The sequence below is a fragment of the Nonomuraea sp. NPDC003709 genome (assembly GCF_040610775.1).
In the GTDB taxonomy this organism is placed as follows: Bacteria; Actinomycetota; Actinomycetes; order Streptosporangiales; family Streptosporangiaceae; genus Nonomuraea; species Nonomuraea angiospora_A.
In genome coordinates this window covers 574,819-631,923 of record NZ_JBEXMW010000004.1, presented here as the reverse complement: position 1 = coordinate 631,923, position 57,105 = coordinate 574,819, and the positions used below count along the sequence as shown (strand labels likewise).

The 57,105-nt window shown below is 71.8% G+C and carries 48 protein-coding genes (2 of these 48 cut by a window edge); 25 read left to right on the top strand and 23 right to left on the bottom strand.

The annotated features are described in order from the left end of the window. The 3 genes in view from frdA to ctaD are tightly spaced (at most 33 nt apart) and all read right to left on the bottom strand, a layout consistent with a single transcriptional unit that may run on beyond the window. Window positions 1-164: the start of a fumarate reductase (quinol) flavoprotein subunit gene (frdA, locus tag ABZX61_RS15650; protein WP_355194938.1), read on the bottom strand. The gene continues 1,570 nt to the left of window position 1, outside the view; the window shows 164 of its 1,734 coding nt (coding positions 1-164); the start codon lies at window positions 162-164; its stop codon lies off the left edge, out of view. Window positions 165-168: 4 nt separating this feature from the next. Beyond that, window positions 169-402, bottom strand: coding sequence for a hypothetical protein (locus tag ABZX61_RS15645; protein ID WP_350722223.1), 234 nt, complete (start codon window positions 400-402; stop codon window positions 169-171). 33 nt (window positions 403-435) lie between these two features. After that, complete coding sequence (gene ctaD / locus ABZX61_RS15640; RefSeq protein WP_350722225.1) at window positions 436-2,139, bottom strand: cytochrome c oxidase subunit I; 1,704 nt, start codon at window positions 2,137-2,139, stop codon at window positions 436-438. Window positions 2,140-2,408: 269 nt separating this feature from the next. Between ctaD and ABZX61_RS15635 the strand changes: the two genes are divergently transcribed. Together ABZX61_RS15635 and ABZX61_RS15630 are read left to right on the top strand one after the other, a co-directional pair. Next, window positions 2,409-3,236: a TIGR03619 family F420-dependent LLM class oxidoreductase gene (locus ABZX61_RS15635; protein ID WP_355195190.1), complete on the top strand. Its 828-nt coding sequence runs from the start codon at window positions 2,409-2,411 to the stop codon at window positions 3,234-3,236. A gap of 95 nt (window positions 3,237-3,331) precedes the next feature. Beyond that, on the top strand, window positions 3,332-4,537 hold the full coding sequence (locus tag ABZX61_RS15630; RefSeq protein ID WP_355194936.1) for an aminotransferase class I/II-fold pyridoxal phosphate-dependent enzyme: 1,206 nt from the start codon (window positions 3,332-3,334) through the stop codon (window positions 4,535-4,537). A 1-nt stretch (window position 4,538) separates the two neighbouring features. On the opposite strand, the gene ABZX61_RS15625 is transcribed toward ABZX61_RS15630, so the two are convergent. Next, a complete protein-coding gene (locus ABZX61_RS15625; RefSeq protein ID WP_350722230.1) occupies window positions 4,539-5,108 on the bottom strand; it encodes a hypothetical protein in 570 nt (189 codons plus the stop codon). A 100-nt stretch (window positions 5,109-5,208) separates the two neighbouring features. Here ABZX61_RS15625 and ABZX61_RS15620 point away from each other — a divergent pair, with 100 nt between their 5' ends. The 7 genes from ABZX61_RS15620 (at window position 5,209) to ABZX61_RS15590 (ending at window position 15,996) form a co-directional block, all read left to right on the top strand. Further along, window positions 5,209-6,570, top strand: coding sequence for an FAD-linked oxidase C-terminal domain-containing protein (locus tag ABZX61_RS15620; protein WP_350722232.1), 1,362 nt, complete (start codon window positions 5,209-5,211; stop codon window positions 6,568-6,570). A gap of 205 nt (window positions 6,571-6,775) precedes the next feature. Next, entirely contained in the window at window positions 6,776-9,085 is a 2,310-nt protein-coding gene (locus ABZX61_RS15615; protein WP_355194934.1) for a protein kinase, read from the top strand. 66 nt (window positions 9,086-9,151) lie between these two features. Next, window positions 9,152-9,790, top strand: coding sequence for a TetR/AcrR family transcriptional regulator (locus ABZX61_RS15610; RefSeq protein WP_355194932.1), 639 nt, complete (start codon window positions 9,152-9,154; stop codon window positions 9,788-9,790). 53 nt (window positions 9,791-9,843) lie between these two features. After that, entirely contained in the window at window positions 9,844-11,376 is a 1,533-nt protein-coding gene (locus tag ABZX61_RS15605; RefSeq protein WP_355195188.1) for a carboxyl transferase domain-containing protein, read from the top strand. Then, window positions 11,373-13,289: a biotin carboxylase N-terminal domain-containing protein gene (locus ABZX61_RS15600; protein WP_355194930.1), complete on the top strand. Its 1,917-nt coding sequence runs from the start codon at window positions 11,373-11,375 to the stop codon at window positions 13,287-13,289. The genes ABZX61_RS15605 and ABZX61_RS15600 overlap by 4 nt, the downstream gene beginning before the upstream one ends. Beyond that, the gene (locus ABZX61_RS15595) at window positions 13,286-14,047 is read left to right on the top strand and encodes an enoyl-CoA hydratase-related protein (protein WP_355194928.1); all 762 of its coding nucleotides are present in this window, start codon (window positions 13,286-13,288) and stop codon (window positions 14,045-14,047) included. Before ABZX61_RS15600 ends, ABZX61_RS15595 begins: the two co-directional genes overlap by 4 nt. After that, window positions 14,044-15,996 (top strand): acyclic terpene utilization AtuA family protein, encoded by a 1,953-nt coding sequence (locus ABZX61_RS15590; protein ID WP_355194927.1) that lies wholly within the window; start codon window positions 14,044-14,046, stop codon window positions 15,994-15,996. Before ABZX61_RS15595 ends, ABZX61_RS15590 begins: the two co-directional genes overlap by 4 nt. On the opposite strand, the gene ABZX61_RS15585 is transcribed toward ABZX61_RS15590, so the two are convergent. After that, on the bottom strand, window positions 15,985-16,857 hold the full coding sequence (locus tag ABZX61_RS15585; protein ID WP_355194925.1) for an ROK family protein: 873 nt from the start codon (window positions 16,855-16,857) through the stop codon (window positions 15,985-15,987). The genes ABZX61_RS15590 and ABZX61_RS15585 overlap by 12 nt on opposite strands. A gap of 27 nt (window positions 16,858-16,884) precedes the next feature. On the opposite strand from ABZX61_RS15585, the gene ABZX61_RS15580 reads away from it, so the two are divergent. The 5 genes from ABZX61_RS15580 to ABZX61_RS15560 all read left to right on the top strand — a co-directional run bounded on the left by ABZX61_RS15580 (window position 16,885) and on the right by ABZX61_RS15560 (window position 20,428). Next, window positions 16,885-17,691 (top strand): GNAT family N-acetyltransferase, encoded by an 807-nt coding sequence (locus tag ABZX61_RS15580; protein WP_355194923.1) that lies wholly within the window; start codon window positions 16,885-16,887, stop codon window positions 17,689-17,691. A gap of 137 nt (window positions 17,692-17,828) precedes the next feature. Next, complete coding sequence (locus ABZX61_RS15575; RefSeq protein ID WP_355194921.1) at window positions 17,829-18,842, top strand: phosphotransferase family protein; 1,014 nt, start codon at window positions 17,829-17,831, stop codon at window positions 18,840-18,842. An 86-nt stretch (window positions 18,843-18,928) separates the two neighbouring features. Further along, window positions 18,929-19,183, top strand: coding sequence for a hypothetical protein (locus ABZX61_RS15570; protein WP_355194919.1), 255 nt, complete (start codon window positions 18,929-18,931; stop codon window positions 19,181-19,183). Between the two features lie 57 nt (window positions 19,184-19,240). Continuing rightward, the gene (locus tag ABZX61_RS15565) at window positions 19,241-20,092 is read left to right on the top strand and encodes a helix-turn-helix transcriptional regulator (protein WP_192786284.1); all 852 of its coding nucleotides are present in this window, start codon (window positions 19,241-19,243) and stop codon (window positions 20,090-20,092) included. Window positions 20,093-20,161: 69 nt separating this feature from the next. After that, window positions 20,162-20,428 (top strand): hypothetical protein, encoded by a 267-nt coding sequence (locus ABZX61_RS15560; RefSeq protein ID WP_192786285.1) that lies wholly within the window; start codon window positions 20,162-20,164, stop codon window positions 20,426-20,428. A 338-nt stretch (window positions 20,429-20,766) separates the two neighbouring features. Here the strand turns inward: ABZX61_RS15560 and ABZX61_RS15555 are convergent, their stop codons facing one another. Genes ABZX61_RS15555 through ABZX61_RS15540 form a run of 4 tightly spaced genes read right to left on the bottom strand, consistent with a single transcriptional unit; the run spans window position 20,767 to window position 25,945 of the window. Further along, a complete protein-coding gene (locus tag ABZX61_RS15555; RefSeq protein WP_355194916.1) occupies window positions 20,767-21,732 on the bottom strand; it encodes an ABC transporter substrate-binding protein in 966 nt (321 codons plus the stop codon). A gap of 14 nt (window positions 21,733-21,746) precedes the next feature. Then, entirely contained in the window at window positions 21,747-22,694 is a 948-nt protein-coding gene (locus ABZX61_RS15550; RefSeq protein WP_355194914.1) for an ABC transporter permease, read from the bottom strand. After that, window positions 22,691-23,524 carry an ATP-binding cassette domain-containing protein gene (locus ABZX61_RS15545; RefSeq protein ID WP_355194912.1) on the bottom strand — a complete coding sequence of 278 codons (834 nt, stop codon included), beginning with the start codon at window positions 23,522-23,524 and terminating at the stop codon, window positions 22,691-22,693. The genes ABZX61_RS15550 and ABZX61_RS15545 overlap by 4 nt, the downstream gene beginning before the upstream one ends. Window positions 23,525-23,572: 48 nt before the next feature. Continuing rightward, entirely contained in the window at window positions 23,573-25,945 is a 2,373-nt protein-coding gene (locus ABZX61_RS15540; protein ID WP_355194910.1) for a GMC oxidoreductase, read from the bottom strand. Window positions 25,946-26,102: 157 nt separating this feature from the next. On the opposite strand from ABZX61_RS15540, the gene ABZX61_RS15535 reads away from it, so the two are divergent. The 3 genes from ABZX61_RS15535 (at window position 26,103) to ABZX61_RS15525 (ending at window position 30,086) form a co-directional block, all read left to right on the top strand. Continuing rightward, the gene (locus ABZX61_RS15535) at window positions 26,103-27,164 is read left to right on the top strand and encodes a hypothetical protein (RefSeq protein ID WP_355194908.1); all 1,062 of its coding nucleotides are present in this window, start codon (window positions 26,103-26,105) and stop codon (window positions 27,162-27,164) included. Beyond that, a complete protein-coding gene (locus tag ABZX61_RS15530; RefSeq protein ID WP_355194906.1) occupies window positions 27,161-28,090 on the top strand; it encodes an acetoacetate decarboxylase family protein in 930 nt (309 codons plus the stop codon). Before ABZX61_RS15535 ends, ABZX61_RS15530 begins: the two co-directional genes overlap by 4 nt. 61 nt (window positions 28,091-28,151) lie before the next feature. Continuing rightward, window positions 28,152-30,086, top strand: coding sequence for a peroxidase family protein (locus tag ABZX61_RS15525; protein WP_355194904.1), 1,935 nt, complete (start codon window positions 28,152-28,154; stop codon window positions 30,084-30,086). A gap of 18 nt (window positions 30,087-30,104) precedes the next feature. Here ABZX61_RS15525 and ABZX61_RS15520 read toward each other — a convergent pair whose 3' ends face one another. From ABZX61_RS15520 to ABZX61_RS15495, 6 genes are all read right to left on the bottom strand, one after another. Next, window positions 30,105-30,623: an N-acetylmuramoyl-L-alanine amidase gene (locus ABZX61_RS15520; RefSeq protein ID WP_355194902.1), complete on the bottom strand. Its 519-nt coding sequence runs from the start codon at window positions 30,621-30,623 to the stop codon at window positions 30,105-30,107. 198 nt (window positions 30,624-30,821) lie between these two features. Beyond that, window positions 30,822-32,861 (bottom strand): glycosyltransferase family 39 protein, encoded by a 2,040-nt coding sequence (locus ABZX61_RS15515; RefSeq protein WP_355194900.1) that lies wholly within the window; start codon window positions 32,859-32,861, stop codon window positions 30,822-30,824. After that, window positions 32,858-34,033, bottom strand: a complete 1,176-nt coding sequence (locus tag ABZX61_RS15510; RefSeq protein ID WP_355194898.1) for a bifunctional glycosyltransferase family 2/GtrA family protein — start codon at window positions 34,031-34,033, stop codon at window positions 32,858-32,860. The genes ABZX61_RS15515 and ABZX61_RS15510 overlap by 4 nt, the downstream gene beginning before the upstream one ends. Window positions 34,034-34,057: 24 nt before the next feature. Beyond that, the gene (locus tag ABZX61_RS15505; protein ID WP_355194896.1) at window positions 34,058-35,431 is read right to left on the bottom strand and encodes a HAMP domain-containing sensor histidine kinase; all 1,374 of its coding nucleotides are present in this window, start codon (window positions 35,429-35,431) and stop codon (window positions 34,058-34,060) included. Continuing rightward, the gene (locus ABZX61_RS15500; protein ID WP_350722270.1) at window positions 35,428-36,129 is read right to left on the bottom strand and encodes a response regulator transcription factor; all 702 of its coding nucleotides are present in this window, start codon (window positions 36,127-36,129) and stop codon (window positions 35,428-35,430) included. Before ABZX61_RS15500 ends, ABZX61_RS15505 begins: the two co-directional genes overlap by 4 nt. Before the next feature lie 63 nt (window positions 36,130-36,192). Then, window positions 36,193-37,395, bottom strand: a complete 1,203-nt coding sequence (locus ABZX61_RS15495) for a cytochrome P450 (RefSeq protein WP_355194894.1) — start codon at window positions 37,393-37,395, stop codon at window positions 36,193-36,195. 86 nt (window positions 37,396-37,481) lie between these two features. On the opposite strand from ABZX61_RS15495, the gene ABZX61_RS15490 reads away from it, so the two are divergent. Then, on the top strand, window positions 37,482-38,039 hold the full coding sequence (locus tag ABZX61_RS15490) for a helix-turn-helix domain-containing protein (RefSeq protein ID WP_355194892.1): 558 nt from the start codon (window positions 37,482-37,484) through the stop codon (window positions 38,037-38,039). Between the two features lie 29 nt (window positions 38,040-38,068). Here ABZX61_RS15490 and ABZX61_RS15485 read toward each other — a convergent pair whose 3' ends face one another. After that, window positions 38,069-39,577, bottom strand: a complete 1,509-nt coding sequence (locus tag ABZX61_RS15485) for an NAD(P)/FAD-dependent oxidoreductase (protein WP_355194890.1) — start codon at window positions 39,575-39,577, stop codon at window positions 38,069-38,071. A gap of 221 nt (window positions 39,578-39,798) precedes the next feature. Between ABZX61_RS15485 and ABZX61_RS15480 the strand changes: the two genes are divergently transcribed. From ABZX61_RS15480 to ABZX61_RS15470, 3 genes are all read left to right on the top strand, one after another. Next, a complete protein-coding gene (locus ABZX61_RS15480; protein WP_350722277.1) occupies window positions 39,799-40,725 on the top strand; it encodes a pseudouridine-5'-phosphate glycosidase in 927 nt (308 codons plus the stop codon). Beyond that, window positions 40,710-41,675, top strand: a complete 966-nt coding sequence (locus ABZX61_RS15475) for a PfkB family carbohydrate kinase (RefSeq protein ID WP_355194888.1) — start codon at window positions 40,710-40,712, stop codon at window positions 41,673-41,675. The genes ABZX61_RS15480 and ABZX61_RS15475 overlap by 16 nt, the downstream gene beginning before the upstream one ends. Before the next feature lie 83 nt (window positions 41,676-41,758). Continuing rightward, window positions 41,759-44,119, top strand: coding sequence for a hypothetical protein (locus tag ABZX61_RS15470; protein ID WP_355194886.1), 2,361 nt, complete (start codon window positions 41,759-41,761; stop codon window positions 44,117-44,119). A gap of 16 nt (window positions 44,120-44,135) precedes the next feature. On the opposite strand, the gene ABZX61_RS15465 is transcribed toward ABZX61_RS15470, so the two are convergent. The 6 genes from ABZX61_RS15465 to ABZX61_RS15440 all read right to left on the bottom strand — a co-directional run bounded on the left by ABZX61_RS15465 (window position 44,136) and on the right by ABZX61_RS15440 (window position 53,253). Beyond that, a complete protein-coding gene (locus ABZX61_RS15465) occupies window positions 44,136-47,081 on the bottom strand; it encodes an AAA family ATPase (RefSeq protein ID WP_355194884.1) in 2,946 nt (981 codons plus the stop codon). An 81-nt stretch (window positions 47,082-47,162) separates the two neighbouring features. Continuing rightward, entirely contained in the window at window positions 47,163-47,597 is a 435-nt protein-coding gene (locus ABZX61_RS15460) for a GNAT family N-acetyltransferase (protein WP_350722284.1), read from the bottom strand. An 81-nt stretch (window positions 47,598-47,678) separates the two neighbouring features. Beyond that, window positions 47,679-48,815 carry an acyl-CoA dehydrogenase family protein gene (locus ABZX61_RS15455; RefSeq protein ID WP_355194881.1) on the bottom strand — a complete coding sequence of 379 codons (1,137 nt, stop codon included), beginning with the start codon at window positions 48,813-48,815 and terminating at the stop codon, window positions 47,679-47,681. Window positions 48,816-48,817: 2 nt separating this feature from the next. After that, entirely contained in the window at window positions 48,818-49,723 is a 906-nt protein-coding gene (locus tag ABZX61_RS15450) for a hydroxymethylglutaryl-CoA lyase (protein WP_355194879.1), read from the bottom strand. Continuing rightward, on the bottom strand, window positions 49,723-51,681 hold the full coding sequence (locus ABZX61_RS15445) for a biotin carboxylase N-terminal domain-containing protein (protein ID WP_355194877.1): 1,959 nt from the start codon (window positions 51,679-51,681) through the stop codon (window positions 49,723-49,725). Before ABZX61_RS15445 ends, ABZX61_RS15450 begins: the two co-directional genes overlap by 1 nt. Window positions 51,682-51,684: 3 nt before the next feature. Further along, window positions 51,685-53,253 carry a carboxyl transferase domain-containing protein gene (locus tag ABZX61_RS15440; protein WP_355194875.1) on the bottom strand — a complete coding sequence of 523 codons (1,569 nt, stop codon included), beginning with the start codon at window positions 53,251-53,253 and terminating at the stop codon, window positions 51,685-51,687. A gap of 62 nt (window positions 53,254-53,315) precedes the next feature. Between ABZX61_RS15440 and ABZX61_RS15435 the strand changes: the two genes are divergently transcribed. The 4 genes from ABZX61_RS15435 (at window position 53,316) to ABZX61_RS15420 (ending at window position 56,455) form a co-directional block, all read left to right on the top strand. Beyond that, window positions 53,316-53,909 (top strand): helix-turn-helix domain-containing protein, encoded by a 594-nt coding sequence (locus ABZX61_RS15435; protein ID WP_355194873.1) that lies wholly within the window; start codon window positions 53,316-53,318, stop codon window positions 53,907-53,909. Between the two features lie 83 nt (window positions 53,910-53,992). Then, complete coding sequence (locus tag ABZX61_RS15430; protein ID WP_355194871.1) at window positions 53,993-54,619, top strand: PadR family transcriptional regulator; 627 nt, start codon at window positions 53,993-53,995, stop codon at window positions 54,617-54,619. Window position 54,620: 1 nt separating this feature from the next. Next, the gene (locus ABZX61_RS15425; RefSeq protein WP_355194870.1) at window positions 54,621-55,598 is read left to right on the top strand and encodes an ATP-binding cassette domain-containing protein; all 978 of its coding nucleotides are present in this window, start codon (window positions 54,621-54,623) and stop codon (window positions 55,596-55,598) included. 2 nt (window positions 55,599-55,600) lie between these two features. Continuing rightward, window positions 55,601-56,455 carry an ABC transporter permease gene (locus ABZX61_RS15420; RefSeq protein WP_355194868.1) on the top strand — a complete coding sequence of 285 codons (855 nt, stop codon included), beginning with the start codon at window positions 55,601-55,603 and terminating at the stop codon, window positions 56,453-56,455. Window positions 56,456-56,537: 82 nt separating this feature from the next. Here the strand turns inward: ABZX61_RS15420 and ABZX61_RS15415 are convergent, their stop codons facing one another. Beyond that, window positions 56,538-57,105, bottom strand: the end of a protein-coding gene (locus tag ABZX61_RS15415; RefSeq protein ID WP_355194866.1) for a hypothetical protein. It continues 782 nt past the right edge of the window; the window shows 568 of its 1,350 coding nt (coding positions 783-1,350); its start codon lies off the right edge, out of view; the stop codon is at window positions 56,538-56,540.

Below are 57,105 nucleotides of genomic sequence, written 5' to 3'. Positions count from 1 at the left end.
ACGCCGATCACCCCGGCGGCGCCGCCCTCGGCGGAGACGGTGTGGCTGCGCATCGGATAGACCTTCGAGACGACCGCCACCTTCAGGGACGGGTCACTCTCGGCGACCGCGACGGCCGCCCGCAGGCCCGCTCCGCCTCCTCCGACGATGAGCACGTCGATCATTACGTCACTTCCCGTGGTCGGGTTGTATCGGGTCCTTCACCCGTTTGCCGTCGTGCCGGATGGCGGACAGGTGGATGCTGCCGTCGTGGTACTCGTGCCGGATCCGGCGGCAGCCGCAGTCGAAGAACTGGTCACGGATCACCAGGCCGTAGCCGTCGTCGTCGACGAGGCGCTCACCGCCGGACTTCTTCCCGCAGGGGGCCGTCTCGGGGGTGAAGGGGATTCGCGTGCCTGACATCGCCGATCTCCCTAGATAGGCGAAATTTCATGATCAGTCGGGATTCTCCGGGCGAGGCTCGGCCTCGGAGGCTTCGTCGGGCTCAACTACTGAAGGCAGCTCCGCCTGCTCGCGGGGGTAGTGCAGGTCGAAGGCGGGCCGTTCGGAGCGGATCGGGGGCATGCTGACGAAGTTGTGGCGTGGCGGCGGGCAACTGGTGGCCCATTCGAGGGAGCCGCCGTACCCCCACGGGTCGTCGAGGGTGACCTTGGGCGCGTACTTGGCCGTCTTCCAGACGTTGTAGAGGAACGGCAGCGTCGAGGCCCCGAGCAGGAACGCCCCGGCGGAGGAGAACTCGTTGAGCGCGGTGAAGCCGTCGCCCGGGCTGTAGTCGGCGTAGCGCCTGGGCATGCCGAGCATGCCGAGCCAGTGCTGCACCAGGAACGTGGTGTGGAAGCCGATGAACAGCGTCCAGAAGTGCACCTTGCCCAGGCGGTCGTCGAGCATCCGGCCGGTCATCTTCGGCCACCAGAAGTAGAAGCCGGAGAACATCGCGAACACGACCGTGCCGAAGACGACGTAATGGAAGTGCGCGACCACGAAGTACGTGTCGCTGATGTGGAAATCGAGCGGCGGCGAGGCCAGGATGACCCCGGTGAGCCCGCCGAGCAGGAACGTCACCAGGAACCCGACGGCGAAGAGCATCGGCGTCTCGAAGCTCAGATGGCCCCGCCACATCGTGCCGATCCAGTTGAAGAACTTCACCCCGGTCGGCACCGCTATGAGGAACGTCATGAGCGAGAAGAACGGCAGCAGCACCTGGCCGGTCGGGAACATGTGGTGGGCCCACACGGTCATCGACAGCCCGGCGATGGTGATCGTCGCGCCGACGAGCCCCAGGTAGCCGAACAGCGGCTTGCGGCTGAAGACCGGGATCACCTCGGAGATGATCCCGAAGAACGGCAGCGCGATGATGTAGACCTCGGGGTGGCCGAAGAACCAGAACAGGTGCTGCCAGAGCAGCGCGCCCCCGTTCTCGCTGTGGAAGACCTGCGTGCCCAGCTTGCGGTCCGACTCCAGCACCAGCAGCGCCGCGGCCAGCACGGGGAACGCCATCAGCACCATCATGCTGGTCAGCAGCACGGTCCAGGTGAACAGCGGCACCCGGAACATGGTCATGCCGGGCGCCCGCATGCCGATGATCGTGGTGATGAAGTTGACCGAGCCGAGGATCGTACCGAGACCCGACAGCGCCAGGCCCATGATCCACAGATCGCCGCCGATCTGCGGCGAGTACAGCGCCGTCGACAGCGGCGTGTAGGCGAACCAGCCGAAGTCCGCCGCCCCGCCCGGGGTGAAGAACCCGGCCACCACCATCAGCCCGCCGAACAGGAACATCCAGTACGCGACCGCGTTCAGCCGGGGGAAGGCCACGTCGGGCGCGCCGACCTGCAGCGGCATGACCACGTTCGCGAACCCCGCGAACAGCGGGGTGGCGAACAGCAGCAGCATCACCGTGCCGTGGATGGTGAACAGCTGGTTGTACTGCTGCTGGTTGACCAGCTGCATGCCGGGGGAGACGAGCTCGGCCCTGATGACCATGGCCATGAGGCCGGCCACGAGGAAGAACCCGAACGAGGTGATCAGGTAGAGATACCCGATGACCTTGTGGTCGGTCGTCGACAGCCAGGAGGCGAGGACGGTCCCGGTGCGGCGGCGCCTGACCTGCTCGATCGAGGTCTCGCGAACAGTCGTCACGGCTGCTCCCTCCAGTGCGGAGTGCTACCTGCGACGGACCGCTGGACGCCGCCCACCTCAGGCGCGATTCGGCTACCTGCGGCGGACCGCCGGATGCGGCCCACCATGGCCTGCCCCGATCTACCCATTCCACGCCAAGCAGCGCCGCTCGGGAAGACGTTCTTTGACATTCGCACCGGAAGGTTTGACATGCGGGCGCGGCATGCGACCCATGCGTGATCGTCGCTGGTGGATCGGCTGAATCCGGCCTAGCGTTTCCAGGCGTGCCCATGACGCTCGGATTTCACCTGCCCAACGGCTACGCCGGCGCCGACCGGCGCGGCGCCGCCAGGATCGCCGCGCTGGCGGAGGAGCTGGGCTACGACTCGCTGTGGACGGCCGACCACGTGGTCCTGCCCAGCCCCCGGGTCGATCCCTCGCCGCTCGAACCCGGCGCGCCGCTGCTGGACGCCGTGGTCTCGCTGGCGTTCCTGGCCGCGCACACCGAGCGGATCCTGCTGGCCACCGGCTGCGTGGTGCTGCCCCAGCGCGACCCGCTGGTGCTGGCCAAGCAGCTGGCGAGCGTGGACGTGCTCAGCGGCGGACGGCTGGTGTTCGGGGCCGTGGCCGGCTACCTGGAGCCGGAGTTGCGCGCGCTCGGCGTGCCCCTGGAGGGCCGCGGCGAACGTACGGCCGAGTACCTGCGGGCGATGCGCGCGCTGTGGGAGCAGGACGAGCCCGCCTTCCACGGCCGGTACGTCTCGTTCGAGGGCGTCGACGCCCACCCGCGCCCGCTCGGACGCGTGCCGGTCGTCATGGGCGGCCACACGCGCGCCGCGCACCGGCGGGCCGCCGAGCTGGCCGACGGCTGGTACGGCTGGATGCTGGGCCTGCGGGCGGCGGCGGCCCAGATCGAGTCCGTACGCGCCGAGGCCGCGGCGGCGGGCACGACCCCGCACATCTCGGTCACCCCGGCCCGCCCCCTCGACCCCGGGACCGTGCGCGCCTACGCGGACGCGGGGGTGGACCGGCTCATCCTGGCCCACCGGCCCGGGCTGTCACTGGCGGAGGTGGAGGACTTCCTGCGCCGCAACGCCCCCGGCCGCCTCCTCGCCTGACGCGCCACATGTCCCACATTGCGGATATCCGCAGGCTCACCGGGTGAGGTCTTCTATCCTTCGTAGCCGGACCCGACTTCGGAGGAGAAGATCCCGTGACTGCTCAGGCTGACTACGCCGCCCTCGTCCAGCGAGGGCTCTCGCTCGACCTCACCAGGGGCAAGCCGTCGCCGCGCCAGCTCGATCTCTCCAACGACCTGCTCAAGCTGCCCACGTCCTACCGGGCGGCCGACGGCACCGACGGCCGCAACTACGGCAACCTGCAGGGCCTGACCGAGCTGCGCGAGCTGTTCGCGCCGCTGGTCCAGGTGCCCGCCGGCCAGCTCGTCGTCGGCGGCAACTCCAGCCTGGCCCTGATGCACGACACGATCGTGCACGCGCTGCTGACCAGGGTGCCGGGCGCCGCGCGGCGGTGGGTGGAGGAGCCGGAGGTCACGTTCCTGTGCCCGGTCCCCGGATACGACCGGCACTTCACGATCACCGAGCGGTTCGGGATCAAGATGGTGCCCGTCCCGATGAACGCCGAGGGCCCCGACATGGACGTGGTCGAGCGCCTGGTGGCCGCCGACGCGAGCGTCAAGGGCATCTGGTGCGTGCCGAAGTACAGCAACCCGTCCGGCGTCACCTACAGCGACGAGACGGTCCGCAGGCTGGCCGCCATGCCGGCCGCCGCGCCCGACTTCCGGATCTTCTGGGACAACGCGTACGCGGTGCACCACCTCACCGACACCCCGGACGAGCTGGCCGACCTGCTGACTCTGGCCGCCGAGCACGGCAACGCCGACCGCGTGTTCGTCTACGCCTCCACCTCCAAGGTGACGCTGGCGGGCTCCGGCGTGTCCTTCTTCGGCTCCTCGCCCGCGAACGTCGAGTGGTTCCTGCACAACACGGGCAAGCAGTCCATCGGCCCCGACAAGCTCAACCAGCTCCGCCACGTCGAGTTCCTGGGCGACCCGGCGGGCGTGGCCGCGCACATGCGGCGGCACGCGGAGCTGATCGGGCCGAAGTTCGAGCTGGTCGACAAGGTGCTGACCGAGCGGCTGGGCGACCTCGGCACCTGGACGAGCCCCGCGGGCGGCTACTTCATCAGCCTGGAAGTGCCGCACGCCGCCGAGGTGGTGGCCAGGGCCAAGGCCGCGGGCATCGCGCTGACGCCCGCGGGCGCGACGCACCCGTACGGCAAGGACGCCGCCGACCGCACGATCCGGATCGCCCCGACCTTCCCCGGGCTGGACGAGCTGGAGCAGGCCATCGAGGGCCTGGCCGTCTGCGCCCGCGCGGTGGCGGAGGAACTGGGCTGAGCTAGCGGCCGTTCCTGAAGCCGAAGATGTACTCGCGCGTCTCGCTCGGATGGAACGAGACGCCGACCCCCGGCTCGAACACGACGTTGTCGCGCGCGCAGTAATAGAGGCCCTCCCACACGGCCAGGGCCTTCTCCCTGGCCGGGGCCTCGAGGGTGTCGCGCTTCCTGGCGCCGTACGAGCCGAGCACGTTCAGCAGCCCGAGCCCCCAGAACAGGCCGGTCAGGCAGAACGGGGCGAGCAGCACCTCGCCCCACTTGGGGTCCTGGCCCATGGCGATGACCAGCGACACGACCAGATGCACCAGGGCCGCCACGAGGAGCAGGAGATAGCCCTGGTTCCTGGCCCACGGGGTGTAGTGGCGGCTGGGGAACGACAGCCAGACCGCGAGCTGCGTACGGCTCATGACGTGTTTCGAGGCGCCCAGCGCCGCCGCCGTGGGCAGGTCGGCGACCTCGCGCACGCCGGGCAGCCGCACTCTGCCGATCTTGTACGTGGTCCCGGAGGCCACCGCTCCGGGGACCGCGGCGACCTGGTCGGTCTCCGAACACACCGGGCACCTGACTTCCACCTGGGCAGTTTGGCCTTAAGTAACGACCTGCGCAAACCGGGAGGCGGAGCGTGTCCGGCCGGACCCTCCGGCCGAGTGGTTTCCACCTAAAGTGCATGGTGTGAAGCCGATTGATGCGTTGGTGAGCTCTCTGCCCGAAGGTCGCGTCCTGACCGATCCGGATGTGATCGACTCCTACGCCCGTGACCGGACGTTCGTGGCGCCGGGCAAACCGCTCGGCGTGGTGCTGGCCGCCTCGCGCGACGACGTGGTCACGACGTTGAGGTGGGCCACCGAGCACCGGGTGCCCGTGGTGCCGCGGGGCGGCGGCTCGGGACTGGCGGGGGCCGCCGTCGCCGGTGACGGCTCGATCGTGCTCTCGCTGGCCAGGATGAACGCGATCAGGGAGCTCTCCCCCGCCGACGAGATCGCCGTCGTCGAGCCCGGCGTCATCACCGCCGACCTGGACAGGGCCGCCAGGGAGCACGGGCTCATGTACGCGCCGGACCCCTCGTCGTACGAGATCTCCACGATCGGCGGCAACCTGGCCACGAACGCGGGCGGGCTGCGGTGCGTGAAATACGGCGTGACCAGGGACTCGGCGCTCGGGCTCGAGGTGGTGCTGGCCGACGGCCGCGTGATCGGCACCGGCCGGCGCACGATGAAGGGCGTCACGGGCTACGACCTGACCGGCCTGTTCGTCGGCTCTGAGGGCACGCTCGGCGTCATCACCGCAGCCACGGTCCGGCTCAAGCGGGCGCCCACGGCGCCGCCGGCCACGTTCGCGGCGGAGTTCGGCTCGCTCCGGGACGCGGGCGCGGCGGTGTCGGCGATCATGGCGGCGGGCTGCCAGCCGTCCCTCATGGAGCTGATCGACCGCGCCTCGCTGGAGGCCCTCGACGACTGGCTCAACATCGGGCTCGAACCGGACACGCAGGCCACGCTGATCGGCCAGTCCGACGCCACCGACAGCCAGGCCATGGTCGAGCGCATGGAGCGGCTGTGCCTGGAGAACGGCGCCTCGTTCGTGGCCGTGTCCTCCAGCCCGCAGGAGGCCGAGGAGCTGATCAAGCTGCGCCGGCTGGACTACCAGGCCAAGGAGCGGCTCGGGGCGTGCCTGGTGGAGGACGTGTGCGTGCCCCGGTCCCTGCTGCCCGACATGATCACCGCCATCGAGGAGACGTCCGCGCGGCACGGGGTGAAGATCCTCACGGTGGCGCACGCCGGCGACGGGAACCTGCACCCGGTCTTCATCTTCGACCGCGGCATGCCCGAGCCGCCGGCGGAGGTGTGGGCGGCGGCGGACGAGGTGTTCACGCGCGCGCTGGAGCTCGGGGGCACGCTGACCGGGGAGCACGGGGTGGGCCTGCTGAAGCGGCGCTGGCTCGACCTGGAGTCGGGCCCGGTGGTCACCGAGGTCCAGCAGGGCATCAAGGCGGTCTTCGACCCCCTGGGGATCCTCAACCCGGGCAAGGCGATCTAGCTCTGGCCTGGAGAATCTCGGACTGTGGGCACCTTGACCAAGCCGTGACATTGGGGCCGGAAGCCCGTCCGACCTGCGACGAAGGGCTTACAGCGGCCTGACTTTCTTCGTCAAAACATGAAACTTCTGATAGGTCCGGCAGACGTCCCAACCATCACGCTGGTAGCGTTTTGCCCCATCTAATGGGTTGTAATGGGGGTCCGACGTGAATCAGTTCCAGCCGTTGGCGGCGGACGACCCGCGGCGGCTGGGGGCGTATGAAATCGTCGCCCGGCTCGGCGAGGGCGGCCAGGGTGTTGTCTATCTGGGTAAGAGTGATTCCGGGGAGCAGGTAGCGGTCAAGCTGCTGCACAACGCCCTGGTGGCCGACGCCGACGCCAGGACGAGGTTCCTGCGCGAGGTGGCGGTGGCACAGCGGGTGGCCAGGTTCTGCACCGCTCCAGTGCTCCACGCCGACCTGGATGGCAGCCGTCCGTACATCGTGAGCGAGTACGTCCCGGGGCCGTCGCTGCGTGAGATGGTCATCAACGAGGGGCCGCGGCGGGGTGCGGCGCTCGAACGGCTCGCGATCAGCACGGCCACGGCGCTCGCGGCCATCCACCGCGCCGGCATCCTGCACCGCGACTTCAAGCCCGCCAACGTCCTGATGGGGCCCGAGGGTCCCGTCGTGATCGACTTCGGCATCGCCCGCGCCCTGGACTCGCCCGGCGCGACGGCCACGGGGATGGCCATGGGCACGCCCTCGTACCTGGCGCCCGAGCAGCTCAGCGGGGCGGCGGTGTCGGAGGCGGCCGACGTGTTCGCCTGGGGCGTCACGATGGTGTTCGCGGCGACGGGCAAGCCCGCCTTCGGCGCCGACTCCATTCCCGTGGTGATGAACCGGATCCTCAACGAGGAGCCGGAGCTCGGGCGGATGGAGGGCATGCTCGGGGAGCTCGTCGGCCTCTGCCTCTCCAAGGACCCCGCGCAGCGGCCCAGCGCGGACGAGCTCATCGTCCGCCTCACCGGCCAGCCGGCTCCGAAGGCCGCCATCGAGCCGGTGACGGGCCAGCAACTGATCGGCGGCGCCGCCGCCGCGGCCGGTGCCGGCGTGGAGGGTGGCGCCCCTGCGGCGAAGGGCCAGGACGTCTACCCGGGCCCCTGGACCCAGCCCACCGGCCCCGTCCCGCCCGTCCCGCAGACGGGCGCGTACGGCCGCCCCGCCGCGGCCGCCGCCCAGGCCGCGTCCCCCATGCCGGGCAACCAGCCCCAGAGCACCCCGCAGCCGGGGACACCTGGTATGCCCGGAACGCCCGGTGGTCCGGGGACCCCCGGTGCGCCTCAGCCCGGGATGCCCGCCGGTTCCCAGCCGGGTATGCCCGCCGGGCCGGTCGGCTCCCACCCCGGAATGCCCGGCAACGGCCCGCAGACGCCTCAGAGCGGCCCTCAAGCTCCTCAGGGCGGCCCGCAGGGTGCGGGCGCACCCGGAATGCCACCGCAGCACGGTGCGGCCGCGCAGCACGGTGCTGTCGCGTCCGGGATGCCGTCGCACGGCCCCGGCACGCCTCAGGGCCAGTCGCCCTTCCAGGGGGGAACGCCAGGCGGACCGGGCAGGCCCGGAGCGCAGGGCGGTCCCACCCGTCCCGGCGGCCCGTCGGGCCCCGGTGACAGCGCGCCCGCGAAGCAGCGCCGCACGCTGACGCTCGCCCTGTCCGGAGCCGCGGCCGCCGCCCTCCTCGTGGTCGTCGGCGCCGTGGTGGTGCAGGCCAACACCAAGGAAGTCCCGGTGGTGGCCGTCGGCAACTCCTCCAACAAGACCAGCGGCGACGGCTCCGGCGGCGGCCAGCCCGTCGACCCGCCGCCCGGCGACCAGACCCCGGTGCCGCTGCCCACGGACACCTCGGTGTCGGTGCCCACCCTGAGCATCGATCCGACGGAGAGCAAGAAGGCCAAGCACACCAAGCAGCCGGAACCCATCGCCGAGGTCCCGAACCCGGTCACCCAGGCACCCCAGCCCCAGACCACGACGAAGCGGCCGCACCCCACGCCCAAGCCGTCCGAGACCAAGACGAAGAAGAAGTCGTCCGACATGGTCGACCCCGTGGTGGAGCCGCCGCCCGGCGAATCGACGGACCAGCCGGGCACCGGCACGACGGTCCCGACCCGTCCCAGCAGCAAGCCGACCAAGACGTACGCCCCGCGCAAGCCGAACCCGTACAACGCGGCGTCAGTGTGCGGCTCCGGCTACAAGGTCATCGACTCGCGCTCCATCGCGACCGGCAACGCCACCGTCTATCTTCTGTACAACTCCGGTGCGGGCAAGAACTGCGTGGTCACGATGTCGCGCATGCTGTTCCCGGAGAAGGCGCAGATGAACGCCATCCTCCAGGTGAAGGGTGGCTCCAGCGCCAGCAACCCGGGCAACTTCACCGCGTACGCCGGCCCGATCCGTCTGCCCGGAAAGCAGAAGTGCGTGATCTGGGGCGGTTCATGGGGCGGCCAGACGTGGAAGTCCGGCTGGAGCCACTGCACCTGACCTGACGGCGCCATCCGCTGAAAAGGGCCCCTTGTATGGGGCCCTTTTTGCGTTAGCGTAGTTGACGTGATCGTCAAGTCTTCGGTGCCGACGTCCAGGGGCAGGCGGACGCGGGCCGCGCTGCTGCAGGCTGGGCGGGAGGCGTTCGAGGAGCACGGGTACGACGCCGTGCGGATCGACGACGTGTGCGGGCGGGCCCGGGTGTCCCATGGCACGTTCTACACCTACTTCGACTCCAAGGAAGCACTGTTCGGCGAGGTCGCGGCGGCCGTGGTCGGGGAGATGTTCGCGGCCAGCGTGGTCGGCGCGGCGGCGGACCCCGACGATCCGTACGCCCGGATCGAGGCGGCCAACCGGCTCTACCTGCGAGCCTGGGCGGCGAACTCGCGGCTGGTGCGGATGGTGGAGCAGGCGGCCACGTCCGAGGAGAGGTTCGGGCGGTTGCTGCTCGAGCTGCGGGAGGTGTTCGTGCGGCGGGGCGCGGAGGGGCTGAAGCGGCTGCAGGAGCAGGGGCTGGCCGATCCGGAGCTGGATCCGCGGCTGACCGCCGTCATGCTGGGCGGGATGGTGGAGCACTTCGCCCACGTGTGGCTGGATCTCGGGGAGCAGGCCGACGAGCAGGTGGCGGTCGATCACCTGACGCGGTTGTGGGCCAGGGCCATCGGGTTGACGGGAACGTCAGGTTGGCGGGAGGAAGGCGCGTGATCAGGAGCAGGCTCGACACCGAGGGCGACGACTATCGCGGGCGCCGGGAGGCCATGCTCGCCAAGCTGGGCGAGCTCGACGCCGAGCACGCCAAGGCGGTGGCCGGGGGCGGCGAGAAGTACGTCGAACGGCACCGCAGGCGCGGCAAGCTCCTGGCCAGGGAGCGGATCGAGCTGCTGATCGACCCGGACTCGCCCTTCCTGGAGCTGTCGCCGCTGGCCGCCTGGGGCAGCGAGTTCCCGGTCGGGGCCGGAATGGTGTCGGGGATCGGGGTGATCGAGGGCGTCGAGTGCGTGATCACCGCGAACGACCCCACGGTCCGCGGCGGCGCGTCGAACCCGTGGACGCTGAAGAAGTCCCTCCGGGCGGCCGACATCGCGCTGCGCAACAGGCTCCCGTACGTGAACCTGGTCGAGAGCGGCGGCGCGGACCTGCCGACGCAGAAGGAGATCTTCATCCCGGGTGGCCAGATATTTCGTGACCTGACCCGGTTGTCGGCGGCGGGCGTTCCGACCATCGCGCTGGTGTTCGGGAACTCCACGGCAGGCGGCGCGTACGTGCCCGGCATGAGCGACTACGTGGTGATGGTGCGGGAACGAGCGAAAGTGTTCCTGGGTGGCCCGCCCCTCGTGAAGATGGCCACCGGGGAGGAGTCGGACGACGAGTCCCTGGGCGGGGCCGAGATGCACGCCAGGACCAGCGGCCTCGCCGACCACCTGGCCCAGGACGAGCACGACGCGCTGCGGATCGGGCGGCGGATCGTCCGTTCCCTCAACTGGCGCAAGCAGGGCATGAGCCCGCAGGCGTCGCGCGAGCCCGGATATCCGGCCGAGGAGCTGCTGGGCATCGTCCCCGAGGACCTGAAGGTGCCGTTCGACCCCCGCGAGGTGATCGCGCGCGTGGTGGACGGGAGCGAGTTCGAGGAGTTCAAGCCGCTGTACGGCGCCTCCCTCGTGACCGGCTGGGCGCGCGTCCACGGCTACCCGGTGGGCGTGCTGGCGAACGCGCGCGGCGTGCTGTTCAGCGAGGAGTCGCAGAAGGCCACCCAGTTCATCCAGCTCGCGAACCAGTCGCGCACTCCGCTCCTGTTCCTCCAGAACACGACCGGTTACATGGTCGGCAAGGACTACGAGCAGGGCGGCATCATCAAGCACGGCGCCATGATGATCAACGCGGTGTCCAACTCGACCGTCCCCCACCTCACCGTCGTCATGGGCGCCTCGTACGGGGCGGGCAACTACGGCATGTGCGGGCGCGCGTACGAGCCCCGCTTCCTGTTCAGCTGGCCGAGCGCCAAGTCGGCGGTGATGGGCCCGGCGCAGCTCGCCGGGGTGCTGTCCATCGTGGGCCGCGCGTCCGCGCAGGCCAGGGGGCAGGTGTACGACGAGGAGGCGGACGCGGCGATGCGCGCGATGGTGGAGGCCCAGATCGAGGCGGAGTCGCTGCCGTTCTTCCTGTCGGGCCGCCTGTACGACGACGGGGTCATCGACCCGCGCGACACCCGTACCGTCCTGGGCCTGTGCCTGTCGGCCGTCAACAGCGCGCCGGTGCCCGAACCGGCGGGATTCGGGGTGTTCCGGCCATGATCACCCGCCTGCTCGTCGCGAACCGGGGCGAGATCGCCCGCCGCGTCTTCCGCACCTGCGGGTCGCTCGGCATCTCGACGGTCGCCGTCTTCTCCGACCCCGACGCGGACGCGCCGCACGTGGCCGAGGCCGACCTGGCCGTACGGCTGCCGGGCGCCCGACCGTTCGACACGTACCTGAACATCGGCCGCATCCTGGACGCCTGCCGCGCCTCCGGTGCGGACGCCGTGCATCCCGGATACGGCTTCCTGTCCGAGAACGCGGAGTTCGCGCGGGCCGTGCTGGACGCCGGGCTGGTGTGGGCCGGGCCGCCGCCCGAGGCCATCGCGGCCATGGGGTCCAAGGTCGAGGCGAAGCGGCTGATGGCGGAGGCGGGGGTGCCCGTGCTCCCCTCGCTCGACCCGGAGGCGCCCGGGGAGTTCCCGGTCCTGGTCAAGGCGTCCGCCGGTGGGGGCGGGCGCGGCATGCGGATCGTCCGCGAGGCCGGGGAGCTGGCGCGGGAGGTCGAGTCGGCGCGGCGGGAGTCGGCGTCGGCGTTCGGCGACGGGACCGTGTTCGTGGAGCCGCTGCTGGAGAACGCCCGGCACGTCGAGGTGCAGGTGCTCGCCGATGGGCACGGCACGGTGTGGACGCTGGGCGAGCGCGAGTGCAGCGTGCAGCGGCGGCACCAGAAGGTCGTCGAGGAGTGCCCGTCGCCGGGGATCTCGGCCGAGCTGCGGGAGCGGCTGTGCGAGGCGGCGGTCAGGGCCGCGCGGAAGATCGGCTATGTCGGGGCCGGGACCGTGGAGTTCCTGGTCAAGGGGGATCGGGTGGCGTTCCTGGAGATGAACACCCGGCTCCAGGTCGAGCATCCGGTCACCGAGCTGGTCTACGGGATCGATCTGGTGCGACTGCAGCTCGAGGTGGCCGAGGGGGCCGCCCTGCCGGTGACGCCGCCCGAGCCTGCCGGGCATGCCGTGGAGGTGCGGCTTTATGCGGAGGACGGGGATTATCTGCCGCAGAGCGGGGTGTTGCGGCGGTTCGAGGTCTCCGGGGAGGTGCGGGTGGATTCGGGGGTGGAGTCCGGGTCGGTGATCTCGCCGTACTACGACCCGATGCTGGCGAAGGTGATCGGGTACGGGCGGGTACGAGCGGAGGCGGTGCGGAAGCTGGTCACGGCGCTCCGGCGAGCGAAGCTCCACGGAGTCGTGACAAATCGCGATTTACTGGTAAAAATCCTGACAAGTCAGGCCTTCGGGGCGGGTGACACCCACACCGGCTTCCTCGCCCCCGGCGGCCCCCTTCACGGCGCCCCTCCGGACGAGGCCGAGGCCAGCGCGGCCCACGGGGCCGACGCCGGCGGGGCGGCCGGCGAGCTGCCGGTGCTGGCCGCCGCGCTCGCCATGGCCGCCGAGAACCGCCGCCGGGCGACGGTGCTGGCGGGCCTCCCGAGCGGCTGGCGCAACGTGCGCTCCCAGCCCCGCCGGGCCCGCTTCGAGGAGGCCGAGGTCGTCTACGACCCGCTCCCCCAGGGCGTCACCGTGATCAGCGCGGAGCCGTACGAGGTGGTCCTGGAACGCGACGGCGTCCGGCACACCTTCGAGGTGGCCCGCTACGACGAGGACGGCAAGGTCTACGTCGACCACGTCGGCGGGTGCGCCGAGCTGACCCCGCTCCCCCGCCTCCCCGAACCGGTCGAGCACGTCGCGCCCGGCTCCCTGCTGGCCCCCATGCCGGGCAGCGTGCTCCGGATCGAGGTGGAGCCCGGCGACCGGGTGACGAAGGGGCAGCCGGTGCTGGTGCTCGAGGCGATGAAGATGGAGCATCGGATCGCGGCGCCGTCCGACGGCGTGGTGTCGGACGTACACGTCGAAAAGGGCCGGCAGGTCGAAGCGGGCGCGGTGCTGGCGATCATCCAGGAGGAGACTTCATGACGAGCCTGGTGCACAAGGACCTGGCGGCGGGCGTCGCGACCGTCACGCTGGACTCGCCGCCCAACCGCAACGCCCTGTCCGTACGGCTCCTCGCCGACCTGTCCGACCGGCTCCACTGGGCGCTGGCCGAGCCGGAGGCCAGGGTGATCGTGCTGACCGGCACCGGGAACGTGTTCTGCTCGGGCGCCGACCTCAAGGAGCAGAAGGCCTCGGGCGCGGCGGTGACGGCGTCGTTCCCCGACGTCCTCACGCTGATCTGGGAGAGCCCGAAGCCGGTCATCTGCCGGCTGAACGGCACGGCGCGGGCGGGCGGCCTGGGCCTGGTGGCGGCGTGCGACTTCGCGATCGCGCCGCTGACGGCGTCCTTCGCCTTCTCCGAGGTACGGCTCGGCGTCGTGCCCGCCATGATCTCGGTGCCGGTGCTGCGCCGGGTCGAGCCCCGGGCGGCGGCCGAGTACTTCCTGACCGGCGAGGTGTTCGACGCGGCCCGGGCGGCGGAGATCGGGCTGCTCTCGCGGGCCGTCCCGGAGGACGAACTGGACGCGACGGTCGCGCACTACACCGATCTGCTGATCAAGGGCGGCCCCGAGGCGCTGGCCATCACGAAGCGGATGGTGCGGGAGGTGCCCGCGCTGTCGTTCGAGGAGGGGCTGCGGCGGATGACCGGGCTGTCGGCCGAGCGCTTCACCTCGGAGGAGGGGCAGGAGGGCATCGCGGCGTTCAGGGAGAAGCGGCCGCCCAGGTGGGCCGCCCGATGACGCTGCGGATCGCGAACTGCAGCGGCTTCTACGGCGACCGCCTCTCGGCCGCCAGGGAGATGGTCGAGGGCGGGCCGATCGACGTGCTCACCGGCGACTGGCTGGCCGAGCTGACCATGCTCATCCTCGCCGGGAACCGCCTGAAGGGCCGCCCCGGGTACGCGCCGACGTTCCTCCGGCAGATGGAGGACGTCCTGGGCCCTTGTCTCGATAAATCCATAAAAATCGTGACGAACGCCGGCGGCCTGGACCCGGCCGGCTGCGCGGAGGCCGTACACGACCTGGCCACCCGCCTCGGCCTCTCCCCCACGATCGCCCACATCACGGGCGACGACCTCACCGGCCGCCCCCTGGACCTGACCAACGCCGACACCGGCGAACCCCTCACCGCGACCCCCCTGACCGCGAACGCCTATCTCGGCGGCCGCCCCATCGCCACCGCCCTCGCGGCGGGCGCGGACGTGGTGGTGACCGGCCGCGTGACGGACGCCGCCCTGGTGACCGGCCCCGGCATCTGGCGGTACGGGTGGGGGCCCGGCGACCTGGACCAGCTGGCGGGCTCGGTGGTGGCGGGACACGTCATCGAGTGCGGCTGCCAGGCGACCGGCGGGAACTACGCGTTCTTCCAGGACGTACCAGACCTGGCGCACTGCGGCTTCCCCATCGCCGAGCTGAACGCGGACGGCTCCGCCGTGATCACCAAGCACCCCGGCACCGGCGGGCTGGTCTCGGTCGGCACGGTCACGGCGCAGCTCGTGTACGAGCTCGGGGGTCCGCGCTACCTGGGGCCTGACGTGGTGGCCCGCTTCGACACGATCACGCTCACGGACGACGGGCCCGACCGCGTCCTGATCTCGGGTGTCCGGGGTGAGCCGCCACCCGACACCCTCAAGGTGGCCGTCAACTACCTGGCGGGCTACCGCAACACGATGACCCTGGTCCTGACGGGCCTGGACGTGGCGGCCAAGGCCCGGGCCGCCCAGGACGCCCTCTGGGCCCGCGTCCCCCGGGACTCGTTCGACCGGGTGGACGTGGAGCTGACGGACTCGGGCCTGCTGCGGATCACCGTCATGGACGCCGACGAACGCCGGGCGGGACGCGCGTTCTCCTCCGCCGTGGTGGAGACGGGGCTCGCCAGCTACCCCGGCTTCTACGCCCTCACCCCACCGGGCAACGCCACACCGTACGGGGTCTACTGGCCCGTCCTCGTCCCTGCCTCGGAGGTCCACCCCCGGACCTTCCTCGACGGCAACGAACTCCCTCCCACCGCCCCCGACACGCCAGGAGCCGGGCCCGCGACCGGGAGCGGCGATCAGGGGCTCCGGCCTCCAGACGCGACGGAGACGACGAGCGAAGCGGCGACGGCGAGCGCAGCGGGCGACGCAGCCGAAGCCGCCACCCCGCACCCCGCACCGGCCCTCCTCTCAGCGCCGGGTCGGCGGGACGCGGCACCACGCGGCCCGGCGCCTACGAACGGTGGCCAAGAGGCCGAGAGCGCCACCGGAAACGACGGGCAAAGGGCCGGGAGCGGCCGGCAGGGGCTCGGGCCCTCAGGCGCGGGACAGGCGTCGGTGGCCGGGCCTCAGGCCGCCGAGCAGGCGTCGGTGGTCGGGGCTCAGGTGCGGGTGCCGTTGGGGTGGATCGCCGGGGCGCGGTCCGGGGACAAGGGCGGGAACGCGAACCTGGGCGTCTGGGCCGACACCCAGGAGCGGTACGACTGGCTGGCCGCCCACCTCACCCCCGACACCCTCCAACGCCTCCTCCCAGCCCTCGCCCCGCACCGCGTCGACCGCTACGAGCTCCCCAACATCAAGGCGCTCAACTTCGTCATCCACGGCCTCCTCGGCAGGGGCGTGGCCGCGAGTCCCAGGATGGACCCGCAGGCGAAGGCGTTGGGCGAGGAGCTGCGGGCGAAGGAGGTGGACATACCTCCGCACCTACGAGATTGATCGCCAGCCCAGCAGCCCCGCCCCGAGGAGCCCGGCACGTACGCCGAGGGACGACGCCACCACCTCCGGCGCCCGCCGGAAGGCGAGCCGCCCCGCCAGCCGCTCCCGCAGCGGCACCAGCAGCGCGTCCCCCGCCAGCGAGACCCCGCCCCCGATGACGATGCGCGCCGGGTCGAGCACCAGGGTGTACGTGGCCAGCGCCAGGGCGAGCGTGTCCACGGCCGACGACCACACCTCCGCCGCCCGCTCGTCCCCCTCGGCGGCCAGGCGCACCACGTCCGCGGAGGTGCCCGAGCCGTAGCGTGCCGCGATGGCCCCGCCCGACGCGTACGCGGCCAGGCACCCGCGCTGCCCGCACCCGCACGCCAGACCGTCGGGCCGGACCGGGATGTGACCGATCTGCCCGGCGAAGCCCCCGGCTCCCCCGTACAGCGAGCCCGACAGGACGACCGCGCCCGCGATACCCGTACCGATGGGGAGGAACAGGACATCGTCCCCGCCCGTCCCGAAGGCCAGCTCGGCCTCCCCGGCCGAGCGGACGTCGTGCCCGAGCGCCACCGGCAGGTCCACGTCCGCGAACGACGAGACGGGCACGTCCCGCCACCCGAAGGCCGCGGAGTAGACGGCGTGGGTGGGCGTGACCAGCCCCGGCACCGCCAGCCCCACGGCGAGCGGGCGGCGCCCGGCGCGGGGCCGCGCGAGGTCGGCGACGAAGGCGGAGATGGCCGCGATCACCTGGTCGGCGCCGCGAGGCGTCGCACGTCGCTCGAAATGCAGAATTGTCCCGTCCCAGGCGACAAATCCGCCTTTGAAGGTGGTACCGCCGACATCGACCGCAACGACGTAATCCAATCGTGCCACCGTGCCATCGTGCCCTACGGTGCAACCATGGTCATCCGCCGCCTCACCCATGAGGACCTCGACGACTGCACCCGCCTGGCCAAGGATCGCGAGTGGCCCCCCGAGCGCCACAAGTGGGGCCTCCTGCTCGAGGTCGGCGAGGTGTACGGCATCGACGCCCCCGACGGCGACGGCCTGGCCGCCACGAACGTCCTGACCTGCTACGGCGACGACCACGCCGTGATCAGCATGGTCCTCACCGCGTCCAGGTACGCCAGGCAGGGGCTGGCCCGCCGGCTCATGGAGCACGTGATGGAGCGGGCCGGCAGCCGTACGGTCTCCCTCTTCGCCACCGACAACGGCCGCCCCCTGTACGAGCAGATGGGGTTCCGGGCCGTCGGCGGGGTCGTCAAGCACACGGGCGTGTTCGCCGGCGAGCCGTCGGGCCGGACCCGCCCGGCCACGGAGGCCGACCTGGACGAGATCGTGAAGCTGGACGCGGAGCTGTTCGGGACGGACAGGTCGGCGCTGCTGCGGCGGATGTTCGGCTTCGGCGAGCGGGTACGGATCGCGGACGGCGGCTTCGGCCACTGCTGGCGCAACGACGACAACACCGTGATCGGCCCGGTCGTGGCGCGGGACGAGGAGACCGCGCGGGCGCTGATCGCGGACCTGGCGCTGGACGTGGGCGGCGAGGTGCGCATGGACCTGGACGAGGCGATGGACGGCCTGGTCGCGTGGGCGGTCGCGCACGGCATGGGCGCCCCGTGGCGGACCGCGAGGATGGTGCACGGCGGCGACCTGCCGGGCGAGCGCGCCTGCCAGTTCCTGCCGTTCATGCAGGCGCTGGGCTGACCGCACGGCGCCAGGCGACGGGACGGTGCGGGGCGGGCCGGACGGCGCTGGGCCGATGGGATGGCGTCGGGTTGACCGGGTGTGCGGCGCTCTCGTAGGGTCGGGCGACCAGAATATGATTCTGCCGAAGGGCGATCATGACCTCCACCCACATCGACGTCAGCGCCATCGACCTCGCCGCGCTCGGCACGTGGATGGACGCCCAGGGCCTGCCCGGCGGCCCGATCACGGGCGTCGCGCCGGTCCTGGGCGGCACGCAGAACGTCATGGTCCGCTTCGAGCGCGGCGGCCGCCCGTACATCCTGCGCCGGCCTCCCCTGCACGCCCGCAGCAGGAGCAACGAGGTGCTGCGCCGCGAGGCGCGGGTGCTGGCGGCGCTGCGCGGCACGCCCGTGCCCGCGCCCAGGCTGGTGGCCGCGCAGACCGAGCGGGAGCCGGTGTTCTACCTGATGGAGCCGGTCGACGGGTTCAACCCCTCGACGGGCCTGCCGGAGCCGCACGCCTCCGACGCCGCGATCAGGCACCGCATGGGGCTGGAGGCCGCGGCCGCGCTGGCCGAGCTGGGGCGGGTCGATCCGGGGGTGCTGCCGGGGTTCGGCAGGCCGGAGGGGTTCCTGGAGCGGCAGGTGCCGCGCTGGCTCAAGGAGCTCGACTCGTACGGCGAACTGGACGGCTATCCGGGCCCCGACATTCCGGGTCTGCCCGAGACGGCCGACTGGCTGGCGCGCAACCTGCCCCGGACGTTCACCCCGGGGATCATGCACGGCGACTACCACTTCGCGAACCTGATGTTCGCCTGCGACGGCCCCCGCGTGGCCGCGATCGTGGACTGGGAGATGAGCACGATCGGCGACCCGCTGCTCGACCTCGGCTGGCTGCTGGCCACCTGGCCCAGCAACAACGGCCACGTCCCCGGGCTGCCGGAGCCGCGCGAGCTCATCGAGTACTACGCGGCGCTGTCGGAGCGCGACCTGTCGGCCATCGGCTGGTACGCGGTGATGGCCTGCTTCAAGCTCGGCATCGTCCTGGAGGGCTCGCACGCGCGGGCGTTCGCGGGAAAGGCACCAAAGGACATAGGGGACGTACTACACGAAACCACCTTGCAACTGTTCGAACGGGCACATCAGTTTATGGACGGCGTTCTCGGCTGATTTCCGGAAAAACGATCACTTCTTAACCCCCGAGTCGTACAATTGCGCGCAATTGCACTTGTTATCGGGGAAGGATCGTCATGCGAATGCGGTTCCTCGGCTCCACCTCGGAGGCGGGCGCCTGTCCCACCCTGTACGAGACCGATCGCGGCACCATCGTCGTGCAAGGTCTGCAAGTCACCGACGCAGAGGCGCTCGCGGACCTCCGTGACGTGCTCGACGGCGAGACCGCGGTCGAGGTTCCGCGCGAGCTCATCACCGAAATCGCCCGCCGGGTCCTCCCCGACGGCCCGGCAACCGCTTTCCCGACCAGCGGAGGAACACCCTCGGCCACCGCTTGATCACAATTGCGAGTGACACTGGCATGATCCACGCAAGCAGGGCTAGCCTCTTGCGGCGTGACGTCGTTTCAGCAGGCGCGCATCGACCTTGGCGGCCAGTTACGACAGCTGCGCGAAGCCGCGCACCTGTCGGGCAAGGAGCTGGCCCAGCGGCTGGGCTGGCAGCCGTCCAAGGTCTCCCGCCTGGAGAACGCCCGGCAGACCGCCACGGAGGATGACGTGGTCGTGTGGGCGCAGGCCGTACGCGCCTCGCCCGACACGACCGACGAGCTCATCAGGCAGGCCATCGCGCTGCTCGAACGGCACGACGACTGGAAGCAACGCCACCGCAGCGGCCTGGCCGCCCTCCAGGAGGACATCCGCGACCTGGAGGCGCGTACGAAGCTCTTCCGCGTGTTCGAGCCCGGCATCATCGTGGGCCTGCTGCAGACCTCCGAGTACGCCAGGCACGTCTTCCGCAAGGTCAAGCGCCTCTACAGCGCGGCCGACCAGATCGACGCGGCGGTGCGGGTGCGGATGCAGCGCCAGGAGATCCTGTACGACCGGACGCGCACGTTCAGGTTCGTGGTGACGGAGGCGGCACTGCGCACCGCCCTCGCCCCGCCCGAGGTGATGCGCGGCCAGCTCGACCGATTACTCGCCGTCAGCACACTGCCGAACGTCGAGTTCGGCGTGATCCCGTTCAGCACGGAGCTGCCGTCGAGCCCGATCAACGGCTTCTGGATCTACAACGAGGCCATGGTCGGGGTGGAAACCATGACGAAGGACCTGATCCTTCGCGATCCCGATGACATCGGCTTCTACGTCCGGGCCTTCGACGACTATGCGAAGGTGGCGGAGTTCGACGAACCCGGGCGGGAGGTCATCATCGGAATTCTTCACGATTACCGCAAACAAACATCACATTAACCGCAGCAATTGCTTGCCTCCCCACCCAAGATCGTGCAATTCTGTCGCGAGACGTTGCGGAGGTGACGCATGATGCTTGATACCGCGCTCTGCCTCGAGCGATTCGCCTGGCACGCAGGTCGTCACGCTGACCTGACCATCCAGAGCCTCGCCCTGTCGAGCGACCCGGCCTACGTGTCGGTCCGCAATCGTTTCTCGGCCACGCTGACGGAGACGGTGACGTGCTCGGACGAGGGCGCGTACATCACCTCGTGGGGCTACCGCCTGGGCACCGCCGAAGACGTCGAGTCCGCCGCCGCCCGCCTCGCCTTCCTCCTCGCCGCCCTCCCCGCCTGACTCTTCCCGCGCTCAGCCCGAAACACGGCTTACGGCCTCCGACGCGGAATTTCGGCCCTGCGCCCCGCGGCCACCACCAACCGGCCTCGGCACGCGCCCTCCGGCGGGGAGTCCCACCACGGGCCCACACCGCCCACACCCACGCCCCAGCGCCTCAGGACGCCTCTCGCGCCGACCGGGCGGGCGAAGGCGGGTAGGAGGTCGCAGCGCCCCTTTGGACGCCGCTCGATGCCGCCCGCCCGTCTCCCGGGTGCGCGGTCGCGGGCGGCGCCGCCGGGTCGGCGGCTCGACGGACCGCGCCGAGCCCGCAAGCGCGCCGAAGCGGCGGCCCGGGCCGGTCAGCAGCCGGCCTTGTAGAGGATCTTCTGCACCTCCGGCTGGTCCACGTTCTGCGCGGTGACGATGGTGGCGTCCGTCGGGATCGACGGCGTGACCTGCTGCCCCTTGACCGCCGCGACCGCCTGCTCCACCCCCTTGGCCCCGATGTCCCCGGGCAGCTGCGCGATGAGCGCCTGTACGACGCCGTCCTTGAGCTGCTTCACCTGCGCGGGCCCCGCGTCGAAGCCCACCATCTTGACCTGCCCCAGCTTGCCCGCCTGCTGGAGGGCGGATCCGGCGCCGGTGGCGGAGTTGAGGTTCGCGGCGAAGACCCCGGCCAGGTCGGGATCCTTGGCCAGAGCGGCGTTGACGATCTTGGAGGCCTCACCAACGTCGTTGTGCGAGTACTGCACGCCCAGGAACGTGATCCCGGGATGCGAAGCCTTGATCTCCTCCTCGAACCCCTTGATGCGGGCGTCCACGGTGCTCACGCCCGGGTCCGTGGAGATGACCAGCGCCTTGCCCTTGTCGCCGATCTGCTCCGCCAGCGCCTTGGCCGCCGCCGCCCCGCCCTTGACGTTGTCGGTGCTGATCCTGGACAGGCCGATGCCCGGGTCCTCGACCACCGTGTCCACCAGGATGATCTTGATGCCCTGCTGCTTGGCCTGCGTCAACGGCGCGATCATGGCCTTGACGTCGGTCGGCGCGATGAGCATGGCGTCCGGCTTGCTCGCCACCACCGAGTTGACGATCGGCGTCTGCAACGTCGGGTCGAACTTCTGCGGCCCCTGGACGTCCAGCGCCACGCCCAGCTCCTTGGCCTTGGCCTTCGCCCCGCAGGCCATGGTCTCGTAGAACTCCTCGCCCGCCAGCCCCTGCACGAGCGTCACCCTGACCTGGCCGCCGCCTCCGCTCTGCCCGCCCTGCCCGCCGCAGGCGGCGATCGTCAACAGCAGCGTTCCCAGAGCTGCCACAGCCTTGCGCATCGTGGTGCCTCCTCCTACTGGTCCCGGGCCCTGCGCCTCCACTGGTCGACGTAGACGGCGGCGACGAGCACGGCGCCCACCACCACCTGCTGCCAGAACGGCCGCACGCCCAGGATCTGGAAGCCGTTCTGCAGCACGACCGGGATGAACACCCCGATGACCGTCCCGGCCACCGTCCCCACGCCGCCGAACAGCGAGGTGCCGCCGATCACCACGGCGGCGATGGCCTGGAGGTTGTCGGTGGAGTGGGCGGACACGCCGGTGATGCCGTACTTGGCGAGCGACAGGTGCCCGGCCAGCCCGGCCAGCAGGCCCGCCAGGCCGTACACCTTGATCAGGTGCCGGCGCACGGCCACGCCGCCGCGCCGGGCGGCCTCGGCGTTGGACCCGATCGCGTACGTGTGCCGCCCGAAGCGGGTCCAGGCGAGCATGAGCGCGAGCGCGGCCGTGATGGCGGCGCAGATCCACACGATCAGCGGTACGCCCAGCCAGCGCGCCAGACCGAGACCGAGGTTCAGGTCCGTGGGGGCGCGCAGATCGACCCCGCCGGTGAGCAGCAGGGCCCCGCCGAGCGACATGCCCAGCGTCCCGAGCGTCACGATCAGCGCGGGGATGCGGCCCAGGGCGATCAGCACGCCGTTCAGCACACCCCACGCCAGTCCCGTCACGAGGGCGGCCAGGGTGCCGAGCGCGAGCGAGCCGGTGGCGTCCATGACCTCGGCGGCCGCCACGGCCGAGAACACCAGCACCCCGCCCACCGACAGGTCGATCCCCGCCGTGATGATCACGTACGTCATGCCGGTGGCGAGCAGCAGCAGGATGGCCGCGTCGCTGACGAGGTTGAGCAGGTTGAACGAGGTGGGGAACGTGGTGGGCGCCAGGATCGAGAACGCCGCCAGCAGCGCGACCAGCACCAGGCCGATCCACACGACCTGCAGCTCCCCCAGCCGCACCCCCTTCATAGGCCGCCCTCCCGCCCGCCGGGACCAGGGCCGTCCGGCTCGCCGTCCCCGGCCGGCGCTTCGTCCAGCGCTTCCTCCCGCGCTTCGATCGCTCCGGTCATGGCCCCGACCAGCTCCTCCATCGAGACGCGCGCGGTCTCGAAGCGGGCCACCCGGCGTCCGAGCCGCAGCACCTCCACCCGGTCGGACACCGCCATCACGTCCTGCATGTTGTGGCTGATCAGCACCACGGACACGCCCGAGTCGCGCACGCCGCGAATGAGGTCGAGCACGCGCTGGGTCTGCACGACCCCGAGCGCGGCCGTGGGCTCGTCCATGAACACCACCCGCCGCGCCCACGTCACCGCCCTGGCCACCGCGACGCCCTGCCGCTGCCCGCCGGACAGGCCGGAGACCGGCGCGGTCTGGGACGCGAGCCGCACGCCGAGCCGTTCGCACGCCTCGCGCGTGGCCCGGCGCATGGCGGCGTTGTCCAGTACGCCGAGCAGGCCGAGGAGGCCGGGCCTGAGCAGTTCCCTGCCGAGGAAGAAGTTGGCCGCGGGGCTGAGGTCGGCGCAGAGCGCGAGGTCCTGGTAGACGGTCTCGATCCCGGCGCCCCTGGCCTCCTCGGCGGAGCCGAACGCCACCGGCTCGCCGTCGACCTCGACCGTCCCGGCGTCCGGCCGTTCGACGCCCGAGAGGATCTTCGCGAGCGTGGACTTCCCCGCGCCGTTGTCGCCGATCAGCGCGACCACCTCGCCGGGCCGCAGGGTGAAGTCCGCGCCGCGCAGCGCCTCGACGTGGCCGTAGCTCTTCATGATCCCGCGGGCGGCGATCAGTGGTACGGCCATAAGAACATCAAGAAGCCGATTGACATCGTTGTCAAGGCCGCGCGGCCGTCAGGGCACCCGCGATCCCGCCGCGAGATCGTGGTAGGCCTCCCACAACTCGCCCAGGAACAGCCGGCCGAACCGGACCAGCCCCGCGGCCCCGTCGGGCCCCCACGTGCGGAACGTCGTCAGCTGGTGCAGGAAGTCCGGCAGGTGGATGTGGATGATCCCCGCGGCGGCCACCTCGGCCTCCGCGTCGTCCGCCGGGCGGGTGTGCCCGCGCAGGATCCGGACGTACAGGGTGGAGGTGTCGGACCACACGTCGGCCCCGGGGTCGTCGTGCACGTCCTTGACCCCGGTGAGCGTCAGCGGAGCGTCCCCGTCGCCGGTGATGTGCAGGCGGTAGAGCATCCGCCGCCGGGCCGGGTCCTCTCCCGCCACGAACAGGTTGAACGACCCGCCCTCCACCCGCAGGCGGCCGCCGCCGAGCACGGGACAGGTCACCCACCCGGCGGCGGACGCCTCGTGCCCGGCGTCGGCCACGAACCGCTCGACGTCGCCGGCGGTGATGGTCAGGTGGACCGCCAGCGGGTGCCCGTTCGCGCGTCCCAGGCGCTCGCCCTCCTCCGGGTCGGCGGAGCCGGGCATGACGTGGCCGCGCATCTCCTCGGTGAAGCTCAGGCCGGACGAGACCCCGGCGCGCCGCGCCGCCGTCCGGGGCGCGGTCTCCAGGACGTGCTCGCAGGCCCGGTCCGAGATCGCGGCGATGGTCAGCGAGGGGTTGACGCCGACCGGGCCGGGCACGCAGGCCCCGTCCAGGACGTACAGGCCCGGATGCCCGAACACCTCGCCGTACTCGTCCACGACGCCCTCCGCGGGGTGGCGGCCCATCGGGGCGCCGCCGAGCGGGTGCACCGTGATCACCTTGCGGGCCAGCCACAGGGGGTTGTCGCGGTAGCCGGCCCGCAGGACCCGGGCCATGTCCCGCATGACCGCGCGCATCGTGGTGAAGTACGGCATGGACGTGGCGGTCGTCCAGTCGACGTCGAGGTAGCCGCGGCGCAGGCGCATGACGCCGTCGGGGACGTCGCGGCCCATGCCGAGCAGGCCCAGCGACCCGTCGGACAGGTGCCCGTCGCCGAGCAGCGCGGCCAGTTCGGCGTTGATCCGGCTGCTCGGCGAGTGGCTCAGCAGGGCCCCGATCCTGCGCAGCACGAACCTGCCGGCCCTCCTGGCCTGGCCGCGCACCCCGGCGAACTCCCCCAGCCACTCGGCGAAGGGCGGGTAGCCCGCGTCCTCGACCAGGAAGCCCCGGCGGTCCCCGTGCCCCGAGTCGGCCGCGTCCGGCACCCGGATGGCGCTGGTGATCACGGGTCCGCGGCTGCCCTCCAGCGAGCGGTGGCGGCCCGCGCCGTCGCGGGCGTCCGTGACCAGGGTGAGGAGGTCGCCGTTGCCGCTGAAGCGGGCCCCGAGCATGGGGCTCAGACCGGGGAACTCCGAAGCGCAGGTCAGCAGCAGGTACGTCGTCCCGAGCGTGCCCGCGGCCAGGACGAGCCGGTCACAGGTGATCGTGCGCTGGGGCAGCCGCCGGGTGTTGACCCGCCGCCGGTCCTCGCGCGGTTCGTGCACCACGTAGCTCACGGCGTAGCCGCCGCCGGGAGCGGGGGCGAGCCACCGTACCTCGTGCAGGGTGCGCAGGTCGGCGCCGGCGTGCCGGGCCGCCGACAGGTACGTGTGGTCGAGGGAGTTCTTGGCGCCGTCGTTGCAGCCGAGGTCGCACTCGCCGCGCAGCCGGCACGTCGTACGCGGCAGGCCGTGCAGGTTGCCGTACTCCGGGTCCGGGATGGGCAGCCCGGGAGCGGGATGGCCGCCGGGCTCCGGGGCGAAGGCGACGGCCAGCGGCGGCAGCTCCCACTCCAGTCCCAGCCGCCCGGCCGCCTCGCGCATGGCGAGGGTCTTGGCCGTGGTGTCGTACGGCGGCTGGCCGAGGGGGTAGCGCTGGGGCTGGAGCATCCGCTCCACGGCGTCGTAGTGCGGGTCGAGGTCGGCCCGCGTGACGGGCCAGTGCTCGTAGCCGCCGCCGGGTAGCGGGCTCTCCTTCACGAACCACCGCTCCGGCTTGCGCAGCAGCACATTGGCGTAGATGAGGGAGCCGCCGCCGAGCCCGCTGGAGACGGCCGCGCCGAGCCCGCGGAAGCTCCACAGGTCGAACAGGCCGTACAGGCCCTCGCTCGGATCCCACAGGTTGCGCGCCATCGCGGCGGGCGCGCGCGGGAACGACCCCGGCGGGTACGACCGGCCGCGCTCCAGCACGACCACCCGCAGCCCCGCTTCCGCGAACCGGTAGGCCGCCACGGCGCCGCCGAACCCCGAGCCCACCACGACGACGTCGGCGTGCTCGCGGGCAGGACGTCTTGCCTGGTCAGAACCGTTATGGCGCATTGTCTCTCCCTCGTCCGGACAGGTCCGAAAAGTCGGGGAGATGTAGAATGCAAGAGTAACCGATCGGTGAGCTGAGCACCGGAACCAGGAAGTCCAGGAGTCCAGACCAGGTCTGCCGGCCCGGGGCCGGCAGCGGCCCGAGATCGTGGCGATCGGTATGCATGGACGACCCGCTACACACGAACGCGTCGTACCCTTCACCGCCGGAGACGGCAAGAACCTGCGCCTCGTCAACGTGCGCGGGCACGCCCCGCCGGCCAAGGCCCCGGTCCTCCTCGTGCACGGCGCGGGGGTCCGGTCCAAGGTGTTCCGTGCGCCGGTGCCCGCCAGCCTCGTCGACATGCTCGTCTCGCAGGGCTACGACGTCTGGCTGGAGGACTGGCGGGCCAGCATCGACCTGCCGCCCAACCCGTGGACCCTCGACCAGGCGGCGGGATACGACCACCCCGCCGCGGTGCGCAAGGTCGTCGAGGAGACCGGGGCCGACCGGATCAAGGCGATCATCCACTGCCAGGGCTCGACCTCGTTCATGATGTCCGCGTGCGCGGGCCTGGTGCCCCAGGTCGACACGATCATCACGAACGCGGTGTCCCTGCACCCGGTCGTGCCGCGCTGGTCGCGGGCCAAGCTCCGGTACGCGGTGCCGGTCACGCGCAGGTTCCTGCCCTACCTCGACCCGTCCTGGGGCGACCACCCGCCGCCCGGCGCGGCCGCGCTGATCACCCAGCTGGTCAAGGCCGCCCACGCCGAGTGCGGGAGCACGGTGTGCAAGCTGGTCAGCTTCACGTACGGCAGCGGGTGCCCCGCGTTGTGGCGGCACGAGAACCTCGGCGCGGCCACGCACGACCTCTGGATCCCGCACGAGTTCGGCCCGGTGCCGCTGACTTTCTTCCGGCAGATGGACAAATGCGTGCGCAGCGGCCATCTGGTCAGCTACGAGCACATCGACGGCCTGCCGGACGACTACACGGCGCAGGAACCGCGTACCGACGCCCGGATCGTCTTCCTGGCGGGCGAGCTGAACCGCTGCTTCCTCCCGGAGAGCCAGCGCCGGTCCTACGACTTCTTCTCCCGCTTCGCCCCCCACCACTCCTTGCACCTTCTCTGCGGATACAGCCATCTGGACGTGTTCTTCGGCGAGCGCGCCCACCGCGACGTCTTTCCGCTGATCATCGAGGAGCTGGCCGGCACGCCGGCCCGGCACAGGGGGGACCGATGACCTTCACCGCACGACGCCGGCGCCCAGCCGGCAGAGTCGCCGGCCGATTCGCCAACGTGGACGGCATCCCGTTCCGGATGCCGGTGGGGACGCGGAGCAGCCCGGCGCTCATCGCCGCCTACCCGATCGACCCGCGCGGCGCGCGGGAGGCGCTGCCGGAGGAGCTGAGCCCGTACCGGATCCGCGGCGAGGGAGTGCTGCTGATCGCGGTCGTGGACTACCAGGACACCCCGATCGGCACGTACGTGGAGTTCTGCACCGGGATCCTGTGCACACCGGGCGGCCGGCCCGCCCCGCCGCTGCTCCCGCTGCTGCTCCGCTCGACCTTCGGCACCGGCGTCTACATCGGCGACATGCCGGTGAGCACCGAGATCTCCGTCAAGGGCGGCCTCGGCATCTGGGGCATGCCCAAGCGGCGCGCCTCGCTCGACTTCGTCACCGACGGGTCCACGGTCAGCAGCCAGTACGACCTCGACGGGCGACTGGTCATGCGCGTGGACGTGCCGCGACCGCCGCGGGCGTGGCTGCCGATGCGGTTCACCGGCATCGGCTACGCCTCCTTCCGCGGGATGCTCTGGAAGTCGTCCGTCACGCTCTGGGGCCGGATGGGCCTGTCGTGGGGCGGCGGCCCGGAGAGCCGGCTCCTGCTCGGCGACCACGAGCGGGCGGACTGGCTGAAGCGGCTGGACGTCCGCGACCGGCCGTTCCTGACCGCCTTCATCCCCTCCGTGCGCGGGGTGCTCCACGACCACGTGGAGGGCTGGTTCCACACCTCGGCCACGCCGCCCCCGCCGCCCCGGGAGGGCCTGGAGTCCGTGGTCGGGCTGGGGCTCGGGCAGGACCGGCTGCCGCCTCCCGACCGCGCGTCGACGGACCGCCTCCTGGGCCTGCCCCGGCCGCGCGAGTACGCCGCGCCGATGCCGTAGCCGGCCACCCGCAGCCGACCACTCACAGAAGCCCGCCGCCGACCGCCCACGGGGAGATCCGATGAAGCACCGACTCCGTATCGCCGCGCGCCTCACCGCCGCCTCCGCCCACGCCACCGCGCCCGCGCCCGAGCGCGCCGAAGCGCCCGAACGCGTCCGGCCGCCCGCCGGGCGGGAACCGCCGGTCGCCGGGGCGGGCTATCGCCGCTCGTGGTTCTGGACCGCCTACGACGCGCTGGCCCGGGCGCTCGACCACCGCTTCGGCTGGGACCGGCTGCCCACCCCGCTCGGCCTGGCGGTCCTGGTGGGCATCCGCAACCGGCTGCGCAAACAGAACCTGTACGACACCGGCCGCCTGCCCTCCCTCGGCCCGCCGCCCCCCGTCCCGGACCCGAAGGGCTACAACGTACGGCGGACCGCCGACGGCTCGTACAACGACGTGGACCATCCGGCCATGGGCATGGCCGGGACCCGGTTCGGGCGGAACGTCCCGTTGGACCACGCGTACGCCGAGCCTCCCGAGCGGGTCATGACGCCGAACCCGCGCACGATCAGCCGGCGGCTCATGACGCGGACCGAGTTCCAGCCCGCGCGCTCCCTCAACGTCCTGGCCGCGACCTGGCTGCAGTTCATGATCAGGGACTGGTTCAGCCACGGGATCAGCCCGTCGGAGGACCCGTGGACCATCCCGCTGGAGCCGGGCGACGACTGGCCCGAACCCCTGCTGACGATCCCGCGCGTCCCTCCCGACCCGACCCGCCCGCCCGGCTACGAGGGCCCGGCGACCTCGCTGAACACCCTCACCCACTGGTGGGACCTGTCGCTGGTCTACGGCCTGAGCGAGGAGGAGCAGCGCGCCCTGCGCACCGGAACCCGGGGGAGGATCCGCCATCGCCCGTCCGGGACCAGGGCGATGGCGGGCGGCAAGGCCGACCCGACCCGCGAACCGGGCTTCTGGCTCGGCCTGGTGATGATGCAGGGGCTGTTCGAGCACGAGCACAACGCCATCTGCGAACGGCTGCACGCCGAGTATCCGGCCTGGGGCGACGACGAGCTGTTCGAGCGCGCCAGGCTGATCAACGCCGCGCTCGTCGCCAAGATCCACACCGTGGAGTGGACGCCCGCGGTCATCAGCCACCCCACGGCGGTGACCGGCCTGCGGGCCAACTGGTGGGGCCTGGCCTCCGAGCCGATCAACAGAGCACTGGGCAGGATCAGCCGGAGCGAGACGATCAGCGGCATCCCGGGTTCGCGCACCGATCACTTCGGGGTGCCGTTCAGCATCACCGAGGAGTTCGCGGCCGTCTACCGGATGCACCCGCTGATCCCCGACGACTACAGCCTGCGCCACCTGCGCGACGACTCCGCGATCCGCGACACCACGCTGCGCGAGCTGTCCGGCCCCGCGGCGCTGCGGGTCGCCTCGGCCATCTCCGCCGCCGACCTGCTGTACTCCTTCGGGACCGAGCACCCGGGCGCGATCGTCCTGCACAACTTCCCGCGCCTGCTGCAGGAGTTCGAACGTCCCGACGGCAAGCTGGTGGACCTGGCGGCCACGGACCTGATCCGCTGCCGGGAGCTGGGCGTGCCCCGCTACAACGAGTTCCGCAGGCTGCTCAACCTGCCGCCGGCGAGCGGGTTCGACACGCTCACGGACGACCCGGCGCTGGCGGAGGAGCTGCGCGAGGTGTACGCGGACCGGCTGGAGGACGTCGACCTGGTCGTGGGCATGTTCGCCGAGAAGCGCCCGGAAGGGTTCGCCTTCAGCGACACGGCCTTCCGGGTCTTCATTCTCATGGCCTCGCGCAGGCTCAACAGCGACAGGTTCTTCACCCCTGACTACGCCGAGCGCGTCTACACGAGGGCAGGGCTGGACTGGATCGCGAACAGCAGCATGGCCTCCGTGATCCTGCGCCACCATCCGGAGCTGCGCCCGGCCCTGCACCGCGTGGGGAACGCGTTCGCACCGTGGCGCCGGTCCGGCGGCACGGCCTGAGGTGCCGTCCCCGCCGCGTCAGGCGAGCCGGTCGTCGTCCGACGGCAGATTGACGCCCGCCGCGGCGGGGACCGGCATGCCGGCCTCCACCCAGGCCAGCAGCTTAGTGCCGGGGCAGTCGGTGTTGCCCACCTGGAGGTGGGCGCGCTTGGCCAGCGTACGGCCGGCCTTGGCGCAGGCCTCGTCGTACAGGGCGCGGATCGCCATCTTCACGGCGTCGGTCGGGCTGTTCATCCCGATGTAGGCGCATCCGATGCCGCTGACGTTGTGATCCGTGGCGTGGGCTCCCCGCACGTCCCAGCCGCGGCCCTCGTACACGGTGCCGTCGTCCCGTACGAGGAAGTTGTAGCCGATGTCGTTCCACCCCCGCTCGTCCATGTGGAAGTCCTGGATCTGCCGCGGCGTCTGCGTCGTCGGTCCCTCGCTGTGGTGGACGACGAACTCGGTGCGCTTCGCCCACGGGACCTTGACGACGGCGTCCGGGTCTCTCGGCGGGCGGGCGTTCCAGGCACTGCGCTTGACGATGTTGATCGTCATGGTCTCTCCCCCTGGTTAAGTGCTCGACTTTCGCAGGTTAGGCAGCAGAGGAGCGGGTGAGAGAAATGCGACGCGCGGGGATGCCGGGATCGTTGGCCATATTTCATCCTGTCTTGGGCGACTTGGGCCTCGATGGGCAGATGGCCCGAGAATGTGCTGGTTGATGGGTAGGGGCACCGTCAAGGCGCCCCTTTCCCGTTACGCGGCGCAGTCGTAGAGGCCGTCCTGGCCGTCCACGGCCTTGCAGTTCTGCTGGACCCAGGTGCTCACCTGGGTGTTGCCCCGGCCCGGACCACCGCGGTCGCCGCCCGACAGAACGTAGCGGAGTTGCCCGGAGGAGGTGAGCTCTTTGAGGCGATCCACGGTCATGGCGGCATCGCTGCCGGTGAAGCCGCCCATGGCGAGCACGGGCCTGCCGGTGGACAGGATGGTCGGCGAGGCCTGCATGGCGCTGTTCACCGCGACCAGCCAGGTGGCCTTGCCCTGGTTCGCCAGGAGGTACTTGACCATGGAGTCGCTCATCCCGCCGCCGGGGCCGCCGCCCATGAAGCCCGCCCGGCCGGTCCGTCCCGTCCCGTCGCCCGCGTCCTGCCCGGTGGGCATCTGGCCGTTGGGTGTCTGGCCGCCCGGGAAGTCGCGGCCGGGGAACTGGCCGCCCGGGAACTGACCGCCCCGGAACTGGCCGCCCGCGTCGCCGCCCATCCGGCCGAAGCCCATCTGCCCCGCGTTCGGGCCGGCGGTCGGGTTGGTCCCGTTCACCTGCGACCCCAGCGGCGTGACGGCGTACGCGGCGGGCCCGGCCAAACCGGCGACCACCGTGGCCGCCAGCGCGAGGGCGGCGATCCTGACCGTCACCTGCGCCCGTACCCTGGCCAGCACCAGCACCACCACGGCCGCCAAGGTCGCCCCGAGCACGACCCAGGCCAGCCACGGCGCCCAGTCGGGCGTGCGGCGCAGCACCACGAACGACCAGCCGCCCGTCAGCGCCACCGCCAGCGGCAGCACCCAGGCCCAGGTCCGCGAGCGGCGATACTCCTGCCACATGGCCACCCCGCCCAGTCCGCACAGCGCGGCCACGGCGGGCGCCATCGCGGTGGTGTAGTACGGGTGGAAGGTGCCGCTGGAGAAGCTGAACACGACGTAGTGGACGACCAGCCAGCCGCCCCACACCAGCCACGCCGCCCCGGACGGGCCTTCGATCCGGCGCACCCGCATGACCGCGGCGAACGCCAGCGCCACCACGCAGAACGGCAGCAGCCAGGAGATCTGCCCCGCCAGGATGTCGTTGAACAGCCGCCCGGCCCCGGACTCCCCGCCGAAGCCGCCACCACCACCGCCACCACCGGGTCCACCGCCGGGGCCGCCGCCCTGGCCGAAGATCCGGCCGAGCCCGTTGTAGCCGATCACCAGGTCCCAGACGGAGTTGTCCGTGGAACCGCCGACGTACGGCCGCGAGTCGCCGGGCCAGAGGTCGACGATCACCATCCACCAGGCGCTCGACACCAGCATGACCAGGCCGGCCGCCAGCAGGTGCCCCACCCGCCTGAGCCACGGCACGCGGGCGCACAGCAGGTACGCCAGCGCGAAGGCCGGCACCACCAGGTAGGCCTGGAGCATCTTCGCGTTGAAGGCCAGCCCCACGAAGAGCGCGCACACCAGCAGCGACCGCAGGCGCCCGGTACGCAGCGACTCCAGGCAGAACCAGGCCGCCAGCACGAGCAGCAGCACGAGGATCGTGTCGGGGTTGTTGTCCCGGTTGATCGCCACGGTGATCGGGGTGAGCGTCATGACCACGGCCGCGACCAGGGCCGCCGCGTCGGCGTACGTCCTCCCGGAGCAGGCGCGGCGCACGGCCGAGTAGACGAGGCCGACGGCGGCCACCCCGGCCAGGGCCTGCGGGAGCAGCATGCTCCACGTGCCGTAGCCGAAGATCCGCGCGGACAGCCCCATCACCCACAACGCCAGCGGCGGCTTGTCCACGGTGATGAACGACCCGGCGTCGAGCGCGCCGAAGAAGTACGCCTTCCAGCTCTGCGTGCCGGACAGGACGGCGGCGGCGTAGTACTCGTTGGCGTTGCCACTCAGCCCCCACGCGTACAGGACGAACGCGACGGCGAGCACCGCCCACATGGCGGGCCGCGACCAGCGCGGGTCCTCCTCGGCGCCCAGCAGGACGCGTGCGGGCAGGCTGCGGCTCGTGGCGGCCCGGTGCCCGGGCCGCATGGCGGTGGCGGTCATCGTGCCGTCCTCCGCCTGGGGTTGAAGACCCACACGCGCAGCAGCAGGAAGCGGACGAGCGTGGCCGCCGCGTTGGCGATGATGACCGCGACCAGCTCCACCCCGTGCGAGACGCCGGCGGGCAGCAGCGCGAGGCTCCCCGAGGTGAGCGCCAGCCCGACGAAGAACGCGATCAGCCCCTCGAGCTGATGCCGCATCGCCCCGACCGAGCCCTTGACGCCGAACGTGAAGCGGCGGTTCGCGGCGGTGTTGGCCACGGCCGTGACCAGCAGCGCGACCGCGTTGGCGGCCAGCGGGGAGACGATCTGCCGCAGCAGCGAGAACAGCGCCAGGTACGCCAGCGTGCTCACCACGCCGACGATCGCGAACCTGGGCAGCTGCTTGGCCATCCCCTTCGGCAGCTCGGCCCGCTGGACCCGGGCCGGCACCGGGATGCGGGCCGCCCCCGACAGCGTCTTACGCGCGACCCTGGCCAGGCCGCGCAGGTCGTCGAGCGCGGTCCGGATGATGTCGACCCGGCTGTCCGGATCGTCCACCCAGTCCACGGGCACCTCGTGGATGCGCAGCCCGTGCCGTTCGGCGAGCAGCAGCAGCTCGGTGTCGAAGAACCACTGCTCGTCCTCGACGCCGGGCAGCAGCGCCTGCGCGATCTCCGTACGGACGGCCTTGAACCCGCACTGCGCGTCCGAGAACCCGGCCCCCATCACCGAGCGCAGCAGCAGGTTGTACGAGCGGGAGATGAACTCGCGCTTCGGCCCCCGCTCGACCCGCGACGCCCTGGCCAGGCGGGTGCCGATGGCCAGGTCGCTGTGGCCGGACAGGAGCGGCGCGACCAGCGGGAGGAACGCGTCGAGGTCGGTGGAGAGGTCCACGTCCATGTAGCTGACGACGTCGGCCTCGCTCTGCGACCAGACCCGCCGCAGCGCCCGGCCGCGGCCCTTCTCGTCGAGGTGCACGGCCCGCACGTGCGGGAGCTCCTGGGAGAGCTCCGTGGCGATCTGCCAGGTGTTGTCGGTGCTGGCGTTGTCGGCGATCGTGATGCGGAAGCCGTAGGGGAAGTTCCCGGTGAGGTACGTCTGCAGCCGGGTGATGCTCTCGCGGAGCGCCCGCTGCTCGTTGTAGACCGGGACGACCACCTCGACCAGGCGCGTCCTTACTGCTGTTATCTCCATGCAGCCAGCTCACGGGTCGGGTCTTTAACGGGACTTATCCGATTCTGAGTTACGCATGAGAGTTCCGGGAAGGTCCATTGTCGCGATCGCTCCGCCACCGGGCGCGTTCGCCAGACGTACCTCTCCCCCGGCCTCCGCGACGGCCTGCGCCACGATCGCCAGGCCCAGCCCGGATCCGGGCAGGCCACGGGCGGACGGGGAGCGCCAGAAGCGCTCGAAGACGTGCGGCAGCTCCTCCTCCGGCAACCCTGGGCCGTGGTCCCGCACGGACAGCCGGCCGTGCGACAAGGACACCTCGACCTGGCCGCCGGGACTGAACTTCGCGGCGTTGTCGATGAGGTTGAGCACGGCGCGTTCGAGGGAGGTGGCGCTGCCGACGACGTACCAGGGTCTGAGGTCGCTGACCACCTCGGCGCCGCGCAGCCTGGCCCGCTCGACGGCCGCCGTCACGACCTCGTGGAACGGCAGCTCGACGTGCGGCTCGTGCTCGGTGTCGCCCCTGGCCAGCTGGAGGAGGTCGGCGACGAGCGTGGACAGCTCGGCGAACTGGGCCTTGACGTTGGTGAGCAGGCGTTTCTTGGCCTCGGGGTCGAGGCTGCGGCCCGTCTGCTCGCTGCGGAGGAGGAGGTCGATGTTGGTGCGCAGGGTGGTCAGGGGGGTGCGCAGCTCGTGGCCGGCGTCGGCGACGAGCTGCTTCTGACGCTCGCGGGAGCCGGCCAGGGCGGTGGTCATGGCGTTGAAGGAGGATGAGAGGCGCGCGATCTCGTCGTTGCCTTCGACGGGGATGTGGGTGTCGAGGTCCTCGGTCTGCGCGATGTGCTCGACCGCCTTGGTCAGGCGACCCACGGGACGCAACGCGGCCCGGGCGATGAGCAAGCCGGCGGTCGCCGCGGCCAGCACGCCCAGCGCGGCCACCGCGCCAAGAAGCAACGCCACCATCTTCAGCGTGTTGCGCAGCTGACCGAGTGGGACGGCATCCATCACAGCCATGCCCGGCCCCACGTTCTCGGTGAGGATGCGCATCTCCGTGCCGTCGTCGGTAACCCCGTTGTGCCAGTGCTTCGCCCCCGGGCTGGCGGCCACCCCTTTGTCCTCCTCGGTGACCACGAGAGCGGCGCTCGTGTAGCACGGAGGACGGTCATCGGCGAAGATGAGCTGGGTGGTGCCCGGCGGGCCGTAATGGTCCTGGGGGTTCGGGACCGGGCCGCACTCGCGCTGGAGCCACTCCAGCTGCCCGCGTGGACTCTTGCCGGGCGGGTTGCCGAGCTGCCGGTCCACCTGCTCGTACAGCTGGTGCCGGACGATCATGAAGCACGCACCCGCGCTGACCGCCACCGCCAGGGCGACGGCAACCGCGACCAGGAGTGTGAGGCGGGTGCGGAGGCTGCGCCAGATCACGGCGTGGCCCGTAGGACGTACCCCACCCCGCGCACCGTGTGGATCACGCGGGGCTGCCCCCCGGCCTCGGTCTTGCGCCGCAGGTACATGACGTACACGTCGAGCGAGTTGGACGTCGGCTCGAAGTCGAACCCCCACACCTCGCTGAGGATCTGGTCCCTCGTGAGCACCTGGCGCGGGTGCGCCAGGAACAGCTCCATCAGCAGGTACTCGGTCCGGGTCAGGTCCAGCCGGCGGTCGGCGCGCGTGACCTCCCTGGTCGCCAGGTCCATGCGCAGGTCGCCGTACGTGAGCGTGTCGGCGCCCTCGGCGGGGCTCGAGCTCAGCGCGCCCCGCCGCAGCAGCGCGCGGACGCGGGCCAGCAGCTCGTCCAGCTCGAACGGCTTGACGAGGTAGTCGTCGGCCCCCGCATCGAGCCCCGAGACCCGGTCGCCCACCGCATCGCGGGCGGTGAGCATGAGGACCGGGATGTGGTTGCCCGAGGCGCGCAGGCGCCGGCACGCGGTCAGCCCGTCGAGCCGGGGCATCATGACGTCGAGCAGCACGGCGTCGTAGGTGTCGGCCGCGACCGCGTCCAGCGCCGCCTGCCCGTCGTTGGCCGTGACGACCTTGTAGCCCTCGAACTCCAGGCTCGACTGCAGCGCCTCGCGCAACGCGGGCTCGTCGTCCACCACCAGCAACCGTGCGGGCTCACTCATGCGACAAACGCTAGAGGCTCATCATGAAAACCTGATAAACGCCATCATGCGCGTTCCATGAGATCACCACGCCACAGGCATCGCCTTCAGCCCGAAGATGGGGCCGTCGCTCTTGATCGGCAGCTCCTCGTCCGGCACGGTGACCCGCAGGCCGGGGATGCGCTCGAACAGCGTGCGCAGCGCGATCTCCATCTCGGCCCTGGCCAGGTTCTGGCCGAGGCACTGGTGGACACCGTACCCGAACGCCACGTGGTGGCGGGCCCCGCGCTCGACGTCGAACTCGTCTGGCCGCTCGAACGCCCGCTCGTCCCTGTTGGCGGAGGCGCCGAGCACGAAGATGCCCTCGCCCTCCCTGACAAGCTGTCCGTCGATCTCCTGGTCCTCGATGGCCACCCGGTCGAACGCCACCCAGTCCACGATCGAGTGGTAGCGCAGCAGCTCGTCCATCGCCATGGGCCACCTGTCCGGGTTCTCGCGCAGCGCCGCGAGCTGGGCGGGGTGGCGCAGGAGGGTGAGGGCGGAGAGCGGGATCATGTTCGCGGTGGTCTCGTGGCCCGCGACGAGCAGCAGGAAGGTCACGCCCACGAGCTCGGCATGGGTGAGCTGACCGCTCTCGATCAGCCGCCCGAGCAGGTCGTCCTTCGGCTGCTGCGCCGCCTTGGCGACCAGGGTGTCGAGGTAGTCCCTGAGCGCCATGATCGCGGCGAAGCTCGCGTCGGGGCCGTCGGCGCTGGAGAGCATCTCGCGGGTGCGCGACTGGAAGAACTCGCGGTCGTCGACGGGGACGCCGAGCAGCTGGCAGATGACCAGCGACGGCAGCGCCAGCCCGAACGCCTCCACCAGCTCCGCCTCGTCGCCCTTGGCCAGCATGTCGTCGATGAGCTCGTCCACGGTGCGCTGGATGCCGGGCCGCAGCTCCTTGACGCGCCTGACGGTGAACTCGGGGATGAGCAGCCGCCGGAACCGGCCGTGCTCGGGCGGGTCGAGGTCGATGAAGTGTCCGATCGCGAACTCCTTCGCCGCGGCCCGCTCCTCGGGGGTGGGCGGCTCCGGTCTGAACGCCCAGTTGGGGTGACCGGGGGTCGCCGGGTTGGTGCTGATGCCCGTGCCCGACAGGACCTGTTTGGCCGCGGCGTGCCGGGTGACGAGCCAGACGTCCCCGCCGGGGAGCGAGGCTCGTACGAGGGGGGCCTGCTCGCGCATCCGCTCGTACTCGGGCGGGGGCGCGAACGGGCAGGTGCGCTGGACAGGGAAGGTTTCGGCCATAGTCTGCTCCCGTACAAGCCGGATCGCATTGCTTACTTACGCGAAAGTAAGCAATCGTGGGCCGGTCGTCAAGTGATGGGAGCGGGATGGCAGGGCGGCGGACGGACACCAGGGACCGGATCCGGCAGGTGGCGCTGGAGCTGTTCGCCGAGCAGGGGTACGAGCAGACCACGCTGCAGGAGGTGGCCGAGCGGCTGCAGATCACCCGGCCGGCGCTCTACTACCACTTCAGCACCAAAGAGGCGATCCTGGAGAGCGTCGGAGAGCGGCTGGCCGAGTCGATCGACGAGCTGGTGGCGTGGGGGCACGCGCAGCCCAAGACCCCCGAATCGAGGCGGGAGATCCTGCGGCGGATCGGCGAACTGCTGGAGGGGCAGTGGCGTCCTCTGTTCAAGTTCGCGCAGGTCAACCAGGGTGTTATGCAGGGCCTGCCGGCCGGTGAGCGGATGCAGGCCGGGATCGTCAAGATGGTGTCCCTGCTGGAGGATCCGGAGTCCGGCCCGGTGCGGAAGTTCGAGGCCCGGCTGGCGGTGTTCGCGGTGATCCTGGGCAGCGTGCCGTTCCTCTTCGACCTGGACGTGCCGGAGGCGGAGCGGGCGGCCGTGGCCATGGAGGTGGCCACGAGGCTGATCTCGGAGGATTAGCCCAGGAGGCCGGCCCAAGGCGCAGGAGGTCAGCGTTTCAGTACCGACATGGCCGCGTTGTGGCCGGCGATGCCGCTCACGCCGCCGCCCCTGCGGGCGCCGGCGCCGCACATCAGGATGCGCTCGTGCTCGGTCTCCACGCCCCACCGCTCGCCCTCTTCCGCGTACGGCCAGCTCAGGTCGGTGTGGAAGATGTGGCCGCCGGGCAGCCCGGCCTCGTTCTCGAGGTCGACCGGGGTCTTGGCCTCGGCGCACAGGGTGCCGTCGGGGGCCCTGAGCAGGCATTCCTCGATGGGCTCGGCGAGGACGGAGTTGATGGAGGCGAAGGTGGCGTCCAGGGCGGCCTTTCTCGCTTTATCCGGATTTTTCCGGAAAAGGCGGGCGGGCATGTGGAGGCCGAACAGCGTCATCGTCTCGGCCCTGCCCCTCAGCCCGGGCCCGAGGATCGACGGGTCGGTCAGCGAATGGCAGTAGACCTCGGCCGGCGGCAGCTCCGGGATCTCCCCGCGCGCCGCCTGCCCGTAGGCCGCGGCGAGCTGGTCGCGGCTCTCGTTGATGTGGAACGTGCCGCTGAAGGCCGCCCGCGGATCCACGGACGCGTCCTTCAGCCGGGGCAGCCTCGTCAGCACCATGTTGACCTTCAGCTGTGCGCCCTCCGGCACCTCCCCGGGCCTGCCCAGCACCCGGTCGAGCACGGCCGGCGGCAGGTTGACCAGCACGTGGCCGCCGTTCACCGTGTGCTCGCCGCCCTCGTCCGCGAACGTGACCTCGCCGGACGGCGAGATCCCGACGATCTCGGCCCCGGTCCTGATCTCGGCGCCCGCCCGCCTGGCGGCCGCCTCGAGCGCCCCCGAGACGGCGCCCATGCCGCCGACGGGGACGTTCCACTCGCCGGTGCCGTCGCCGATCACGTGGTAGAGGAAGCACCGGTTGGCGAGCAGGTCGGTGGCAGGGTCGGCGAACGTGCCGATGAGCGCGTCGGTCAGCACCACGCCGCGCACGGTGTCGTCCCCGAACCGCTCCTCCACGGTCCGCCCGATCGGCCGCCGGAACAGGTCCCGCCACGCCTCGGGGCCGACGAGCCGTTCGACCTCGGCGGCGGACGGGAGGGGTTCGAGCAGCGTGGGCGCCAGCGCCTGCGCCACGCGCGCGGTCATGGCGTAGAAGTCCTGCCACGCCTCGTGGTCGGCCTCGCCGCCGGTGACGCCCCTGAACGAGGCCGCCGTGGCCGCCGCATCCTCGTTGTCGACGAGCAGGCCGGTGTCGCCCTTGGGCGTGTACGAGGCGTAGCGGCGGCGGCGCAGCTCCAGGTCCAGCCCCAGATCGCGGACGATCGCGGAGGGCAGGAGGCTGACGAGGTAGGAGTAGCGCGACAGCCGTACGTCGACGCCGGGGAAGGCCCGCGTGGAGATCGCCAGCCCGCCCACGTGGTCGTGGCGTTCCAGGACGAGCACGCTGCGTCCCGCTCCGGCCAGGTAGGCGGCCGCCACCAGCCCGTTGTGCCCGCCTCCGGCCACGATCACGTCATACGACCCCATCACCGCACCATACGACCCCACCCACACCATCCGTCAACGCCCACTCTCGGACATTTCTCCCGATCCGCCGGGTCACTGGCGGGCCCCGCACCCCCTGTGTGATCCTCAGGTGGACCGCCCCCTGATCAGCGCCGCAAGCTGCTGGGTTCCGCACAAAATCCCGTAAAATACGTTTTTCGCCCTAGTAGGCCAGGACCCACCCAAGGAGCACGAAACTCACCATGCGCAGCACCCCCGACTCCGTTCTGCAGCCGTCCGACGAGGTCGCCGAGGCCCTGGCGAGTGGCGCGCCCGTCGTCGCCCTGGAGTCCACGATCATCTCCCACGGGCTGCCGCAGCCGCGCAACCTGGAGGTGGCGCGCGAGCTGGAGGGGATCGTGCGGGCGGCCGGCGCCGTCCCGGCCACGATCGCCGTGCTGGACGGCGTGCCCCGCATCGGCCTCAACGAGGTGGAGCTGGAGCGGATCGCGACCGAGTCCGGCCTGCGCAAGCTGGGACAGCGGGACCTGCCCGTGGCGGCGGCGCTGAAGGCCAGCGGCGCGACCACCGTGTCGGCCACGTCGTTCCTCGCCGCCCGCGCCGGCATCCGCGTCTTCGCCACCGGCGGACTCGGCGGCGTGCACCGCGGCTGGACCGAGGACCAGGACGAGTCCGCCGACCTCGACACGCTGGCCCGCACCCGCATCACCGTCGTCTGCGCCGGCGTCAAGTCGATCCTCGACGTGCCCGCGACGCTGCAGCGCCTGGAGACGCGCGGCGTGACCGTCGCGGGCTACCGTACGGACACCTTCCCCGGCTTCTACCTGCACTCCTCCGGCCAGCCGATCGAATGGCGGATCGAGTCGCCCGCCGACGCGGCGGAGATCATGCGGGGCCAGGACGCGCTCGGCGGCCAGGAGACGGCGCTGATCGTCGCCAACCCCGTCCCCGTGGACCAGCAGCTCGACCCCGAGCTCCATGACCGCGTGCTGGCCGAGGCGCTGGCCGCCGCCGAGCGGCAGGGCGTCAAGGGGCAGGCGATCACGCCGTTCCTGCTCGGCTACCTGGTGGACGGCACCGGCGGGGCCTCCCTGGAGGCCAACCTGGCCGCCGTGCGCGGCAACGTCGCCCTGGCCTCGCAGATCGCCCGGTCATGGGCGCGCCCGTGACGGACGGGGTGACGGACGGAGTGATGGGCAGGGCCCTGCTCGTCATCGGCGACGTGGTCACCGATGTGGTGGCGTTGCATGGTTCGCCGGTCATGTCGGGCACCGACACGGCGGCCGACATCGTCCTGCGCCCCGGCGGCTCCGGCGCGAACACCGCCGCCTGGGCCGCCCGCCTCGGCACCGAGGTGCGCCTGCTGGCCAGGCTCGGCTACGACAGCAGCGAGTGGCACACCACCGAGCTGGCCAAGACGGGGGTCCGGCCGCACGTCTCGGTCGATCCCGACCGCCCCACCGCCGTCGTGATCGCGATGGTGGACCGGAGCGGCGAGCGTACGATGCTCACCAACCGCGGCGCGGGCGGCCTGATCTCCGAGGCCGACTGGGACCCGGCCCTGCTCGACGGCGTCGCCCGTCTCCACCTGTCCGGCTACCTGCTGTTCGCGGAGGGCGGGCTGCGGCTGGCCAGGCTGGCGATGGCCGAGGCCGCCGCCGCCGGGATCGCGATCAGCGTCGACCCGGCCTCCACCGGCCCGCTGCGCGACTTCGGGGTCGAACGTTTCATCCGCGAATCCGCCCCCGCCGGCCTGATCCTCCCGAATCTTGATGAGGCCCTCTTGCTGAGTGGAGCCACGACGGCGGAGCGCGCCGCCGTACTCTTGAGTGAGACATACGGCACAGCGATCGTGAAGCTGGGAGCACGGGGCGCGCTGGCCGCCGTGGACGGCGAGGTCGTCGCGGCGGCGGCAGGTGTGTCCACCGAGGTCGTGGACTCGACGGGAGCGGGTGACGCGTTCGCCGCCGGGTACCTCACCGGGGTTCTGCAGGGTGTCGGCGAGGAGGCGGCTTTGGAGGCAGGTTGCCGTGCTGGTGCCGCATGTGTGGCCCAGGTGGGCGGTCGGCCACGGTACGGTTTGGATCTGAACCGTCTTTACCCTATTCACACTGATTGATAGCTTGCCGCGTAAGCTACACCATTAGCCACACGCGTTTCGGTCAGCACCACGCGGCTCACTGGGGAGGATAAGGTCCGCCGATGGAAGTCGAGTCATCGATCTGCCTGAGCGACCTAGTCCCTGCTCTGCGCTGGAGCCGCCCGCAGCAGGTGGCCGAAGCACTGGCCGATCCGCGGCTGCCGGCGGGATGGTGGCATTCCCTCGCGCTGTCGAGGGCGCTCGGCACGGCGGGGCTCGACTGGATCTGCGAGCGGCTGGCGCGCCTGGCCTCCTCTCGCTGGGACCATCTGCCGCTGGCCGACCTGCTGCCCGCGCTGACCGTCCACCACATCGATCCGGCGCTGCCGGGCTGGCCCGAGGACACCCGTACGGCGATCACCGGGCTCGGCGGCTGGCAGCGGCTGCGCCGCCTGTCCCCCAGCGACCTGGGCACGCCGTCGGCGACGCCCGAAGTGGTGATCGGCTCCGTCTTCCGCGAGATCCTCGGCCGCATCCCGGCCCAGCGTACGGCCCCCGCGGCCGATCACCCCGAGGTCACCCGGCCGCTCGTCCGGGGCACGGGCTCCTTCCCCGTCCAGGCCGATCCGGTGCCTCAGACCGGCATGTTCGCCGCCCAGAGCGGCGCCGCCGCCGAGCAGCGCCCCGACGCCGCGCCGCAGCGCCCGGCCGCCGCCGCGGACCGGCGCCAGACGGGCTCGTTCCCGGCCCAGCAGCCCTCGGGCACCGGCCCCCAGGCCGCCCAGGGGCCGGACAGCGGCCGCCAGACCGGCTCCTTCCCCTCGATATCCGACCGCCCGGGCGGCCCCTCCCAGGACCGCCAGGTCGCCCCCTCGCAAGACCGCCAGACCGGCCCGTCCCAGGACCGCCAGACCGGCTCCTTCCCGGCCCAGCCGGCGCCGGACGCCGGTGGGCCGGCGCGGCAGACGGGGTCGTTCCCCGCGCAGACCGGCTCGTTCTCCGCGCAGCCGCAGAGCGGCTCGTTCCCGGCGCAGGGGTTTGCCGGCGAGGGCCGCCCGGCCCCCGGCCAGCCTGGCCAGGCCGACCGCGCCCCGCAGCGCCCCGCGAGCCCCCAGGCCGACGCCCAGCCCGGCGCCCGCCAGGACAACAGCTCCGCCCCCGGCGGTCCCAGCACCGGATCGATGCCCGCAGTCCCGGGCGGTCCCAGCACCGGGTCCATGCCCGCGATCCCGGGCGGTCCCAGCACCGGGTCCATGCCCGCGATCCCGGGCGGTCCCAGCACCGGCTCGATGCCCGCGGTCCCCGGCGGTCCCAGTACGGGATCCATGCCCGCCGTCCCCGGCGCGCCCGGCGCCTCCAAGAGCAACGGCACCCCGAGCTACGCCGCGCCTGTTCCCACTGCTCCGCCGGTCCCCAGCAGCCCCGTGCCGACCGACGCCGACCACGCGATGGTGCGGGTCGTGGACAACCTGTTCCGCAGCCTGGACAAGCTGGAGCTGGCGGTGGCCGTGCACCGGCTGTTCGCCGAGGACCCGGTCAGCCTGCGGACGCTCGCCCACAAGATGCTGGTCGACCGGGACGCGCTCTCCCAGGCCCAGCGCACGGCCGAGGAACGCGTGCTGCACTGGCTGCGCTCCTCGGAGTCCGCGCCGGTCACGGGCCACATGTTCCGCCTGACCGAATGGCTCGGCGCGGCGGCCACCGAGGACCAGCTGATCGGCGCCGACCCGGCCCACCCCGTGACGGTCCCCTCGCTGCGCACCCCGCTCTGGCGCGTGCTGGTGACGCTCATGCCCGACCGCCGCTTCCAGGACGGCTGGCTGGTCGTGGGCGACCTGCACCGCCTGCAGGACCGTACGAGGCAGCTGCTGGCCTCGAGCCCGCCCGACGCGGACGTCGTGGAGCTGATGGGCGAGCTGGGCATCCGCGCCCACTCCGCCAAGGCCTGGTACGACGCCCTGCCCCAGGAGACGAGCGGCGACCCGGTGGCCGAGGCCCCGTCGCCCGCCCAGCCCCTGCCCCGCCGCACGCCGGGCGCCAACGGCCACCACCACCGGGGCGGCCAGCCCATCCCGCCGACCCCGGCGAACTCGATCGACCCGTCCGCGGCCCTGGCTACGCTCTCGGCGCTGTCGGGCGGCCGTTCGCCGATGCTGGCAGGCTCTTCCCCGACGCCGCCTCCGCCGCTGCCGGGCCCGTCCTCGGACCCGCGCCGCTGGCAGCGCATCGAGGTGACCCCGGAGCACCTCAGGGGCGGCCCCGTGCCGGTGCCGGAGGGCTACGCGGCCCAGCTCGGCATGCGCCCCGGCACCCTGCTGTCGGTGACCGGGCCCGGGGACAACGCCATCGTCCTGGTCTGGCAGGGCCACCAGCCGGTCTTCGACTCTCTCCAGCCGGTGCTGATGCGCCTGAACGCGCGCCCCGGCGACCAGGTCTACGTCACGGTGGACGGCTACCGCCTGGAAGCCCAGCTGACGGGCTGAGCACTCGCCCTGCCGTTCAAAGGGGCGCGTCGAACAGCCGCAGCCGGTAGGCGGTGGCGGCGGCCTCGCCCCGGGTGGCGACGCCCAGCTTGGCCAGGATGTTGGAGACGTGCACGCTCACGGTCTTCGCCGAGATGAACAGCGCCTCGGCGATCTCCCGGTTGCTCCGCCCGTTCGCCACCTCCCGCAGCACCTCCAGCTCGCGAGCCGTCAGCCCCAGCGGAAGCCCGTCGGCCGCCTCCTCGGCGCCCCCGATCCTGGCCCGCCGCCCGAAGGCGTCGAGCTGCTCCAGCAGCGGCGTCGCGCCCAGCCGGGCGGCCAACTCCCGCGCGCGGCCCAGCCGCTCCGCGGCCTCCTGCCGGTCGCCGTCCGCCAGCGCCGCCTGCGCCGCGCCCACCAGGCACCGCGCCTCGGCGTACGGCTGCCGCAGCGCCGCCCACGCCCCCGCCGCCCGGTCCCAGGCCTCGAACCGCCACGCGGGCGGCTCGGCGCCGCCGTCGTCCGGCTCGGGACCCGTCAGCGCCGTGAAGGTGAGGTGCTGCGCCCGCTGGAGGTCGCCGTCGGCCTCGAGCTCCCGCCCCAGCGCCCGCAGCCGCGTCAGGAGGGCCGCGCCGAGCTGCGCCACCGGCGTGCCCGCCCCGGACCCTTGCTGCGGCACCACGGAGCCGAGCAGGTCGGCGATGGTCACCAGCACCGGCCAGGAGTAGCGCGGGGTCTCCACCAGATCGCGCTCCTCCAGGGCCTTCGCGGCCACCTCCACCGCGGCCTCGAGCTCCCCGCGCGCGTGCAGCAGCCGCACCTCCCTGCACAGGTGCGGCAGGACCGTCTGGTCGCGGTAGGTCCCGCGCGACAGCACGCTCCGCGACGACCCCAGCAGCCGCTCGGCCCGGTCGAACTCCCCGCGCGCCAGCGCGATGTCCGTGGCGAACCCCTGCAGGCTGGCCTGGTAGGGAGCCGGCGGCGCGAGGTCGAGCGCGTGCTCGACCACCTCCAGCGCCTCCTCCCACTGGCCCAGTGACACCAGCGGCTCGGCCAGGTTGATCGACAGGAACGCGCCGGACGTGCGGGCCAGCCCGTACTGGCGGGCCTCCTCGATGCCGTCGCGGGCCACCTGCGCGGCCCGCTCGTGGCGGCCCGCCCCCTCCAGCGCGTCGGACTCGGAGATCGCGCAGCGCATCAGCGCGTTGTACGCCTCGTCGCCGCCGGCGAGCCTGCGCGCCTCCGCGAACGCCTCCAGCTGCGCCTCGATCTCGGAGAAGCCGAATCGCGCCCAGGTGAGGTCGATCAGCGCGTGCGCCTCCACCTTACGGTCGCCCAGCTCGTGGCCGATCTTCATGGCCAGCCGGCTCGTGGCGAGCCGCTCCGACCAGACCTCCCGCCCGTGGAGCATGCGGGACAGGGTCTCCAGGACCTGGGCGTGGAGCTTGGTCGGCCGGTCGGAGGCGACCAGCGCGGCCGCCTCGCGCAGGTCGTCGACGTAGCCGGAGCGGCCCAGGTCGTAGCGGGTCAGGCCGCGCTGGCGCAGCAGCTTGGCCGCCCTGATCGGGTCGGCTTCGTGGTCGATCTCGGCGAGGGCGGCGCCGGCCAGGGCGATGGAGCGTTCGTACTCCCCGGCGAGGTGCGCGACCGTGGCCGTGTTCCTGAGCACGTCGATGCGGTCGCTGTCGATGCGCTCGGACGCGTCGGGCACCTGGTCCCACAGCTCCAGCACCCTGGACAGCATCCTGAGCTGCTCGTCGTAGGCGGTGGACCTGCGGGCGACGCCGGCCGCCTGCCAGGCGCTGACCAGCGCCCAGGTGGCGTCGTGGGCGGAGTGCCAGTGGTGGGCCAGCTCGATCGCGCCGCGCGGGGCGGGCAGGATCGACAGGTCGCGCTCCAGCGCCTCGGCGAAGCGGGTGTGCAGGCGGGTGTGCTCGCCGGGCAGCAGGTCGTCGTGGAGCGCCTCGCGGATCAGCGCGTGCCGGAAGCAGTAGCCCTCGCCGTCGACGGTCAGCACGTTTCCCGCCACGGCGGGCCGCAGCGCGCTGGAGAGCGCGTTCTCGTCGAGCCCGGCGACGGCGGAGAGCAGGTCGTGCTCGATGCGCTGCCCGCCGGCGCTGGCCACGCGCAGCAGCTCCTGCGTCTCGGCGGGCAGCCGCTCGACGCTGGCCAGCAGCAGGTCGCGCAGCGACTCCGGCAGCGCGACGCCGCCTCCGTCGCTGAGCAGCGCCTCCACGAACAGCGGGTTTCCCTCGCTGCGCGCGTAGATCAGGTCCATGTCGGCGGGGGACGGCTCCCGCTCCAGGATGCCGGCCGCCTGCGCGACGGCCTCCTTGCGGGTGAGCCTGCGCAGCTCGACCCTGCGCACCCGCTCGACCCGGCCCAGCTCGGCGAGGAGCGGGCGCAGGGGGTGGGTGCGGTGAAGCTCGTCGGTGCGGTACGTGACCACGATCAGCAGGCCCGCCGCGGTCGGCTGGTAGCGGACCAGGAACGACAGCAGGTCGCGGGTGGACCGGTCGGCCCAGTGGGCGTCCTCGACGATCAGCAGCACGGGCCGCTCTTCGGCCAGCCGCTCCAGCAGCCCCAGCACCTGCTCGAACAGCCGGGCTCTGGCCTCGGGCCCGTCTCCGTCCGGCTCCCCGAACTCGGGCAGCAGCCGCGCCAGCCCGCGCGTGGTGCCGCCGGGCACGAGCGCCGCCACCCCGTCGCGGCCCAGCTCGCGGACGAGCCCGCGCAGCACGGCGGTGAACGGCGCGAACGGCAGGCCCTCGGTGCCCAGCTCCAGGCACCCGCCGACGAGCACCAGCGCGTCGTCGGCCCGATCGGTGAACTCCTTGATCAGCCGGGTCTTGCCGACCCCGGCCTCGCCGCCGACGAGCACGGCGGACGACGCCCCGGCACGCGCCCCGACCAACGCGTCGCCGAGAGCGGCGAGCTCACGGGCGCGCCCGACGAAGCGGGGACTGACGGCATGGATACTCACGCCCTAAGAATGCCATCAGATCACGACAGAATTCCCGGCCGGCCGGCCGGGCCGGCGCGGGACCTCGCGGAAGGGGCCGGGCTAGCGCAGGACCTTGCGGAAGAACGTGGCGGAGGCCTCGTAGCCCAGCGCGTGGTAGAACTCGGGCGCGCGCCGCGTGGCCATCGCCACGTAGCCCGCCTCCCGCGTGCGAGCCCACCGCTCGAACTCCTCCAGCAGGGCCCGGCCGATGCCCTGCCGGCGCGCCCCGGAGCCGACCATGGCCTCCTCGACCCAGGCCACCGGCCCGTTGGCGAACAGGGTCAGATGCACGAACCCCAGCAGGTAGCCCTGCACGCGCCCGCCCACGACGGCCGCGAGCAGCAGGGCGTCCTCGTTCGCCAGCAGCTCGGGCAGGGCGGCGTCGAAGGCCCCGCGCTCCGGTCTGAACGTCAGACCGAACTCGCGCGCCAGCGCGAACACCTCGTCCGCGTCCGCCTTCTCCGCCCTCCTGATGAGAAGATCGTCAGCCGTCATGACTGACGACACTAGATCGTCCGAGGTCGCGGACGCAAACTCCCTCGATTCGCCCCGCCGAAAACGTTCAGCCGGAAACGGTCAGAGGTCGCCCAGGCCGAGCTGCCGGGCGATGAGCATGCGCTGGACCTCGCTCGTGCCCTCACCGATCTCCAGCACCTTGGCGTCGCGGTAGAAGCGCCCCACGGGGAACTCGTTCATGAACCCGTACCCGCCGAACACCTGCGTGGCGTCCCGCGCGTTGTCCATGGCCGCGTTCGACGAGACCAGCTTGGCGATCGCGGCCTCCTTCTTGAACGGCGCCCCGGCCAGCATCTTCTCGGCCGCGTGGTAGTAGGCCAGGCGGGCGGTGTGGGCGCGGGCCTCCATGTCGGCGATCTTGAACTGGATGGCCTGGTAGTGGCCGATCGGGTGGCCGAACGCCTTCCGGTCCCTGACGTACTTGAGGCTTTCGTCCACGCATCCCTGGGCCAGCCCCACGCTGAGCGCGGCGATCGCGATGCGGCCCTCGTCGAGGGTCTGCAGGAACTGGGCGTAGCCGCGGCCGCGCTCGCCCAGCAGGTTCGCGGCGGGGACGCGGCAGTCGCTGAAGGACAGCTCGCGGGTGTCGGAGGCGTTCCAGCCGACCTTGGAGTACTTCTTCGACACCGTGAACCCAGGCGTGCCGCTCGGCACGAGGATCGTGGAGATCTCCCGCTCGCCGGTGATCGCGGCCACGCCGACGACGGCCGTGATGTCGGTGCCGGAGTTCGTGATGAAGGCCTTCGTCCCGTTGATCACCCATTCGGGCCCGTCCAGCACGGCGGTGGTGCGCATCCCGCCCGGCACGTCGGACCCGCCGCCCGGCTCCGTCAGGCCGAACGCGCCCAGGGCCGAGCCCGAGGTCAGCTTGGGCAGCCAGTGCTCGCGCTGCTCGGCGTCGCCGAACCGGTAGATCGGCATCGCGCCCAGCGACACCGCGGCCTCCAGGGTGATCGCCACGCTGGAGTCGACGCGGGCCAGCTCCTCCAGCGCCACGCACAGGGCGAAGTAGTCGCCGCCCATGCCGCCGTACTCCTCCGGGAACGGCAGCCCGAACAGCCCCATGGCGCCCATCTGCCGCACGATGTCGTACGGGAACTCCTCCCGTTCGTAGTAGTCGCCGATCACCGGCGCGACCACCTCGCGGGCGAACGACTCGACGGTCTTGCGCAGCTCTTCGTACTCGTCCTTGAGCATGGTCAGCCTTTCGACAGCGCCTGTACGACGCGGGAGGGGCTGGGCCGGCCGAGCAGCTCCGCCAGCCAGGTGCTGGTGGACACGAGCTTGCCCAGGTCGAGCCCGGTCTCGATGCCGAGCCCCCGCAACATCCAGACCAGGTCTTCGGTCGCGAGGTTGCCGGTGGCGGACTCGGCGTAGGGGCAGCCACCGATGCCGCCCGTGGAGGCGTCGATCGTCGTCACGCCCGCTCTCAACGCGGCCAGCGTGTTGCCGAGGGCCTGGCCGTAGGTGTCGTGGAAGTGCACGGCGAGCCGCTCGGGGCGGCGGAACGCCTTGATCAGCGCGGTCACGTGCCCGGGCGTGCCGACCCCGATGGTGTCGCCGAGCGACAGCTCGTAGCAGCCGAGCCCGAGCAGCCGCTCCCCGACCGAGACGACCTGGGCGATCGGCGTCGGCCCCTCCCAGGGGTCGCCGAAGCACATCGACACGTACGCGCGCACCCGCACGCCGTTGTCCACCGCCCTGGCCACGACCGGCTCGAACATCTCGAACTGGCTCTCCAGGCTGCGGTTGAGGTTCTTGGCGGCGAACGTCTCGGTGGCGCTGGCGAAGATGGCGATCTCGTCCACGCCGCGTTCCAGGGCCCGGTCGAGGCCGCGCAGGTTGGGGACGAGGACCGGGTAGCGCACGCCCGGCTTCCTGCGCAGCCGGGCCAGCAGCTCGTCGGCGTCGGCGAGCTGCGGCACCCACTTCGGGTGCACGAAGCTGGTCGCCTCGATCACCTTGTGCCCGGCGTCCGCGAGGCGGTCGATGAACTCGGCCTTCACCTCGACGGGCACGATCGAGGACTCGTTCTGCAGGCCGTCGCGCGGGCCGACCTCGTAGATCGTGACCTGTTGCGGAAGCCCTTCCATCGGGTAAGGCATCACGACTCCTCTGTGACCACGGCGAGAACCGCGTCCATGTCGACCGGCTGGCCCGCCTGGACCGCCAGCTCGGAGACCACACCGTCGCGGGGCGCGGTGACGGTGTGCTCCATCTTCATGGCCTCGACGATCACCAGCGGCTGGCCTTCGGTGACCCGGTCGCCGGCCTGGGCCTTGACCACCAGGACGGTGCCGGGCATGGGGCTCCTGACGACGCCGTCGCCCGTGGCCGCCGCGCCGGGCCGGTCGCCGGGGTCGCCGATGAGGTGCCGGGTGAGCGCCCACGCCGCGCCGTCCCTGCCGAGCCAGAGCGTGTCGGCGTGGCGTACGCGCAGGTAGTGCTCGGTACGGCCGCCGATCGTGACGGTCAGCTCCCCGTCGCCGAGCCGGATGCGCGCGGGCACGATCTCATCGTTTATCCGGACTTCGGCGGATTCTTCGGGCAGGCCGCGGACCTGGACCGCGTGCACCCCGTCCCTCGACTCCAGCCGCCACGTCGTCCAGGCCCGCTCGCCCACCCGCCAGCCGTCCGTGACCTCCCACGGGTCGTCGCCCCGGGGCAGGGCATGGAAGGCGAGCGCCGCCGCCGCGAGCACCTCGGCGGGCACGTCCGCGGACGGGAGCAGCTCGGGGAGCACGCGCTCGACCAGCCCGGTGGCCAGCTCGCCCGCCTTGACGGCCGGATGTCCGGCGAGGGCCCGCAGGAACGGGATGTTGGTGACCACGCCGAGGATGGCCGTGCGGGCCAGGGCGCGGTCGAGCGTCCTGAGCGCAGACGCCCGGTCCGGCGCCCAGGCGACGACCTTGGAGAGCATCGGGTCGAACTCGCTGCCCACGACGCCGCCCTCGACCAGCCCCGAGTCCACCCGTACGACGGGTGCGGGGCCGCCCGGGACGCCGCCGTCCGGCTCGCGCAACGCCAGCACGCGGCCGCCCGTCGGCAGGAAGCCGCGGGCCGGGTCCTCGGCGTAGACGCGGGCCTCGACGGCGTGCCCGTCGATCCGCACGTCGTCCTGCCCGAACGGCAGCGGCTCCCCCGCCGCGACCCGCAGCTGCAGCTCGACCAGGTCGAGCCCGGTCACCAGCTCGGTGACGGGATGCTCCACCTGAAGACGGGTGTTCATCTCCATGAAGTGGTAGGAGCCGGTGGTCCCGTCCACGATGAACTCGACCGTGCCCGCCCCCACGTAGCCCACCGAGCGCGCGGCCTCCACCGCGGCCGAGCCCATGCGGGTGCGGGTCTCGGGGCCGACGAAGGGCGAGGGCGCCTCCTCGATGATCTTCTGGTGCCTGCGCTGCAGGCTGCACTCGCGCTCGCCCAGGTGCACGACGTTGCCGTGGGTGTCGGCCAGGATCTGCAGCTCGATGTGGCGCGGGCTCTCGACGTACCGCTCGATGAGCAGGGTCGCGTCGCCGAACGCCGCCCGCGCCGTGCGCCGGGCCGACTCCAGGGCGTCGGGCAGCTCGGCGGCCGACCGTACGAGCACCATGCCCTTGCCGCCGCCGCCCGCGGAGGGCTTGATCAGCGCGGGGAAGTCACGCCAGGATTCCAGCGAGTCGCCGGGCTCGGCCCCGCCGGGCACGACGGGCACCCCGGCCGCCGACACCGTGGCCTTGGCGCGGATCTTGTCGCCCATGGCGTCGATGGCCTCGGGCGGCGGCCCGACGAACACCAGCCCGGCCTGCGCGCACCGCCGCGCGAAAGCGGCGTTCTCGGCGAGGAACCCGTATCCGGGGTGGACGGCCTGCGCCCCGGACGCCAGCGCCGCCCCGACAATTGCCTCAATATCAAGATATTTCGGCACTTGGTGGGAGAGGTCGGCCTCCAGCACGTGCCGGGCTCCGGCGTCCGACGCCGTGTGCACGGCCACCGACGTGATGCCGAGCCGGCGCAGCGTGCGGATGACCCGTACGGCGATCTCGCCCCTGTTGGCGATCAGAACACGGTCGAACAACATGCGTCACATCCGGAAGACGCCGTAACCGGCGGGCTCGAGCGGGGCGTTGGCCGCCGCGGACAGCGCCAGGCCGAGGACGGTGCGGGTGTCGAGCGGGTCGATCACGCCGTCGTCCCACAGCCTGGCCGTGGAGTAGTACGGGTTGCCCTGGTGCTCGTACTGGGCCCTGATCGCGTCGGCGTCGGCCGTGCCGACCGTGGTGAGCACGTTCGCGGCCTGCTCGCCGCCCATGACCGAGATGCGGGCGTTCGGCCACATCCACAGGAACCTGGGCGAGTATGCCCGCCCGGCCATCGCGTAGTTCCCCGCCCCGAAGGACCCGCCGATCACGACGGTGAACTTGGGCACCCGCGCGCACGACACGGCGGTGACCATCTTGGCGCCGTGCTTGGCGATGCCGCCCGCCTCGTAGGCCTTGCCGACCATGAAGCCGCTGATGTTCTGCAGGAAGACGAGCGGGATCCGGCGCTGGTCGCACAGCTCGATGAAGTGGGCGCCCTTCATGGCGGACTCGCTGAACAGGATGCCGTTGTTGGCCACGATCCCCACCGGATGGCCGTGGAGGTGGGCGAACCCGGTCACGAGGGTCGAGCCGTACTCGGCCTTGAACTCCAGGAAGCGCGACCCGTCCACGATCCTGGCGATCACCTCGTGCACGTCGTACGGCTGGCGCGTGTCGGCGGGCACGATCCCGTACAGGTCGCGCGGGTCGTGCCGGGGCGGCTCCGGCGCGATCGTGTCCCAGGGCCGCGCGGCTCGCGGGGCCAGGGTGGAGACGATGTCGCGGACGATGGCCAGCGCGTGCGCGTCGTCCTCGGCCAGGTGGTCGGTGACGCCGCTGACCCGCGCGTGCAGGTCGCCGCCGCCCAGCTCCTCGGCCGTGACCTCCTCGCCGGTCGCCGCCTTCACCAGCGGCGGGCCGCCCAGGAAGATCGTGCCCTGGCCGCGCACGATGACGGCCTCGTCGCTCATCGCGGGCACGTACGCGCCGCCCGCCGTGCACGAGCCGAGCACGGCGGCGATCTGCGGGATGCCGCGGGCGGACATGGTGGCCTGGTTGTAGAAGATGCGGCCGAAGTGCTCGCGGTCAGGGAACACCTCGTCCTGCTTGGGCAGGAACGCGCCGCCCGAGTCGACGAGGTAGACGCACGGCAGGTGGTTGTGCAGGGCCACCTCCTGCGCGCGCAGGTGCTTCTTGACCGTGAGCGGGTAGTACGTGCCGCCCTTCACGGTGGCGTCGTTGGCGACGATCACGCACTCGCGGCCGGAGACCCGGCCGACCCCGGTGATGATCCCCGCGGCGGGCGCCTGGTCGTCGTAGAGGCCGTTCGCGGCCAGCGGCGACAGCTCCAGGAAGCGGGAGCCGGGGTCGAGCAGGCCGTCGACGCGGTCGCGCGGCAGCAGCTTGCCGCGCTCGACGTGGCGCAGGCGCGAGCGCTCGGGGCCGCCCCGGGCGGCGACCTCCAGCCGCTCCAGCAACTCGGCGGCGAGCCGCTCGTTGAGCTCGACGTTGCGCTTGAACGCCTCGCCGCCGGGATCGGCGGACGACTTCAGCACCGGCCACTCGCTCATGACGCCCCTCTCATAGCACGAGATGTTAGTCATCATTAACGTAGTCGTCTAGCATGTGAGACGTGACCACTACCGCCCCTACCCGGAATCGCCGCAACAGGCGCGGGGAGATCCTGGAGGCGGCGGCCCGGCTGTTCGCCGCGCGCGGTTTCCACGGCGTCTCGATCGAGGACATCGGCGCCGCGGTCGGCGTCTCGGGCCCCGCGCTCTACCGGCACTTCAGCGGCAAGGACGCGCTGCTGTCGGAGATGCTGCTCGATGTCAGCTCGCGGCTGCGCGAGTCGGCCGCCGCGGTGGTCACCTCGTACCCCGATCCCCAGGAGACGCTGGACGCGCTGCTCAACGTGCAGATCACGTTCGCTCTCGAGCAGCCGGCGCTGATCACCGTGCACGACCGGGAGCTGGGCAACGTGCCCGAGCCCGAGCGGCGCCAGATCAGGCGGCTGCAGCGGCTCTACGTCGAGGAGTGGGTCACCGTGCTGGCCGAGCTGCACCCGCAGTGCCCGGCGGCGCGGCTGCGGGCCGCGACGCACGCCGTGTTCGGGCTGCTCAACTCCACGCCGCACAGCGCGGGCGAGCTGGGCGCGGGGGACATGCGGCCGCTGCTGCACGCCATGGCGCGCGCGGCCGTCACCGCCGCTGTTAGCGCTCGCTAACTTCCAGGGATCTGCCCGAAATGCCCTTCCCGTGCCAACTATCTAGATATATCGTCAAGATATCTCGATAGTTGGAGGTAATCATGGAAGAGCCTGACTTCTGGGATGCCCCGCACCCCCACCACCCGTTCCCCCCGCACCCACCCGGTCCACCGCCGGGCCCGCCGCCCGGTCCACCGCCGGGGCCGGGCGGCTTCGGCCCGCCGTTCGCGCCGCCCCCGCCCGGGCCCCACTTCGGCACCGTGGTCCACTGGGAGACGCCGCCTCCGCGGGTGCGCCGCGGCGACGTCCGGGCCGCCCTGCTGGCGCTGCTCCTCGAAGGGCCGCAGAACGGCTACCAGATGATCCAGGGCATCGAGGAGCGCAGCCACGGCGTCTGGCGGCCCAGCCCCGGCTCCGTCTATCCGGCGCTGCAGCAACTCGAGGACGAGGGCCTGGTGTCCGGCGACGAGTCCGGCGGGAGCCGTACGTACCGGCTGACGGAGGAGGGCCGCGGCCAGGCGGCCAGGTACGCCGACGAGGCGCCGTGGGACGAGGTCGCCCGCACGGCCGTGCCGCCGGACCACCAGGAGCTGCGCCTGCTCTGGGCCCAGCTCAACGAGGCGTTCTCCCACCTGGTCCGCACGGCCGACGAGCGTCAAATCGCGGCGGCCAAGGAGCTGATCAAGAAGACGCGCAAGTCCATGTTCCAGATCCTGGCGGAGGGCTGAGATGGCGGCGGACGCGGCGGTCGCCGTGCGCGGCCTGCGGAAGACGTACGGGAAGGTCGAGGCCGTCAAGGGCGTCGACTTCGAGGTGCGCCCGGGTGAGGTGTTCGGCTTCCTCGGCCCCAACGGCGCCGGCAAGACCACCACCATCAGCATGCTCTGCACGCTGGTGAACCCCACCGGCGGCAGCGCCACCGTGGCGGGCCACGACGTGGTCAGGGACCGTGACGAGGTCCGCAGGAACATCGGCCTCGTCTTCCAGGACCCCACCCTCGACGGCTACCTGAGCGCCGAGCAGAACCTGCGCTTCCACGCCGAGCTGTACGGCGTGCCCAAGAGCATGGTCGGCGACCGGATCCGGCAGGTCATGGAGATGGTCGCGCTGTGGGACCGCAAGGACGCCAAGGTGATGACGTTCTCGGGCGGCATGAAGCGGCGGCTGGAGATCGCCCGCGGCCTGCTGCACTCCCCGCGCGTGCTCTTCCTCGACGAGCCCACCGTGGGGCTCGACCCGCAGACCCGCTCGGCCATCTGGGGCTACATCAACCAGCTGCGGCTCCTGGAGGACATCACCATCTTCATGACCACGCACTACATGGACGAGGCCGAGTACTGCGACCGGATCGCGATCATCGACCACGGCGAGGTCGTCGTCATCGACTCGCCCGAGGCGCTCAAGGCCAGCGTCGGCAAGGACCGGGTGCAGATCCAGACCCCCGACGACGCGGAGGCGATCAAGGCGCTGCGGGAGCGGTTCGGGCTGGAGGCGGCCGTGCGCGAGGGCGCGGTGACGTTCGCGGTGGCCTCGGGCGAGGAGTTCGTGCCGAGGCTGTTCGCCGAGCTCGGCATGCCGATCAAATCGGTGAGCGTGTCACGGCCGTCCCTGGACGACGTGTTCATGTCCTACACCGGCTCCACGATCCGCGACGCCGAGGCCGGCGACGGCAACACGGCGTTCATGAGAGCGATGGCGAGGCGATAGTCATGGCGACAGAGGCCATCAGCGTCCGCGTGCCGGTCCGCAGCACCGGTCACGACCTGCGGGCGATCAAGGTCGTGCTCCACCGGGAGATGCTGCGCTTCGTCAACGACCGCACCCGCATGGCGTCCATGCTGGTGCAGCCCGTGCTCTGGCTGTTCGTCATGGGCACGGGGCTCGGGTCGCTGGTGCGGGGGGCGATCCCCGGGATCGACTACCGCACGTTCATGTACCCCGGCATGATCTCGATGACCGTGATCATGACCGGGATGTTCTCGGCCGGGTCCATCGTGTGGGACCGCGAGTTCGGCTTCCTCAGGGAGATGCTGGTCGCGCCCGTCTCGCGCGGGGCGATCGTGGTCGGAAAGTGCCTGGGCGGCGCCATCGTGGCCACCGGGCAGGGCATCCTCATTCTGGCCATGGCGGGGCTGGTGGGGGTTCCCTACTCGCCCGCGCTCTTCGTGACGCTGCTGGCGGAGATGTTCCTCGCGGCGTTCACGATCACGGCCTTCGGGGTGATGCTGGCCGCCCGGATGAAGAACATGCAGACCTTCTTCGGTCTGATGCAGATGGCGATCATGCCCATGATGTTCCTGTCGGGGGCGATGTTCCCGCTGGCCAACCTGCCGTCGTGGCTGCACGTGCTGACCGTGGTCAACCCGATGACGTACGCGGTGGACCCGCTGCGCCAGGCGGTCTTCTCGCACCTGGACGTGCCGGCGCAGGTCGACGCGGTGCTGAACCCCGGGGTCCGGTGGTTCGACTTCCAGGTGCCGGTGATGCTCGAGCTCGGCCTCGTGGCGGCCCTGGGGCTGGCGCTGCTGGGGGTGGGGATCGCGGAGTTCAGGCGGGCGGAGTAGACGGAACGAGGCCCGGGGCGGCGTGCCCCGGGCCTCGGCCTCGCATCAGATCAACGCTGCGTCAGATCAACGCCGCGTCAGATCAACGCTTGACCCGGACGTAGTCCGAGCCGCTGGTGGCGCCGTAGGTGTCGTCGTCACCGCCGAACACGAACCGCCAGCGGCCCGAGTTCCAGCCCTTGACCTTGGTGTAGAGCCCGCCGCCGTCGTTCGACCAGGTCGTCTTCACGTACTGCCACTTCTTCGAGCCCGCGGGCTTGAAGAACAGCGCGACCTTGCCCGAGTAGCCCTCCCAGGAGCCCTCGTCGAAGACCTGCAGGCGGCCCTTGAACTTCAGGTACTTGCCGCGCTTGACCGGCTCGGGGTACGCGTTGAACTTGATCAGCCGCGTGTCCGCCTTGGACGCCGTAGGAGGCGGCGCAGGCTCGTTGACCTTGACCCAGTCGGCGCCGCTGACCGAGCCGCGGACACCGCGGGTGCCGCCGTACTCGGCCCGCCACCAGCCCGAGGTCTCCGCGGGAGCGGAGGCCCAGAAGCGGCCGTCGCGGCCGGTCACGTCACTGGTGACGTACTCCCACCTGGACGAGCCGTCGGCCTTGAAGAAGATCGAGACCCGCTCGCCGGCCACGCCGCCGCGGTCCTCGACCAGC

Coding starts and splice junctions, on each gene's coding strand:
- ABZX61_RS15645 (WP_350722223.1), bottom strand. CDS start 402: ATGTCAGGCACGCGAATCCCCTTCACCCCCGAGACGGCCCCCTGCGGG.
- ABZX61_RS15635 (WP_355195190.1), top strand. CDS start 2,409: ATGACGCTCGGATTTCACCTGCCCAACGGCTACGCCGGCGCCGACCGG.
- ABZX61_RS15605 (WP_355195188.1), top strand. CDS start 9,844: ATGCTCGCCAAGCTGGGCGAGCTCGACGCCGAGCACGCCAAGGCGGTG.
- ABZX61_RS15600 (WP_355194930.1), top strand. CDS start 11,373: ATGATCACCCGCCTGCTCGTCGCGAACCGGGGCGAGATCGCCCGCCGC.
- ABZX61_RS15595 (WP_355194928.1), top strand. CDS start 13,286: ATGACGAGCCTGGTGCACAAGGACCTGGCGGCGGGCGTCGCGACCGTC.
- ABZX61_RS15590 (WP_355194927.1), top strand. CDS start 14,044: ATGACGCTGCGGATCGCGAACTGCAGCGGCTTCTACGGCGACCGCCTC.
- ABZX61_RS15580 (WP_355194923.1), top strand. CDS start 16,885: ATGGTCATCCGCCGCCTCACCCATGAGGACCTCGACGACTGCACCCGC.
- ABZX61_RS15575 (WP_355194921.1), top strand. CDS start 17,829: ATGACCTCCACCCACATCGACGTCAGCGCCATCGACCTCGCCGCGCTC.
- ABZX61_RS15570 (WP_355194919.1), top strand. CDS start 18,929: ATGCGGTTCCTCGGCTCCACCTCGGAGGCGGGCGCCTGTCCCACCCTG.
- ABZX61_RS15560 (WP_192786285.1), top strand. CDS start 20,162: ATGATGCTTGATACCGCGCTCTGCCTCGAGCGATTCGCCTGGCACGCA.
- ABZX61_RS15555 (WP_355194916.1), bottom strand. CDS start 21,732: ATGCGCAAGGCTGTGGCAGCTCTGGGAACGCTGCTGTTGACGATCGCC.
- ABZX61_RS15550 (WP_355194914.1), bottom strand. CDS start 22,694: ATGAAGGGGGTGCGGCTGGGGGAGCTGCAGGTCGTGTGGATCGGCCTG.
- ABZX61_RS15545 (WP_355194912.1), bottom strand. CDS start 23,524: ATGGCCGTACCACTGATCGCCGCCCGCGGGATCATGAAGAGCTACGGC.
- ABZX61_RS15540 (WP_355194910.1), bottom strand. CDS start 25,945: ATGCGCCATAACGGTTCTGACCAGGCAAGACGTCCTGCCCGCGAGCAC.
- ABZX61_RS15535 (WP_355194908.1), top strand. CDS start 26,103: ATGCATGGACGACCCGCTACACACGAACGCGTCGTACCCTTCACCGCC.
- ABZX61_RS15530 (WP_355194906.1), top strand. CDS start 27,161: ATGACCTTCACCGCACGACGCCGGCGCCCAGCCGGCAGAGTCGCCGGC.
- ABZX61_RS15525 (WP_355194904.1), top strand. CDS start 28,152: ATGAAGCACCGACTCCGTATCGCCGCGCGCCTCACCGCCGCCTCCGCC.
- ABZX61_RS15520 (WP_355194902.1), bottom strand. CDS start 30,623: ATGACGATCAACATCGTCAAGCGCAGTGCCTGGAACGCCCGCCCGCCG.
- ABZX61_RS15515 (WP_355194900.1), bottom strand. CDS start 32,861: ATGACCGCCACCGCCATGCGGCCCGGGCACCGGGCCGCCACGAGCCGC.
- ABZX61_RS15510 (WP_355194898.1), bottom strand. CDS start 34,033: ATGGAGATAACAGCAGTAAGGACGCGCCTGGTCGAGGTGGTCGTCCCG.
- ABZX61_RS15500 (WP_350722270.1), bottom strand. CDS start 36,129: ATGAGTGAGCCCGCACGGTTGCTGGTGGTGGACGACGAGCCCGCGTTG.
- ABZX61_RS15495 (WP_355194894.1), bottom strand. CDS start 37,395: ATGGCCGAAACCTTCCCTGTCCAGCGCACCTGCCCGTTCGCGCCCCCG.
- ABZX61_RS15490 (WP_355194892.1), top strand. CDS start 37,482: ATGGCAGGGCGGCGGACGGACACCAGGGACCGGATCCGGCAGGTGGCG.
- ABZX61_RS15485 (WP_355194890.1), bottom strand. CDS start 39,577: ATGGGGTCGTATGACGTGATCGTGGCCGGAGGCGGGCACAACGGGCTG.
- ABZX61_RS15480 (WP_350722277.1), top strand. CDS start 39,799: ATGCGCAGCACCCCCGACTCCGTTCTGCAGCCGTCCGACGAGGTCGCC.
- ABZX61_RS15475 (WP_355194888.1), top strand. CDS start 40,710: ATGGGCGCGCCCGTGACGGACGGGGTGACGGACGGAGTGATGGGCAGG.
- ABZX61_RS15470 (WP_355194886.1), top strand. CDS start 41,759: ATGGAAGTCGAGTCATCGATCTGCCTGAGCGACCTAGTCCCTGCTCTG.
- ABZX61_RS15460 (WP_350722284.1), bottom strand. CDS start 47,597: ATGACGGCTGACGATCTTCTCATCAGGAGGGCGGAGAAGGCGGACGCG.
- ABZX61_RS15455 (WP_355194881.1), bottom strand. CDS start 48,815: ATGCTCAAGGACGAGTACGAAGAGCTGCGCAAGACCGTCGAGTCGTTC.
- ABZX61_RS15450 (WP_355194879.1), bottom strand. CDS start 49,723: ATGCCTTACCCGATGGAAGGGCTTCCGCAACAGGTCACGATCTACGAG.
- ABZX61_RS15445 (WP_355194877.1), bottom strand. CDS start 51,681: ATGTTGTTCGACCGTGTTCTGATCGCCAACAGGGGCGAGATCGCCGTA.
- ABZX61_RS15440 (WP_355194875.1), bottom strand. CDS start 53,253: ATGAGCGAGTGGCCGGTGCTGAAGTCGTCCGCCGATCCCGGCGGCGAG.
- ABZX61_RS15430 (WP_355194871.1), top strand. CDS start 53,993: ATGGAAGAGCCTGACTTCTGGGATGCCCCGCACCCCCACCACCCGTTC.
- ABZX61_RS15425 (WP_355194870.1), top strand. CDS start 54,621: ATGGCGGCGGACGCGGCGGTCGCCGTGCGCGGCCTGCGGAAGACGTAC.
- ABZX61_RS15420 (WP_355194868.1), top strand. CDS start 55,601: ATGGCGACAGAGGCCATCAGCGTCCGCGTGCCGGTCCGCAGCACCGGT.